Annotated in this window: 57 protein-coding genes and 5 tRNA genes (2 of these 62 only partly in view); 22 read left to right on the plus strand and 40 right to left on the minus strand. The window is 48.7% G+C overall.

What is annotated here, in order from left to right; translation table 11 throughout:
* Positions 1 to 446 carry the final stretch of a LysR family transcriptional regulator gene (locus tag DQW12_RS01325; RefSeq protein ID WP_113905911.1) on the plus strand. It extends 478 nt beyond the left edge of the window, so only the last 446 of its 924 coding nucleotides appear in the window; its start codon lies off the left edge, out of view; it ends in the stop codon at positions 444 to 446.
* Between the two features lie 23 nt (positions 447 to 469).
* Here the strand turns inward: DQW12_RS01325 and DQW12_RS01330 are convergent.
* The 9 genes from DQW12_RS01330 to DQW12_RS01370 all read right to left on the minus strand — a co-directional run bounded on the left by DQW12_RS01330 (position 470) and on the right by DQW12_RS01370 (position 7233).
* Positions 470 to 556 (minus strand) — tRNA-Leu (locus DQW12_RS01330).
* Positions 557 to 572: 16 nt separating this feature from the next.
* Positions 573 to 646: transfer RNA gene (locus DQW12_RS01335), tRNA-Cys, on the minus strand.
* 13 nt (positions 647 to 659) lie between these two features.
* Positions 660 to 735, minus strand: a tRNA-Gly gene (locus DQW12_RS01340).
* A gap of 100 nt (positions 736 to 835) precedes the next feature.
* The gene (gene pgsA / locus DQW12_RS01345; RefSeq protein ID WP_113905912.1) at positions 836 to 1405 is read right to left on the minus strand and encodes a CDP-diacylglycerol--glycerol-3-phosphate 3-phosphatidyltransferase; all 570 of its coding nucleotides are present in this window, start codon (positions 1403 to 1405) and stop codon (positions 836 to 838) included.
* 32 nt (positions 1406 to 1437) lie between these two features.
* Positions 1438 to 3258 carry an excinuclease ABC subunit UvrC gene (gene uvrC, locus DQW12_RS01350; RefSeq protein ID WP_113905913.1) on the minus strand — a complete coding sequence of 607 codons (1821 nt, stop codon included), beginning with the start codon at positions 3256 to 3258 and terminating at the stop codon, positions 1438 to 1440.
* A gap of 102 nt (positions 3259 to 3360) precedes the next feature.
* Positions 3361 to 4014 (minus strand): response regulator transcription factor, encoded by a 654-nt coding sequence (locus DQW12_RS01355; RefSeq protein ID WP_113905914.1) that lies wholly within the window; start codon positions 4012 to 4014, stop codon positions 3361 to 3363.
* A 124-nt stretch (positions 4015 to 4138) separates the two neighbouring features.
* Entirely contained in the window at positions 4139 to 5542 is a 1404-nt protein-coding gene (locus DQW12_RS01360; RefSeq protein ID WP_113905915.1) for a GTPase/DUF3482 domain-containing protein, read from the minus strand.
* Complete coding sequence (locus tag DQW12_RS01365; RefSeq protein ID WP_157957818.1) at positions 5539 to 7011, minus strand: DUF2868 domain-containing protein; 1473 nt, start codon at positions 7009 to 7011, stop codon at positions 5539 to 5541. The genes DQW12_RS01360 and DQW12_RS01365 overlap by 4 nt, the downstream gene beginning before the upstream one ends.
* 130 nt (positions 7012 to 7141) lie before the next feature.
* Positions 7142 to 7233: transfer RNA gene (locus DQW12_RS01370), tRNA-Ser, on the minus strand.
* A 238-nt stretch (positions 7234 to 7471) separates the two neighbouring features.
* On the opposite strand from DQW12_RS01370, the gene DQW12_RS01375 reads away from it, so the two are divergent.
* The 4 genes from DQW12_RS01375 (at position 7472) to DQW12_RS01390 (ending at position 9310) form a co-directional block, all read left to right on the plus strand.
* Entirely contained in the window at positions 7472 to 8134 is a 663-nt protein-coding gene (locus DQW12_RS01375) for a Bax inhibitor-1/YccA family protein (protein ID WP_113905917.1), read from the plus strand.
* Between the two features lie 125 nt (positions 8135 to 8259).
* Positions 8260 to 8628, plus strand: a complete 369-nt coding sequence (locus DQW12_RS01380; protein ID WP_113905918.1) for a DsrE/DsrF/TusD sulfur relay family protein — start codon at positions 8260 to 8262, stop codon at positions 8626 to 8628.
* Positions 8629 to 8637: 9 nt separating this feature from the next.
* A complete protein-coding gene (locus tag DQW12_RS01385; protein WP_113905919.1) occupies positions 8638 to 8979 on the plus strand; it encodes a hypothetical protein in 342 nt (113 codons plus the stop codon).
* Between the two features lies 1 nt (position 8980).
* Complete coding sequence (locus tag DQW12_RS01390; RefSeq protein WP_113905920.1) at positions 8981 to 9310, plus strand: TusE/DsrC/DsvC family sulfur relay protein; 330 nt, start codon at positions 8981 to 8983, stop codon at positions 9308 to 9310.
* Here DQW12_RS01390 and serS read toward each other — a convergent pair.
* The 7 genes from serS to lrp are packed head-to-tail and all read right to left on the minus strand — an operon-like array spanning position 9288 to position 16412.
* A complete protein-coding gene (gene serS / locus DQW12_RS01395; protein ID WP_113905921.1) occupies positions 9288 to 10592 on the minus strand; it encodes a serine--tRNA ligase in 1305 nt (434 codons plus the stop codon). The two genes, DQW12_RS01390 and serS, sit on opposite strands and share 23 nt — an antisense overlap.
* A 54-nt stretch (positions 10593 to 10646) precedes the next feature.
* Positions 10647 to 11057: a fluoride efflux transporter FluC gene (locus DQW12_RS01400; RefSeq protein ID WP_157957819.1), complete on the minus strand. Its 411-nt coding sequence runs from the start codon at positions 11055 to 11057 to the stop codon at positions 10647 to 10649.
* Positions 11058 to 11077: 20 nt separating this feature from the next.
* On the minus strand, positions 11078 to 11410 hold the full coding sequence (locus DQW12_RS01405) for a fluoride efflux transporter FluC (RefSeq protein WP_113905923.1): 333 nt from the start codon (positions 11408 to 11410) through the stop codon (positions 11078 to 11080).
* Positions 11403 to 12743: a replication-associated recombination protein A gene (locus DQW12_RS01410; RefSeq protein WP_269800909.1), complete on the minus strand. Its 1341-nt coding sequence runs from the start codon at positions 12741 to 12743 to the stop codon at positions 11403 to 11405. The genes DQW12_RS01405 and DQW12_RS01410 overlap by 8 nt, the downstream gene beginning before the upstream one ends.
* A gap of 1 nt (position 12744) precedes the next feature.
* Positions 12745 to 13416: an outer membrane lipoprotein periplasmic chaperone LolA gene (gene lolA, locus DQW12_RS01415; protein WP_157957820.1), complete on the minus strand. Its 672-nt coding sequence runs from the start codon at positions 13414 to 13416 to the stop codon at positions 12745 to 12747.
* A 22-nt stretch (positions 13417 to 13438) separates the two neighbouring features.
* Positions 13439 to 15922, minus strand: a complete 2484-nt coding sequence (locus DQW12_RS01420) for a DNA translocase FtsK (protein ID WP_113905925.1) — start codon at positions 15920 to 15922, stop codon at positions 13439 to 13441.
* Between the two features lie 7 nt (positions 15923 to 15929).
* Positions 15930 to 16412 carry a leucine-responsive transcriptional regulator Lrp gene (gene lrp / locus DQW12_RS01425; RefSeq protein ID WP_113905926.1) on the minus strand — a complete coding sequence of 161 codons (483 nt, stop codon included), beginning with the start codon at positions 16410 to 16412 and terminating at the stop codon, positions 15930 to 15932.
* Positions 16413 to 16576: 164 nt separating this feature from the next.
* Between lrp and ald the strand changes: the two genes are divergently transcribed.
* From ald to infA, 4 genes are all read left to right on the plus strand, one after another.
* Complete coding sequence (gene ald / locus DQW12_RS01430) at positions 16577 to 17704, plus strand: alanine dehydrogenase (protein ID WP_113905927.1); 1128 nt, start codon at positions 16577 to 16579, stop codon at positions 17702 to 17704.
* An 85-nt stretch (positions 17705 to 17789) separates the two neighbouring features.
* A complete protein-coding gene (trxB, locus tag DQW12_RS01435; protein ID WP_113905928.1) occupies positions 17790 to 18740 on the plus strand; it encodes a thioredoxin-disulfide reductase in 951 nt (316 codons plus the stop codon).
* A 45-nt stretch (positions 18741 to 18785) separates the two neighbouring features.
* Complete coding sequence (gene aat, locus DQW12_RS01440) at positions 18786 to 19493, plus strand: leucyl/phenylalanyl-tRNA--protein transferase (RefSeq protein ID WP_113905929.1); 708 nt, start codon at positions 18786 to 18788, stop codon at positions 19491 to 19493.
* A 157-nt stretch (positions 19494 to 19650) separates the two neighbouring features.
* Complete coding sequence (infA, locus tag DQW12_RS01445) at positions 19651 to 19869, plus strand: translation initiation factor IF-1 (RefSeq protein ID WP_113905930.1); 219 nt, start codon at positions 19651 to 19653, stop codon at positions 19867 to 19869.
* A gap of 65 nt (positions 19870 to 19934) precedes the next feature.
* Here infA and clpA read toward each other — a convergent pair whose 3' ends face one another.
* Both clpA and clpS read right to left on the minus strand, forming a co-directional pair.
* Positions 19935 to 22190 carry an ATP-dependent Clp protease ATP-binding subunit ClpA gene (clpA, locus tag DQW12_RS01450; RefSeq protein WP_113905931.1) on the minus strand — a complete coding sequence of 752 codons (2256 nt, stop codon included), beginning with the start codon at positions 22188 to 22190 and terminating at the stop codon, positions 19935 to 19937.
* Between the two features lie 25 nt (positions 22191 to 22215).
* Entirely contained in the window at positions 22216 to 22533 is a 318-nt protein-coding gene (clpS, locus tag DQW12_RS01455) for an ATP-dependent Clp protease adapter ClpS (RefSeq protein ID WP_113906583.1), read from the minus strand.
* A gap of 373 nt (positions 22534 to 22906) precedes the next feature.
* Here clpS and cspD point away from each other — a divergent pair, with 373 nt between their 5' ends.
* A complete protein-coding gene (gene cspD / locus DQW12_RS01460) occupies positions 22907 to 23134 on the plus strand; it encodes a cold shock domain-containing protein CspD (protein WP_113905932.1) in 228 nt (75 codons plus the stop codon).
* Between the two features lie 89 nt (positions 23135 to 23223).
* Here cspD and yejK read toward each other — a convergent pair whose 3' ends face one another.
* Positions 23224 to 24279, minus strand: coding sequence for a nucleoid-associated protein YejK (gene yejK / locus DQW12_RS01465; protein ID WP_113905933.1), 1056 nt, complete (start codon positions 24277 to 24279; stop codon positions 23224 to 23226).
* A gap of 74 nt (positions 24280 to 24353) precedes the next feature.
* On the opposite strand from yejK, the gene DQW12_RS01470 reads away from it, so the two are divergent.
* Positions 24354 to 24572: a YejL family protein gene (locus DQW12_RS01470; RefSeq protein ID WP_113905934.1), complete on the plus strand. Its 219-nt coding sequence runs from the start codon at positions 24354 to 24356 to the stop codon at positions 24570 to 24572.
* Positions 24573 to 24587: 15 nt separating this feature from the next.
* The gene (locus DQW12_RS01475; protein ID WP_113905935.1) at positions 24588 to 26207 is read left to right on the plus strand and encodes a DUF3413 domain-containing protein; all 1620 of its coding nucleotides are present in this window, start codon (positions 24588 to 24590) and stop codon (positions 26205 to 26207) included.
* 115 nt (positions 26208 to 26322) lie between these two features.
* Here the strand turns inward: DQW12_RS01475 and DQW12_RS01480 are convergent.
* A tRNA-Pro gene (locus tag DQW12_RS01480) sits at positions 26323 to 26399 on the minus strand.
* Positions 26400 to 26551: 152 nt separating this feature from the next.
* On the opposite strand from DQW12_RS01480, the gene DQW12_RS01485 reads away from it, so the two are divergent.
* Positions 26552 to 26833 carry a hypothetical protein gene (locus tag DQW12_RS01485; RefSeq protein WP_113905936.1) on the plus strand — a complete coding sequence of 94 codons (282 nt, stop codon included), beginning with the start codon at positions 26552 to 26554 and terminating at the stop codon, positions 26831 to 26833.
* On the opposite strand, the gene DQW12_RS01490 is transcribed toward DQW12_RS01485, so the two are convergent.
* The 6 genes from DQW12_RS01490 to DQW12_RS01515 are packed head-to-tail and all read right to left on the minus strand — an operon-like array spanning position 26834 to position 30857.
* Positions 26834 to 27049 carry a hypothetical protein gene (locus tag DQW12_RS01490; protein WP_113905937.1) on the minus strand — a complete coding sequence of 72 codons (216 nt, stop codon included), beginning with the start codon at positions 27047 to 27049 and terminating at the stop codon, positions 26834 to 26836.
* Positions 27050 to 27087: 38 nt separating this feature from the next.
* Positions 27088 to 28098: a low-specificity L-threonine aldolase gene (gene ltaE / locus DQW12_RS01495; protein ID WP_113905938.1), complete on the minus strand. Its 1011-nt coding sequence runs from the start codon at positions 28096 to 28098 to the stop codon at positions 27088 to 27090.
* Positions 28099 to 28120: 22 nt separating this feature from the next.
* Entirely contained in the window at positions 28121 to 29329 is a 1209-nt protein-coding gene (gene traF, locus DQW12_RS01500; RefSeq protein WP_113905939.1) for a conjugal transfer protein TraF, read from the minus strand.
* Entirely contained in the window at positions 29329 to 29874 is a 546-nt protein-coding gene (locus DQW12_RS01505) for a YgjV family protein (protein ID WP_113905940.1), read from the minus strand. Before DQW12_RS01505 ends, traF begins: the two co-directional genes overlap by 1 nt.
* A 43-nt stretch (positions 29875 to 29917) precedes the next feature.
* On the minus strand, positions 29918 to 30307 hold the full coding sequence (locus DQW12_RS01510; protein WP_113905941.1) for a hypothetical protein: 390 nt from the start codon (positions 30305 to 30307) through the stop codon (positions 29918 to 29920).
* Entirely contained in the window at positions 30291 to 30857 is a 567-nt protein-coding gene (locus DQW12_RS01515) for a DUF192 domain-containing protein (RefSeq protein ID WP_113905942.1), read from the minus strand. The genes DQW12_RS01510 and DQW12_RS01515 overlap by 17 nt, the downstream gene beginning before the upstream one ends.
* A 126-nt stretch (positions 30858 to 30983) precedes the next feature.
* Between DQW12_RS01515 and DQW12_RS01520 the strand changes: the two genes are divergently transcribed.
* A complete protein-coding gene (locus DQW12_RS01520; protein ID WP_113905943.1) occupies positions 30984 to 31385 on the plus strand; it encodes a hypothetical protein in 402 nt (133 codons plus the stop codon).
* Between the two features lie 20 nt (positions 31386 to 31405).
* Here the strand turns inward: DQW12_RS01520 and waaA are convergent, their stop codons facing one another.
* The gene (gene waaA / locus DQW12_RS01525; RefSeq protein WP_113905944.1) at positions 31406 to 32665 is read right to left on the minus strand and encodes a lipid IV(A) 3-deoxy-D-manno-octulosonic acid transferase; all 1260 of its coding nucleotides are present in this window, start codon (positions 32663 to 32665) and stop codon (positions 31406 to 31408) included.
* A 224-nt stretch (positions 32666 to 32889) separates the two neighbouring features.
* Here waaA and DQW12_RS01530 point away from each other — a divergent pair, with 224 nt between their 5' ends.
* From DQW12_RS01530 to DQW12_RS01540, 3 genes are read left to right on the plus strand one after another with little or no spacing between them, the layout of a single operon-like run.
* On the plus strand, positions 32890 to 33798 hold the full coding sequence (locus tag DQW12_RS01530) for a gluconeogenesis factor YvcK family protein (protein WP_232819857.1): 909 nt from the start codon (positions 32890 to 32892) through the stop codon (positions 33796 to 33798).
* Positions 33799 to 33840: 42 nt separating this feature from the next.
* Positions 33841 to 36546, plus strand: a complete 2706-nt coding sequence (locus DQW12_RS01535; RefSeq protein WP_113905945.1) for a M14 family metallopeptidase — start codon at positions 33841 to 33843, stop codon at positions 36544 to 36546.
* A 23-nt stretch (positions 36547 to 36569) separates the two neighbouring features.
* Complete coding sequence (locus DQW12_RS01540; RefSeq protein ID WP_113905946.1) at positions 36570 to 38585, plus strand: S9 family peptidase; 2016 nt, start codon at positions 36570 to 36572, stop codon at positions 38583 to 38585.
* 15 nt (positions 38586 to 38600) lie between these two features.
* Here the strand turns inward: DQW12_RS01540 and dcd are convergent, their stop codons facing one another.
* Complete coding sequence (gene dcd / locus DQW12_RS01545; RefSeq protein WP_113905947.1) at positions 38601 to 39206, minus strand: dCTP deaminase; 606 nt, start codon at positions 39204 to 39206, stop codon at positions 38601 to 38603.
* 8 nt (positions 39207 to 39214) lie between these two features.
* Positions 39215 to 40243 (minus strand): iron-sulfur cluster carrier protein ApbC, encoded by a 1029-nt coding sequence (gene apbC / locus DQW12_RS01550; protein ID WP_113905948.1) that lies wholly within the window; start codon positions 40241 to 40243, stop codon positions 39215 to 39217.
* A gap of 117 nt (positions 40244 to 40360) precedes the next feature.
* Between apbC and metG the strand changes: the two genes are divergently transcribed.
* Both metG and DQW12_RS01560 read left to right on the plus strand, forming a co-directional pair.
* Positions 40361 to 42400: a methionine--tRNA ligase gene (gene metG, locus DQW12_RS01555; RefSeq protein ID WP_113905949.1), complete on the plus strand. Its 2040-nt coding sequence runs from the start codon at positions 40361 to 40363 to the stop codon at positions 42398 to 42400.
* A complete protein-coding gene (locus DQW12_RS01560) occupies positions 42400 to 43599 on the plus strand; it encodes a class I SAM-dependent rRNA methyltransferase (RefSeq protein WP_113905950.1) in 1200 nt (399 codons plus the stop codon). Before metG ends, DQW12_RS01560 begins: the two co-directional genes overlap by 1 nt.
* A gap of 6 nt (positions 43600 to 43605) precedes the next feature.
* Here DQW12_RS01560 and DQW12_RS01565 read toward each other — a convergent pair whose 3' ends face one another.
* On the minus strand, positions 43606 to 43914 hold the full coding sequence (locus DQW12_RS01565) for a PilZ domain-containing protein (RefSeq protein WP_113905951.1): 309 nt from the start codon (positions 43912 to 43914) through the stop codon (positions 43606 to 43608).
* Positions 43915 to 44070: 156 nt separating this feature from the next.
* On the opposite strand from DQW12_RS01565, the gene hspQ reads away from it, so the two are divergent.
* Both hspQ and DQW12_RS01575 read left to right on the plus strand, forming a co-directional pair.
* The gene (gene hspQ, locus DQW12_RS01570) at positions 44071 to 44382 is read left to right on the plus strand and encodes a heat shock protein HspQ (RefSeq protein ID WP_113905952.1); all 312 of its coding nucleotides are present in this window, start codon (positions 44071 to 44073) and stop codon (positions 44380 to 44382) included.
* Between the two features lie 77 nt (positions 44383 to 44459).
* The gene (locus DQW12_RS01575; RefSeq protein WP_113905953.1) at positions 44460 to 44843 is read left to right on the plus strand and encodes a histidine triad nucleotide-binding protein; all 384 of its coding nucleotides are present in this window, start codon (positions 44460 to 44462) and stop codon (positions 44841 to 44843) included.
* Here the strand turns inward: DQW12_RS01575 and DQW12_RS01580 are convergent, their stop codons facing one another.
* Positions 44844 to 45257 (minus strand): hypothetical protein, encoded by a 414-nt coding sequence (locus DQW12_RS01580; protein ID WP_113905954.1) that lies wholly within the window; start codon positions 45255 to 45257, stop codon positions 44844 to 44846.
* On the minus strand, positions 45254 to 47074 hold the full coding sequence (ggt, locus tag DQW12_RS01585; protein WP_113905955.1) for a gamma-glutamyltransferase: 1821 nt from the start codon (positions 47072 to 47074) through the stop codon (positions 45254 to 45256). Before ggt ends, DQW12_RS01580 begins: the two co-directional genes overlap by 4 nt.
* Positions 47075 to 47162: 88 nt before the next feature.
* Between ggt and rrtA the strand changes: the two genes are divergently transcribed.
* Positions 47163 to 47774 (plus strand): rhombosortase, encoded by a 612-nt coding sequence (gene rrtA, locus DQW12_RS01590; RefSeq protein ID WP_113905956.1) that lies wholly within the window; start codon positions 47163 to 47165, stop codon positions 47772 to 47774.
* Positions 47775 to 47841: 67 nt separating this feature from the next.
* Here the strand turns inward: rrtA and DQW12_RS01595 are convergent, their stop codons facing one another.
* From DQW12_RS01595 to phhA, 8 genes are all read right to left on the minus strand, one after another.
* Entirely contained in the window at positions 47842 to 50346 is a 2505-nt protein-coding gene (locus DQW12_RS01595; protein WP_198683873.1) for a prolyl oligopeptidase family serine peptidase, read from the minus strand.
* A gap of 79 nt (positions 50347 to 50425) precedes the next feature.
* Positions 50426 to 51067 (minus strand): maleylacetoacetate isomerase, encoded by a 642-nt coding sequence (maiA, locus tag DQW12_RS01600; protein WP_113905957.1) that lies wholly within the window; start codon positions 51065 to 51067, stop codon positions 50426 to 50428.
* 3 nt (positions 51068 to 51070) lie between these two features.
* The gene (locus tag DQW12_RS01605; protein ID WP_113905958.1) at positions 51071 to 52087 is read right to left on the minus strand and encodes a fumarylacetoacetate hydrolase family protein; all 1017 of its coding nucleotides are present in this window, start codon (positions 52085 to 52087) and stop codon (positions 51071 to 51073) included.
* Positions 52087 to 53220 (minus strand): homogentisate 1,2-dioxygenase, encoded by a 1134-nt coding sequence (locus tag DQW12_RS01610; protein WP_113905959.1) that lies wholly within the window; start codon positions 53218 to 53220, stop codon positions 52087 to 52089. Before DQW12_RS01610 ends, DQW12_RS01605 begins: the two co-directional genes overlap by 1 nt.
* The gene (gene hppD, locus DQW12_RS01615) at positions 53213 to 54289 is read right to left on the minus strand and encodes a 4-hydroxyphenylpyruvate dioxygenase (RefSeq protein ID WP_113905960.1); all 1077 of its coding nucleotides are present in this window, start codon (positions 54287 to 54289) and stop codon (positions 53213 to 53215) included. The genes DQW12_RS01610 and hppD overlap by 8 nt, the downstream gene beginning before the upstream one ends.
* Positions 54290 to 54470: 181 nt before the next feature.
* A complete protein-coding gene (gene tyrR / locus DQW12_RS01620; protein ID WP_113905961.1) occupies positions 54471 to 56057 on the minus strand; it encodes a transcriptional regulator TyrR in 1587 nt (528 codons plus the stop codon).
* Between the two features lie 130 nt (positions 56058 to 56187).
* A complete protein-coding gene (locus tag DQW12_RS01625) occupies positions 56188 to 56526 on the minus strand; it encodes a 4a-hydroxytetrahydrobiopterin dehydratase (protein ID WP_113905962.1) in 339 nt (112 codons plus the stop codon).
* Between the two features lie 49 nt (positions 56527 to 56575).
* Positions 56576 to 56798: the 3' end of a phenylalanine 4-monooxygenase gene (gene phhA / locus DQW12_RS01630; protein ID WP_269800918.1), read on the minus strand. It continues 596 nt past the right edge of the window; only the last 223 of its 819 coding nucleotides appear in the window; its start codon lies beyond the right edge, outside the window — the gene reads right to left on this strand; the stop codon is at positions 56576 to 56578.

Genomic DNA, 56798 nt, shown 5'->3' on the forward strand with positions numbered 1-56798 from the left:
TAGGCTCCAGCCAACACAAAAGCCTGCTCTGCCAACAGCTGTTCAGCCCAACCTATATTCTTGTCGGCAATAACCGGGTCGGAAAGAACGCGGGTGAAAAAAGCGCAGCAAGCAACAGCACTACCGCATTGAACGAACTTGTCTTGGTGCAGCACCAGCAGCGGCCGCGTGGTTTAAAAACCCACTTAGGCTTAAATATAGAGCGCGTGCACTTCAGCAGCAGTAGCCTCATGGCCGCCACTATTGCCGAGCAACAGCCCACCCTTATGCTGCTGCCCAATTGCTGCAACAGCCTTTTAAGCGCCCATAAGCTCACAGAACTCGGTCGTATAAAGTGCCCGCAGCCCCTCAGCGTAATGATTCGTAAAGAAGACGATCGGGAACTCGGTATGGTCGCCCTACTGCAATGGCTCGAACATAGGGTAACAAAAATGACAGAAGGATAGTTTTTAGATAACACCGAGGGAAATGGTGCCCGGGGCCGGACTTGAACCGGCACGATCTTTCGATCGAGGGATTTTAAATCCCTTGTGTCTACCAATTTCACCACCCGGGCGACACAAATTTAAATCTGGAGGCGGGTCCCGGAGTCGAACCGAGATCGACGGATTTGCAATCCGCTGCATAGCCATTCTGCCAACCCGCCAGATTTAAAACGTTGGAGCGAGTAACGAGGTTCGAACTCGTGACCTCAACCTTGGCAAGGTTGCGCTCTACCAGCTGAGCTATACTCGCAACGTTTTAGTTGACCGCGTTGGCTATTGCCGAACGCCGAGCCATTCTACCTATCGCGAACTTTCAGTCAACCACAAATTATAAATTTATGACCGTTTGGCTATTTTTTAGCTTCTTCGCTGTTATTTTCGGCAGTTAAGTCGGCCCAAGCGTTCACTAAATACACATACATAGACCAGAAGGTTAAAATGGCCGCAATATAAAGAGCGATCATTCCTACCGATAAAACGAAGGTGTTGGCGTTCCAAAGTAATCCTGTGAGCGCGATCATTTGCGCAGTCGTTTTTACTTTACCAAGCGAAGACACCGCAACACTGTCGCGTTTACCAATTTCGGCCATCCACTCCCGTAAGGCCGAAATGATTAATTCTCGGCTCACAATGATAAGCGCCGGAATGGTCACCCACAAGTTGTTATGATACTCAACCACGGCAATCAGCGCAGCGGCCACCATGATTTTATCTGCGACCGGGTCGAGAAACGCACCAAACTGTGTATGTTGGTTATATTTACGGGCGATATAGCCGTCGAGTCCATCGGTAATAGCAGCAATAACAAAAATGACCGCCGCCCAAAACGTGGCATAAGGAAAGGGCAGGTAAAAAACGACCAGAAAAACCGGAATTAAAACAATTCGGAAGCTAGTCAATAAATTTGGGATATTCCACATAAAGGTTTTCTTTTCCTGTTTAAACTGGCTTGTTATTCGTCGCGGAGCGCGTAATAAATAGTCTCTGCGAGTGTTTTACTAATACCAGGAACTTGCGAGAGCTGCTCTATACTAGCGTTTTTTACCTGTTGTAATCCACCTAAATAACTCAGTAAATTTTGCCGACGTTTTGCACCTACCGCTGGTATTTCTTCCAATGTCGATGTGCGCTTTACCTTGGCACGGCGCTGCCTATGGCCAGTAATGGCAAACCGGTGTGACTCATCGCGAATGTATTGAATGAGGTGCAACGCGGGGTGGTCGGCCGGCAAGTGATGAGTTTTTCGACTATACCCAAAAATAAGTGTTTCTAGCCCCGGGCGCCGACTCTCGCCTTTGGCCACACCGATCAACAACGGCGGTTTTGGCCAGTCTTTAAAGTAGTCCTCGGCTTGGGTCAATTGCCCTTTGCCGCCGTCGATAAAAACCACGTCGGGTACATTTTCTTGGACAACTGCGTTCTTGTAGCGGCGAGACAGTACTTGCGCCATAGCCGCGTAGTCATCGCCCGGAGTTATATCTTTAATATTAAAACGCCGGTAATCCGACTTTTTTGGACCTTGGTTGTCGAACACCACACAAGACGCCACCGTTTCTTGACCCATAGTATGGGAAATATCAAAGCATTCCATGCGCTCTAAAGGCTGATCTTCACCCACCAGTTTTTGCAGCGCCGACACGCGTGTTTGCATCACCGAAGCCTCGCCTAAGCGGCTATGTACAGCATTCATGGCATTTTTTTGAGCGAGTGATAAATACTGCGCACGCTCGCCGCGCGGCTGCGTTCGAATGGTCACCTTGCGTTGCAGTGCTTCACTTAACTGCTGCGACAACTGTTCGGCCTCTTCAGTGTGCAACGGGGCAACAATTTGCTTCGGTGTTTGCCGACCCTCCACATCGCTTAAATAAAATTGTTGAATAAAGCTTTCGAGCACCTCATTTTCGCTCGTATTTGCGGGCACCTTAGGATAGTAACTACGGCTACCCTGCACAGCATTTTGGCGAATAAACAGTAAGTGAATGCACGTTAGCCCGGCCTCACGGTACAAGCCAATAACATCAAGCTCTTCGGTGCTGCCACTTACCGCATTGCGCTCTTGAACCTGCCTTAGTGCCGCAATTTGATCACGCAAAATAGCGGCCTTCTCAAAAGCTAAATCTGCACTTGCAGCCTCCATTTGCGCCACTAACTTACCCATAACTTCTTCGTTTTTACCCTTTAAAAAGAGTTTAGCGAGTTCCACTTGCGCTAAGTAGTCGTCGTTCGTGGGAATGCCCACGCACGGCGCGAGGCAACGTTTAAGTTGATATTGCAAACAGGGTCGGCTGCGTGCGCGGTAATAGCTGTCGTCGCATTGCCGAACCGGAAAAAGCTTCTGCAAAAGAATTAAACTTTCCCGCACTGCACTACCATTGGGAAACGGGCCAAAATAGTCACCTTTTTCGCGCCGCGCGCCGCGGTGAAAGCCGATTCGGGGATGTTCGTGGGCGGAAATAAAAATATATGGGTAAGACTTGTCGTCGCGCAGTAACACGTTATAGCGCGGACGATATTTTTTTATAAAGGAGTTTTCAAGAATCAGCGCTTCCGCTTCAGTATGGGTTACCGTTACATCCATAGCTGCAATAGCGCGCACCAGTGCTTGTGTTTTAACTGAGTCGACCTGCTTACGGAAGTAACTGGCTACCCTTTTTTTTAGATTTTTAGCCTTTCCAACATAAATAACCTCGTTATTTTTGTCGTACATGCGATACACGCCGGGCTGCTGGGTAACTGTGGCGAGGAAGGCTTCGGCATTAAAAGAAGTACTCATGACTCGTAAAAAACCTGCTAGGCGACTACTGAAAACGTAGAGAAGCTTATCAGAAGCCCGAAGTGTCGCCTAGCAACGTTGCATGACTATGCCAATACAAGGTTAAGCAAAGTGCAAATCAGCTTGCGGCTCAATGAGCCCATTCTTAATCGCAATATGCGCAAGCTGAACGTCGCTCGTTACGCCTAACTTGTCAAATATACGATACCGAAAGGTATTCACGGTTTTGCGCGAAATACACAATTGTTCGGCAATCTGCTGTACCGTCATGCCTAAACATACCAAGCTGAAAATCTGTTTTTCTCTGCGGCTTAAACCCATGCCGATCCGAGACTCTTCGCTGTTGTCACGAAATCGCTTAAAGGCTATCGCTAATTTAGGTGAATAGAATTTTTGTTTTAAATTCACCAGCTGACACCCCCGCAGTAGTTCTTCAGTTTCCACGGTGCGGAAAAAATGCCCCAAAATTTGCGGATACCGGGTTCTCAGGTTTACGGCCATAGCAACCGTTTGGGTCCAAACCAACACTTTGGCGTACGGAAATTCACGGTAAATTAAATGCACCGTACCCGTAGCCTTTTCACTGTCGAAGTTTTCAGAAACAATAACCAATGCTTGCGGATACTCATGAAGAGCCTGCAGTACATCTGACGATTGGTTGGCAACAGACACAACGCTCCATTGATTGTTGCTGAGTTGTTGGCAGACACCCGAACGAATAACGCCATCGGGCATGGCGATTACTACATTACGCATAAACGCTCCTTGTTTGATGATATTTACGAGTGAAAACGAAGGCTTTGTAACTTTTTTGTAACCTTCGAATTCAATTTAAGCAGAAAAATTTAGGAGATCAACAAAATTCCAAAAAAAATCATACCTAAGTTAACTCAAGCTCAATCCAACGTTCAATTTGCTGTTGTAGCGTTTCCGCACACGTCACTCGGCGGGCGCTTATGGCCCCAGCATAACCGGACAAACTCGACCAGTCAGAATGTGCGCTCGCCTTCTTTAATTCCTTTAACAAGGCTTTAGGAGGATTCAAGTCATCAGGAAGGTCAAAACTTACTGGCGACTGTGTTGCGTGGCTGCGTTTGGAAAGAATAGCCACCAGCAACGCCTGTCGAACTAACGCTATTTGTACAACCTCGAAATCAGTCCGAAAGCGCACCTTTTTGTTAAATTGGCTTTTTAACGTGGGCGTGAAACGTTTCCAAGCCTGATAAACGCCACCCGCCGTTGCTCCCAACAAGGTTCCGGCGCCGAGACTGGCGCCGCCTAACAACATATCAAAACCGGCCCCTGTTGCTGCGCCTGCGGCCATACCTTGCGCCGCTTTCACCCCAAAGAGCTTCAATGCTTCTTGGTCGAACAAATCAAGCTGCCAGCCCTGTTTGTTTATCGGTAGTTGCGTTAAAGCAGCGTCTTCCATCCGAAAACCATAAATATGTAGCACTGCCTTGGTACACTCGTACTCAGCTGCTCTTACCTTGCTTTTTGCGCTGATCAACTCACGCGAATTTTGCAAAATGTTACTCTGAATTTGGTCGGCATTAATTTCATATTCGTAACACGCAATGTTCAGTAATGTTGTTGCAATCCAACCACACGCCGCTCGCAGTCGCTCCTTTTGCTCGAACTGACGTTGCTCGGCTAAAGCCTTAAAAGCCTCCCGCACGTCGGGCAGTACGGCGCTACACTGCTGGTAAAGCTCTTGCTCCGCCGTTACATGGGGTACAACCGCGTCGAAAACGACATAATGATGCAGCGACACTCTTTTCAGCGCATCCTGCCACGGCGCCAACGAGGTGTCGGGTTTTATAAAGTTTAAAATAGGAATAATGGGCGTCGCGGTAAATCTTACAATAGCCAGCTCGTCGAGATACTTGGGCAACACCGGAACGCGCGCGTCTATAACAAAAAGAGCAGCGTCACTCTGCAACAGCTGTCGCAATACCTTACTTTCCTGCTCAAAGTAAGTTTGCGCGTCCTCTTGCTGCAAAAAAAACTCAACCACAGCCCTGCCATTATGGCTGCTGTTCATTTCTGTTTCTAATGCCCTTAGCCTTTTGAAAAGCGCTTGGCTGCGCTCAATGCCTGGAGTGTCGGCAAACACCAGCTGGTGCCCATTCGTGAGTTCCAGTTCTGCAACTCGAACATTACGGGTTGTGCTTGGCACGCTCGACACCTCACCAAACATAGACTCGTGAAGCAAGGTTCTTAGTAACGAGGTTTTACCAACGTTAGTGTGCCCCACTACTGCAATAAGGGTTTCTTGCTTCATAATTGATCCCCATCGTGTAGAGCTCTAACCTGTATAGCCTCTAGGCCATCGAGTTGTTGCAATCGTGTTTGCCATTCCGCCCTGAAGTTCTGATCAGGGCTTTGTCGCGACTCACACAAATAAATGTTCACCGGAATTCCCTGAGTTTGCGCTCGCGCGGTGAGCAACTCGAGTATGTCGATGTTACCCCGATCCGGCGTTAAGTTTACGTTGATCAAAACGCGGTAACCTGTTGTGTTGCGAGGTAAGCGCTCAACGTCGGCCGTTTCGGTGAGTAATGCCATCGCGCTACTGTTATCTGCGTTTCCACGCACAAAAACCTCGAGCCCTGGGTCTTCAAGCAGTAGCGTCCATTGACATTGTTGAGCAGGCGCTTTGTTGGCGATTGCGGGTTTTTCTTCTAAATCTTGGCGAGCAGCCTCAGGGGCTTTTTCCAGAACGGCCAATTCAGGATCGATCACAGCACTTCGAGTAGGTTGTAGCTGAGCAAGTAGATCACAAATGCCAGGCAAGGAAAGGTTCAATGCGGGCCGTGCAAGCCGTCGTTTTGTTCGCCAAAATGTAAACAGTAAGGCCAAAAAACGTAACACCAAACCGTACAAGAATACTGCGGCTAAAAGCCAAATACCGAGTGCTCGGTGTGTAGTCCAGCCTGCGTTCTGCGCAAACGCTTGCTCTGGCAAGTGAACACCAAACCATGTGAGCGGTGCAGCGATCATACTTGCGAGAACCTGAATATGTGCACTCGAAAGCAATGTTGAACGCCAATGAAAAACATACTCGGTGAGATTAAAATGAATGAATAGCGACAAACTGACGCCAAGCATAATAGCCAACCAGATTAAGTGACTCGCTGCGGCAGCAAGCCAAGCCAGCGCGCCTTGTTGACGTACGACATTCACCAGCGCGGTAAACGCCATAGCTCGCTGCTGCTTATCTTCCTTACCCCATTGCATCAGCCATTGCGCAAGCTCCATGCCCGCATGTGCAGCAATCATTGGCGGCACACGATCAGCCGCACTCTTTCGCCCGCTCGCTATCAAAGGCAAAACCAGCGTTAAGCTGAGTAACAGCAGGTTCGGTAGCACCAATACACCAATGAGCATGCCGAAATTCACCTGCGTATAATCACCTTGAAGTAAGGGGCTCACCATGCTCAGGCCAATTAAAAAGCCCACACAAAGCCAAATAAACACGAGTAACCCTCTGCGCTTCAACAATGCCTGCATCGCCACATCGAGCCCATAATCGCTAGCGGCTTGTGCTGCACGAACGGCTAACTTGGCTTCGATACTGGTGATACTAGGATTATGGGCGATGGTGCGTGTTTTTTCTTCAGCGAACCCCACGCCATGCTGTTGCTCGTATAGGCGAACACACTCAATGGCCCATAATTGCTGCCATTTCAAGCCGAGGTGTGATTTTGTAGTGCGGAATTGACTCATTACAATAGGTTTCGCTTCATTCACGTTGCAAGAAACTGTGAGTGTACCCGTAATTTATCAAAGTCCAAAACGGCGGGTCAGCGTTTGCCACAATCGTTCGGATTTATAGAAACACAAATGCAAAAAACCCGCCAAAAGGCGGGTTCTTTAAATTTGGCGGAGAGGGAGGGATTCGAACCCCCGGTAGGGATGAACCTACGCCTGATTTCAAGTCAGGTGCAATAAACCGAGCTCTGCCACCTCTCCAGTGTCTTCGCGCTGAAGACGGGGTGAATATTAATGAGCTGAAACTGCCTTGTAAAGTAAAAAATGAAATAAAATGGTTTGAATGCCTGAAAAATAATCGCTTCGCACATTGTTTCAACAAATCGTTACGACTGAACACGAAACTGTTTAAAAATACCACCAAAGTTACTGTATAGTAGAACTCAGATAAAAAATAATGGTCTGAATGTAAGTTCGGTATCAACAGGAGATGTAAAACATGAACAACCCAACGGTACACACGGCGCGCCACGACAGTGCGGTAGAAGTGAACAAGGTATTACGCAATACCTACACCCTATTGGCCATGGCTTTGGCTTTTAGTGCTGTTATGGCTGGTATTAGCAGTGCCCTCAACCTCCCTCACCCTGGCATTATTTTGCTCTTGGTTGGTTTTTATGGCTTGCTTTTTGGTATTCATAAAACCGCTAACAGCGGCATGGGTATTGTTTTTGTGTTCGCCTTAACCGGCTTTATGGGCTACAGCATTGGTCCTATTTTAAATATGGTCATTGCGTCTGGCGGTAGCGACATTGTTATGCTTGCCATGGCGGGTACAGCGCTTATTTTCTTTGCATTGTCGGGTTACATTCTTACCACCAAAAAAGATATGTCGTTCCTCGGCGGTATGATGGTTGCAGGCTTCGTGGTCATTTTAGTCGGCTTCGTTGCGAATTTGTTCTTAAACATTCCTGCTCTTGGTTTAGCATTGAGCGCATTGTTTATACTGTTTTCTTCGGGCGCAATCCTGATGCAAACCAGTGCCATAGTAAACGGTGGCGAGCGTAACTACATTCTCGCAACCACTACGCTTTTCGTTTCGATTTATAATATTTTTATTAGCCTGCTTAACTTACTGCAAGCCTTTGGCGGCGACGAATAGGTTCGCTAATCGAGAAGTCACCTGCATAGGTAAAGCGAGAAACGAAATAAAACGCCCCGCGGTAAACCACGGGGCGTTTTTTATAGGGTAAAATACTTGCATGTTAACAACACGAGGAAACCACTGTGTCGCATAGTTTTTTAGTGTACAGCGCGCCTGCAGAAACCGCGCAAGGGTTGAAAGCACTTAGCGAAGCCGAACGGCTTTTAAACACAGGCGAAACCATCGAACAAGTGTTTTTTTATGGCCCTGCTGTAAGCTACGCCAGTTGCTTTTTAGAGTTTCCTTCCGGTTTACCAAATATGCAGCAACGTTGGCTTGACCTTGCGCAGCAGTATCAGTTTCCACTTATTGTGTGTGCAACCGCAGGTAATCAATATGGTTTGCAGGCAGAGCTTCCGCCGCAAGGGAATTTACAAAGTGGCTTTAATGCTGCTGGGCTTACCGAGTTTATAACCTCACTGGCGCGTAGCTCTGCGCTTGATCAGTTTTAAGGTTCATCTATGCTCAATATTGTATTTACCACCGCGCCGTTACAACCCGAAGCTCGCCACGGGCTCGACCTACTCGCTATGGCGGCAAGCTTAGAGCAGCCTGTGAGCGCATATTACACTGCACAAGGGTTAGCGCAGCTTGTTGTGCCGAGCCCCTCAACGCCAGATCCGCTAAAAAAAATAGCGATATTGGACGATATTTTCGACTTCAGTGCTTTTTATACCAGCCCCGAAGCGCTGGCTGAAAGCGGCTTAAACCTTGAAGACTTGCGCATTCCCATGACCTTGGTTTCCGCTGCAGAATTAGCCGCCGTAGTCGCAAACCAGCAAGGCTTTACGCTAAGGTTTTAACATGATCGAATTTAATGGCAAGCAATACGAAACCGACAAACACAACTACTTAGCCAACTTTCAGGAGTGGTCGGAGCCACTTGCACTTTATTTTGCCGAGCTTGAAGGTATTGAAATGACTCCCGCGCACTGGGAAGTGGTGAATTTTGTGCGCGAATTTTATCAAGAATACGAAACCAGCCCGGCAATGAGGGTGTTGGTTAAGGCTGTGGCAAAAAGGCTTGGCGAAGAAAAAGGGAATAGCCGTTATCTCTATTCCCTATTTCCCAAAGGCCCTGCTAAACAGGCCACCCGTATTGCTGGCTTACCTAAGCCTGCGAAGTGTATTTAATCACTTCAAGCCCGTTCATGTAGCCACGCAACACTTCCGGTACTTCAATCGAGCCGTCGGCCATTTGGTAGTTCTCCAAAATGGCCACGAGTGTGCGGCCTACCGCTAAACCTGAGCCATTAAGGGTATGCAAAAGCTCCGGCTTTTTCGCCCCTTTACGGCGGAAACGCGCTTGCATACGGCGCGCCTGAAAATCGCCCATATTTGAACAAGAGCTAATTTCACGATAGGTTTTCTGCGCGGGTAACCACACTTCAAGGTCATAAGTTTTCATTGCACCAAAGCCCATATCGCCTGTGCATAACAACACTTTACGATACGGTAAGTTGAGTAGCTGTAATACTTTCTCAGCATGCTCAGTTAACGCTTCTAAGGCCGCCATTGACTCTTCTGGCTTCACCAGTTGTACCAGCTCTACTTTGTCGAACTGATGTTGACGAATCAGCCCACGCGTATCTCTCCCGTGCGACCCCGCTTCACTACGAAAACAAGGCGTATGTGCAGTGAGCTTTACCGGCAATTCGCTTTCATCGAGTATTTCATTGCGCGCAAAATTGGTCAGTGGCACTTCTGCAGTTGGAATCAACGACAGCGCAACTTTGTCTTGGCTTTCGCCTTCAACATGGAACAAATCTTTGCCAAACTTAGGTAGCTGCCCTGTGCCCATAAGCGAATCGTGATTCACAATATAGGGAACATAGGCTTCTTCGTAGCCATGTGTTTCTGTGTGAAGGTCTAACATAAACTGCGTGAGCGCGCGGTGCATTCTGGCAATTTGCCCGCGCATTACCACAAAACGAGCACCTGTAAGCTTGCTTGCCGTTTCAAAGTCGAGCCCACGGGCTAACCGCTCGCCCAGTTCAACGTGATCTTTAGGCTCAAACGAAAATGTACGTGGTTCGCCATACTTAAAAATTTCAACATTATCATTTTCGTCCGCACCTTGCGGCACGTCGCTGTGCGGGATGTTCGGTATACCGGCAATAATGTCTTGTAACTCGTCTTGTATACGCTGTAGCTCTTGTTTCGCCTCATCAAGCTGGTCGCCCAGTGACCCTACTTCTGCAAGTAGCGGCGCAATGTCTTCTCCCTTCGCCTTCGCTTGACCTATTAATTTAGAGCGGGTGTTGCGTTCATTTTGCAAACTTTCGGTACGAACCTGAATATTTTTGCGTTGCTGCTCGAGATCTTTGAGCACCTCAACATTCAAGGTGAAGCCCCGCCGCGCAAGCTCTGCTGCGGTGTCGTCAATTCCTTCGCGAAAGTATTTTGCATCTAACATGATCACTGCTCTCTGTTCTGGTTTTAAATTTCTGGTTTAAAATTAAAATTCTGGTTAATTATTTCTATGAAGCCAGCCATTAGTAACTGCATAAGCAGCTGAAAATGCCAGATAAGCCATAATGACTTGGCCTACTACATAAGCGAGAAAAACACTCGCTCCTTGCACATTTGCGGCTGACAAAAACAAGGCGTAGCTTTGTGCCGAAAACATAGAAAAAGTGGTGAGCGCCCCTGCTATGCCGGTTCCTTGAAACAAAAGATGAAAATCAGCAATGCGTTTCTGCTGCACGAGCGCTACTATTACCGCCAAATACGCACAGCCCGCTATGTTAACGAGCACTGTTGAAAAAGGGAAATACTCTGGCTCTATTTCCAACAAAATAGCACGAATGAGTGCGCCGAGCGCCCCGCCAAGTGCAACCCACAGCAGCCGAGACACGATAGTGCTCCATTTGCTTTGCATTGTGGTTATGTGCCTTGCCATTACGCCAAGGCCCCAAAGGCAAAGGCGGCAGTACAACCAACAACACTCGCAAACACATAAACAAATGCCTGCGCTCGCTGCTGTTTAGCCCAAGAGGTGGTTTCAAGCATAAACATGGAAAATGTTGTGAAGGCGCCTAAAAACCCGATCTGAAACATTGCCCCAGTATTTATTTGCGCCAAGCAGTAGCCAAGTAAGGCCGAGCCAACAAGGTTAATTGTCAGTGTAGCTGGCCAACTCCGATGCAATAAAAATAAGCTTAACTGGGTAATGCCATAGCGGCTAAGTGCACCAAGAGCTCCCGCCAGCGATATCCATAACCACTCAATCATCGCGCTTCCAAGTGCTCTGCTGATCAAGCTCGCGCAAACGGTTTAATTTTTCTTTAATTTGAATTTCTAAACCGCGTTCATTCGGCTCATACCAATTTTTATTGGCTAGAGCTTCGGGCAAATAGCGTTCACCCGCTACATAAGCATTGGTTGCGTCGTGCGCATATTTGTAATCAGCACCGAAACCTTCGTTTTTGTGCACTTGTGTGGGTGCATTGCGTAAGTGCTCAGGCACCGGATACGACGGCCCCTCTTTCGCTTCTTTTAACAAGGCATTGAAAGCTTTATAAACAGCGTTACTTTTTGCTGCACTCGCGCAATATACCGTGGCTTGAGCAATCGCCCGTTCGCCTTCTGCTGGGCCGACACGGTGGTAGGTGTCCCATGCATTTAAGCAAATTTGCAAGGCGCGAGGATCTGCGTTACCAATGTCTTCAGACGCAATGGCCAATAACCGGCGGGCGATCACTAATGGTTCGCCGCCTGCCGCAAGTAATCGACAATACCAGTACAAGGCTCCATCTGGAGATGAACCACGCACAGACTTATGAAAAGCAGACAACAAGTCGTAATAATGATCGCCGTCTTTATCGAAGGCAACCGCGCGTTCTCCGGTTACTTCTTCCAACAAGCTCTGGGTAATCTCGCCACCTTGTTGTTCAGTAACAAAGTCAGCTGCAATTTCAAGTACATTCAGCAACCGCCGCGCGTCGCCTTCCACCACATGCAGTAAGAATTGTTCAGCTGCAGGCTGCAGGAACAGTTGTCGCTCGCCTAGGCCACGCTCATTGTCGGTTAATGTTTGCTGGAGAACTTGCTGTAAATCCGCGGGGGTTAGCGACTGTAGCCGATAAACACGCGCCCGCGACAACAACGCGTTATTCAATGCAAACCCGGGGTTCTCAGTGGTTGCGCCGACAAAAACGATGGTTCCGTCTTCAATGTGCGGTAAAAAAGCGTCTTGCTGACTTTTATTGAAGCGATGTACTTCGTCGACAAACAGCAACGTTTGCTGACTACCGCTGCGCGCTTTAGCTTCCGCAATGGCTTCTCGAATATCTTTAATGCCCGAGGTGACCGCCGAAATACGCGCAACATGAGCATTCGCAGACTGCGCGAGAATTTCAGCTAAGGTTGTTTTGCCGGTACCCGGCGGCCCCCAAAAAATCAATGAGTGCAATGAGCCCTGCTCTACCGCACTACGAAGCGGCTTACCCACACCCAAGATATGCTGTTGCCCCACATATTCGTCAACGGTTCGTGGCCGCATGCGCGCAGCAAGGGGGACATGTTGGTTGGCAAGCGACGCCATAAGATCAAACTGTTGGCTCATGTCAATTTACATTTCGCTGATCGTCAATATCAACCCCGTCAGGAACTTCAAAAACAAAACGAGAGGCAGGAATAGCGGTATTCATGCGAGTATTCAACAAACGAAACTCACTACGTTGGCCGAAGGTGTCGGTAAGTGTCATGGCAACCAGTTCTTCAGCCGCATTAAAAGAAAGTTTCAACTGTTGGCCGTCTTCGTGCCCTGTAATTACCCATTCTTCTTTTATGTCTACTGCCATAGATTCCGCGTTTAGTGCCAACCGAGAAATAGAAAATTGGCTCCAATCACTATCATTCAGCAGCACTAATAAAGGATTCGCGGCCATGGCGTCGATTTGTGAAAATATGCTCACCTGGTCAATAAAAGGATTGAAGTACCACACCGTTTCACCGTCGGCAACTAACACAGACTCTTCTGGCGCCTTTGTTTTCCAGTACAGTAAATTTGGGCGTTGCAGCGCGAAGTCGCCGGTTAATTGTTCCACTTGCTCGTCGTATTCAAAAATTGTTTGCTCGAATTGCCCTGTTAGGCTTTCAATTCGGGCAAGATGTTGACGCAGCATAGACGATTCCGTACTTTCAGGATTTACCGCCCCCTCACTAACACCGCTCGTAAAGCCGATACATAAAAGCGTAAGTGTCGTTGCGATAACAACTTTAAATCGCATGGTCATGACCTGTATTCCTTTCATAAAATTAATCGCGTGGCGCACGCGGTGCCAACACTTCACGAGCGCCACCGGGCCCCGCTGCTGTTACGACGCCGCTGAGCTCCATTTGTTCCACAATTCGGGCCGCTCTATTGTAACCAATTCTGAATTGGCGTTGCACTGAAGACACTGAAACTCGCCCTTTTTCGGTGACAAAAGCCACGGCTTCATCATAAAGTGGGTCTGACTCCGCATCTTCATCACTTTGTTCGCCTGGCAGCAACATGTCTTCGTTGGCGTCACCATTTAAAATTTCATCGAGATATTGGGGCTTCGCTCTTGCTTTCCAGTCGGCTACAACAGCGTGTACTTCATGGTCGTCTACAAAAGCGCCGTGCACGCGGGTAGGCACCCCACTGCCCGGCGGCAAATAGAGCATGTCACCTTGGCCGAGTAATTGGTCTGCACCGGGCTGATCAAGAATAGTGCGCGAGTCAATCTTCGATGATACTTGGAACGCGATACGGGTGGGTATATTTGCTTTAATCAAGCCGGTGATGACATCCACAGACGGTCGCTGCGTTGCTAAGATCAAATGAATCCCCGCCGCCCTCGCCTTCTGTGCAATGCGTGCAATCAGTTCTTCTACTTTTTTGCCCACAATCATCATCATGTCGGCGAATTCGTCCACCACCACGACAATATAAGGCAGTTTTCCAAGCTCCGGAGGCGACATGTCCATACTGTCACCGGGTTTCCATAATGGGTCTTTGATCGGTTGACCGGCTTCGATCGCCTCGAGAACTTTAACGTTATACCCTTTCAAGTTACGCACACCCAGGGCCGACATGAGCTTGTAACGACGTTCCATTTCGCCCACACACCAACGCAACGCGTTTGCCGCATCTTTCATATCGGTCACAACTTCCGCAAGCAAGTGCGGAATGCCTTCATACACCGACAATTCCAGCATTTTCGGGTCGATCATAATCAACCGTACATCTTCTGGCTGAGATTTATACAGCAGGCTAACAATCATAACGTTTACGCCTACGGATTTACCCGAACCAGTCGTTCCCGCTACCAATAAATGCGGCATTTTCGCCAAATCTACTACTACGGGTTTGCCCGCTATATCTTTGCCCAATACCATGGTTAATGGCGAAACGTTGTTCTGGAAATGTTCGCACGCTAACACTTCCTGTAATTGAACAATTTCTCTATTCTTGTTGGGCAGCTCTAACCCAACGTACGACTTGCCCGGGATCACTTCCACTACGCGAACTGCAACTGCCGACAAACTGCGGGCAATATCTTTTGCTAAATTGGATATTTTAGACACCTTCACACCCGGCGCTAAATCTAGCTCAAAGCGGGTGATTACAGGGCCGGGCTGAACACCCGCCACTTGTACGTCTACCCCAAAGTCTTTCAAAACGGCTTCTACCGTACGGCTGATCTGGTCGAGTTCTTCTTGCGACAATGGATTTTCTTTTTGATTCGGGCGGTCGAGCAAGGCCAGCGAAGGTAAGGGATCAAACGCCGGCGCTGGAGTGTCCGCTTCATCTTCACTTTCAGGCCAGTCTTCTTGACTTTCAGTGTCCTCAGGCTCGAGCTCCGGCTCTGCCTCAATTTCGCTCTCTGCTAAGCTGAAATCGTCGTCTATCACAGGTTCGTTCCGGTCTGCTACTACAGACGGCAATGGTAGGCTGCGCTCAAGCTTTGTCGGTGTTAATGGCAGGCGATCCCATTCAGATCGATCGCCTTCGGTGTCAGCTTCATTTTGTGCAGGCTCCGACTGTGGGCCTTTTTTCTTCTGCCAAAACAACAAACGCTGCCACCATGCTGACTTTTCTGCCGCATTGTGGGTTTTCGGCGCACTGGTTTCCAGAGTATCGGCGTTGACCTTGTTGCCAGTCTCACTATCACGCGCTGCAAATACCTTGCGGCTCATAGCTACGCTAGAGTCCACTACAAATAGCAAACCGCGAATGGTCCACTTGCCAATCGAGTCCACCACGCTTAACCAAGAAATGCCACTGATTAAAGTTATTCCAGAGAGCACAAAGGTAAGCAGCAGCAACAGCGAGCCCGCAACATTGAAGTAAGGCAGCATGGCGTCGCTAATCACGGCTCCCAACACACCACCCGCTGGAACTGAATACACCTCAGTGAGGTTCAAACTTGCTAAGCCCGTGCAGCCAGCAATCAGTAAAATAATACCGATAAGGCGCAGGCCCAGCGTTAAGTAGTCAATTTCAACCAGTTGCCGTGGCGTATAAAACAGAAAGTAACCGGCTAACATTACTAAAAACGGAACCGTAAAAGCCGTTATGCCCAAAGAAAATAGCATAAGATCACTCACCCAAGCGCCAACGGCACCTGCAGCATTCTGGATCTCTTGTGTGTAACCCGCCTGAGACCAGCCTGGGTCAGCGGGATGAAAAGTAACCAATGCGGTGAGTAAAAATAAACTCAAGGCACCGGTAAGAATAAGGCCTGCTTCTAGTAATCGTTGTACGCCTGTCATGATATTGCTAGCCCTTTATCAGAACTTTATTGTCTTGTTTTACTGCTTCCATTACTACGTAGGTGCGCGACTCATTTACACCCGGCATGTTCAGCAATGTTTCCCCAAGCAGCTTTCTATACGCAGCCATATCGGCCACACGCGCCTTTAATAAAAAATCAAAATCACCCGACACTAAATGGCACTCAAGTATTTCGTCGGTTTTGCGAGCCGCCTCGCTAAACTCAGCAAAGGCGTCGGACGAGGTTCGACTCAACGTAATCTCAACAAAAACCAAGAGTGGAGAGCCGAGCTTATCGGGATTAATGCGCGCCGTATACCCTTCTATAATACCCATTCGCTCAAGCTTTCGCACCCGCTCTAAACATGGTGTTGCGCTCAGCCCTACAGCCTTCGAAAGTGCGGCATTAGAAATACGCCCGTTCTCTTGCAACAGGCGCAATATTTTACGATCAATGCGGTCAATAGTTGTTTTTTCTGTCGTTTTCATCTTTGCTAGTTAAATACTCTGCCTAATGCGGCAATATTAGCATATAACACAACTAAAGACCGTAAAAAAAGTGAGTCACCCCAACCCCTGCTAGGCTATACTTTCGCTCATTCTTTACCACTAACTTTGCGAAAAAGTTACTCTTTAAAGTTGAGGCACAAACAATGTTAATTGGCGTTCCAAAGGAAATTAAAAACCACGAATACCGTATTGGCTTGTCACCAGCGGCAGTGCGTGAATACGTGGCCAATGGTCACCAAGTAATGGTTCAACGCGACGGTGGTGTTGCGATTGGCTTTACTAATGAAGATTACGAGCAAGCCGGTGCACGAATTGTCGACACGCCTGAAGAAATTTTTGCCACCGCAGAAATGATTGTAAAAGTAAAAGAGCCGCAACCGAATGAATGCAAGCAATTGCGTGAAGGTCAAATTCTTTATACTTATCTGCACCTTGCCCCTGATCCCGAACAAACGCGTTTACTAGCAGAGTCTGGCGTTACGGCAATTGCATACGAAACCGTAACCGACAATCGGGGTGGGTTGCCTCTTTTGGCTCCTATGAGCGAAGTTGCTGGCCGTATGTCAATTCAAGCTGGCGCACACCATTTAGAAAAAGCCCAAGGCGGTAGCGGCACGCTACTTGGTGGTGTTCCCGGTGTGGCCCCAGCGCAAGTTTTGGTTATCGGTGGTGGTGTTGTAGGTGTAAACGCTGCGAAAATGGCGGTAGGCATGGGCGCAGACGTAACCATTCTCGACCGCTCGTTACCTCGCTTACGCGAGCTCGACGATATTTTCCTCGGCCGAGTAAAAACCATTTACTCCACCGTAGACGCAATCGATCATTTTTCTCGCCAAGCGGATTTAGTGATCGGTGCAGTTCTGATTCCTGGCGCAGCAGCGCCTAAGCTTTTGTCTCGCAAGCATATTCAGCAAATGAAGCCGGGCTCTGTACTGGTTGACGTGGCTATTGACCAAGGCGGTTGTTTTGAAACGTCGAAAGCGACGACTCATCAAGATCCAACCTATATCGTCGACGACGTTGTGCATTATTGTGTAGCGAACATGCCCGGCGGCGTAGCCCGCACATCAACAATTGCATTGAACAACGCCACTCTGCCTTACGGTATTGCCTTAGCGAATAAAGGTTTAAAAGCCATGCAAGACGATAAAAATTTGCTAAATGGCTTGAATATGCACCGCGGTGATATTACCTATAAAGCAGTGCATGACGATTTAGGCGAGCAGTTAGGCCTAAATTACAAAGATCCATTGGCAGCAATTAGCGCGTAAAACCGATTGCACCAATACCGATATTAAGCATGAGCCGGGCGAGCCCCGGCTCTTGCATTCATTTTTTATGTCAGCGGAGTATTCAATGGCTGAAGTAAAGCATTGTAAATTACTAATTTTAGGTTCAGGCCCAGCGGGTTACACCGCAGCTGTATACGCAGCACGAGCAAACTTAAACCCCGTACTCGTTACCGGAATGCAACAAGGCGGTCAGCTCACTACAACCACCGAAGTTGAAAACTGGCCAGGTGATCCTGAAGGTTTAACCGGACCGGACTTAATGGTTCGCATGCAAAAGCACGCAGAGCGTTTTAATACCGAGATTATTTTTGACCATATTAACCAAGTTGAACTTACTGAGCGCCCTTTCCGACTAAAAGGCGACAGTGGAGAGTACACATGCGACGCTCTGATCATTGCCACCGGTGCGTCAGCGAAATATCTCGGTCTGCCATCGGAAACGGCTTTCCAAGGTCGTGGTGTAAGTGCCTGCGCCACCTGTGACGGTTTCTTTTATCGCGGTCAGCAAGTGTGCGTTGTCGGCGGAGGAAACACCGCTGTAGAAGAAGCACTTTATCTTTCCAACATCGCAGAAGAAGTACATGTAATTCACCGCCGAGACTCATTCCGAGCAGAGAAGATTTTAGTCGACCGCCTCATGGAAAAAGCCAAGAACGGCAATGTTACCTTGCACTTACACAAAACCCTTGAGGAAGTTGTGGGAGACGACGCCGGCGTAACTGGAATAAAGATGCGCGACACGCAAACCGACGCAGTCAGCGATCTTTCGGTTCATGGCGTATTTATTGCCATTGGCCATCAACCCAATACAGGTATGTTTGAAGGCCAACTCGATATGGCGAATGGCTATATTAAAGTTCACTCGGGCACTGAAGGCAATGCCACCCAAACCAGCATTCCGGGTGTTTTTGCTGCAGGCGACGTGAGTGACCATATCTACCGTCAAGCGATTACTTCTGCGGGAACGGGATGCATGGCAGCGCTCGACGCAGAACGCTACCTCGACAGCCTCTAAGCTTTATGAGGGTGAGTTCTTTTCGAGCCCACCCTCGTTAATCTGATGATCCCGATTCTCTGTCTTGCCTCTGTTGCCTTTCCGGACGTTGAGCAGGCATTAACCGAACCCAACGGCCTACTCGCTGCCGGCGGAGATCTCTCTGTAGCGCGATTAATCGCAGCCTATCAACACGGCATCTTCCCATGGTTTACCCAGAGTGATCCAATTCTCTGGTGGTCGCCAAACCCACGAGCTGTATTCTGGCCAAGCGAATTACATATAAGCCGAAGCTTACGCAAATTTATCAAGAAAACCCCGTATCGCTACACCATAAATACTGAGTTTCCTGCCGTTATTGAGAGCTGCGCCACTGCGCATGCAGCCCAAAGCGGTACCTGGATTACCCCTGCCATGCAAGAAGCCTATGTGCGGCTACACCAAGCAGGTTATGCACACTCTATCGAAGTTTGGCAGCACAATGAACTCGTTGGTGGTCTTTATGGTGTTCAAGTGGGAAGTGTCTTTTGCGGCGAAAGCATGTTTCATCGGGCAGACAATGCATCAAAATGTGCTTTGTTAGCACTCGCTCATCATCTCATTCCATATGGCTTAACACTGATCGACTGCCAAATGCCGAACCCTCACCTTATGCGCTTAGGAGCTCAGCCATGTAGTCGCCAGGAATTCCAACAGCATTTACAAAGCGGCAAAAGAACGAGCTTACCGGCTTCTGCATTTTTACCCCAGCCTATTGATTTGTGGCATTTCTAATCGAAACGCGTTAAAATCCCCCGCGTTTTTAATTCGGCGTCCTGCTGGGTGCTCATGGTTTACAAAGCTAAATGTTTGTAAAACCGATAAACTTTTAATTTAAACGCGCATAAATCAATAGGCACCGCCCTACTGTCGATCAAGATTCGAGGAATAAATGGCGAAAGAAGATAGCATAGAAATGCAGGGCACCATTCTAGAGACCCTGCCAAACACAATGTTCCGAGTAGAACTCGAGAACGGGCATGTAGTGACTGCGCATATTTCAGGAAAAATGCGTAAAAACTATATCCGCATTCTTACTGGCGACAAAGTAACCGTACAGCTTACCCCGTACGATCTAAGCAAAGGCCGCATCGTGTTCCGTACGCGTTAATTTTAGGCCGTTATTTTAAGCATAAGCGCGAAGAACAAAAAACCCGGCACAAGCCGGGTTTTCATCTAAGCTACCGTTTCACTCTCATTGTCGAAGCTGAAATGCAACCCTTCACTGTTTTCTTCAACACTCACTTGAACATTTCCACCTTGCGCTAAGCGACCAAACAAAATTTCATTGGCCAGCGGCTTTTTCAAATGCTCTTGAATAATGCGCTCCATAGGTCTTGCGCCCATCGCCTTATCGTAACCATTCTCAGCGAGCCAAGCGCGTGCTGCTGTATCAAGTTCTATCGACACTCCTTTGCGATCAAGCTGAGCCTGTAACTCGCAAATAAATTTGTCCACCACCTGAAGAATAATTTCCTCGTCCAAGTGATTAAACCAAATAATACCGTCGAGTCGGTTACGAAACTCAGGTGTGAATATTTTATTAATTTCAGCTAAAGCGTCGAAGCTATGATCTTGCTGACGGAAGCCAATCGACTTTTTCACCGTTTCACGGACGCCTGCATTGGTGGTCATAACAAGCACAACATTACGGAAATCTGCCTTGCGCCCATTGTTGTCGGTAAGCGTGCCATTATCCATCACTTGCAATAGAATGTTGTAAATATCGCCATGCGCCTTTTCAATTTCATCAAGCAGTACCACGGAGTACGGGTTTTTAATAACGGCTTCGGTTAATAAACCGCCTTGCTCATAACCCACGTAGCCTGGCGGTGCACCGATTAACCGGCTTACGGCATGACGCTCCATATATTCCGACATATCAAAGCGCAGTAGCTCTACCCCCATGGCCTTAGCAAGCTGTTGCGTGACCTCTGTTTTACCCACACCTGTAGGCCCAGCAAATAAGAACGAACCCACCGGTTTGTGCTCACCGCCTAAGCCTGAGCGCGACAAACGAATGGCCGACACGAGGCTGTCTATTGCTTCGTCCTGGCCAAAAACCACCAACTTAAGGTTGCGGTCTAATTGTTTCAACATGCTCTGGTCGGTTCGCGACACCGATTGCGCGGGAATTCGCGCTATTTTGGCAATAATGCTTTCAATGTCGCCTACGCCTATGGTCTTTTTGCGTTTTGAAGGTGGCAACAAGCGCTGGCTTGCACCGGCTTCGTCCATTACATCAATGGCTTTATCCGGTAAATGCCGTTCATTGATGTATTTCGCCGACAACTCGGCAGCTGCGCGGATTGCAGGCTGGGTATAACGAATACCATGGTGCTCTTCGTAACGATCGCGTAAGCCCATTAAAATGCGCGTAGTGTCTTCAACTGAGGGCTCGGGCACGTCTATTTTCTGGAACCGACGCACCAATGCACGATCTTTTTCAAAAATATTCTTATATTCTTGGTATGTTGTAGATCCAATGCACTTCAATTCACCGCCACTCAATAACGGCTTCAACAAGTTAGACGCGTCCATTACACCACCCGACGCAGCCCCTGCACCTACGATGGTGTGAATTTCGTCGATAAACAAAATAGCATGCTCTTGCTGGCTCACTTCTTTGAGCAGTGCTTTAAACCGCTTCTCAAAATCGCCTCGGTATTTTGTGCCGGCTAACAACCCACCCATGTCTAAACTGTAAATGGTTGCGTCACCAATAACTTCCGGCACCTCTCCTTGCACAATTCGATAGGCGAGCCCTTCGGCTAAAGCAGTTTTACCTACACCCGCCTCACCGACAAACAGCGGGTTATTTTTCCGCCGCCGACACAGCACTTGAATGGCCCGCTCAAGTTCGTCGTCGCGGCCAATCAAAGGATCTATTTTGCCTGCCAAGGCACGCTTGTTTAAATTGGTACAAAAACGCGAAAGGTACGTGGCTTCTTTTTCTGCACCCTCCTCTCCAAGCGTTTCCTCACTTGCTGCAGACTCTTCGTCGGTGCGCGAAATACCATGCGAAATAAAGTTTACAATGTCTAACCGTGTTACATCGTGTTTATTCAGTAAGTAAACGGCTTGCGACTCTTGCTCACTAAAAATAGCAACCAGCACATTCGCACCGCTTACCTCAGAGTTTCCTGAACTTTGCACATGAAATACGGCGCGCTGCAGTACGCGTTGAAAACCTAGTGTTGGCTGCGTTTCGGCGTCACCTTCTCCGAGTTTCGGCGTAGATCGTTCAATGTAACTGAATAATTCGTCTTTCAAATGTTCAAAGTTTACACCGCAGGAACGCAAGGCATCCGCGGCTTCCGGATTGTCGAGCAATGCCAATAGCAAATGCTCCACAGTCATAAGTTCATGTCTACGTTCACGTGCAATACGAAAAGCATCATTTAACGTGAGCTCTAGCGCTTTATTCAGCATAGGTGCCTCCTACTGCTATAAATGATTAGGCCTGCTCCATCGTACAGAGCAAAGGATGCTGATGTTCTCGTGCATATTGATTCACCTGCACTACTTTCGTTTCCGCTATTTCGGCTGAATATACACCGCAAATGGCTTTTCCCTGATAGTGAACTTTTAGCATAACATCGGTTGCTGCTTCCTGGTCGAGCTTAAAAAAACGAACAAGTACCTCAATGACAAAGTCCATTGGGGTGTAGTCGTCGTTGTTCAAAAGCACCTGATACTGCGAAGGTGGTGTTAAACCAACAATGGTCTCTTCGTCGAGATGGTGCTCGGGCAATGAATCACTGTACTTACTCATATTTATACTATAGTCGCTTGATTTGGGTTCAGGGAAATCGAAAGCTAATTTTTTTGTTAACATTTTGTACAAAAAAGCCGATAAATTCCTTGACTAATATTTAACCTACTCTAGAGTTAGATATGGTGTTTTTAAAACGTGTTTTCAAGGTACAGAATAAACTGAACCGACACGAGCACCAAGCCCATTCGCTTTAAAACGCAGAGCAATGGTTAAACAAAGTACACGTAGTATTCATCCAGAGCTACGGGCGAGGCAAACACCGCAACAATGTAAATTCGTTTACTTGTTGTCAACATACAAATAACAAGGCTGTGGCCTGGCTCCGAACTATAAAGCTCGTTGTTTGAACGACAAAGAAGGAAGTAGAAGTATGGCAACCGGCAAGGTGAAATGGTTCAATAATTCTAAAGGTTTTGGTTTTATTGAAAGTGAAGCTCGTAGTGGCGATATATTCGCACACTACTCAACCATTCAAATGGAAGGCTACCGCACCCTAAAAGCAGGCCAAGAAGTCGAGTTCGAACTCGAGGAAGGCCCAAAAGGCTTACATGCGGTTCAAATTGTTCCCGCTGCAGGCGAGTCACCCGGCGAGGGTTGAGCCAAGCCCGCAGAAAAAATGCCAGCAATCGCTGGCATTTTTATTTATCAATCCTTTGTTCGGTAGCTTCAAAACCTCGCTATTTGGCGCTAATCATTAAGCCCAAAGTAACGGCGCAGCTGGTCGCGCAAATTCGGCGGTGTACCCGTAATGGTTAAGGTATCGGTGGCAGGGTCATACTGTACACGCTCCCCAAGCATCTTCTGTTCAAAAGCAACACTTAAACCGCCGCCTTGGCCTTGGAACTTAACTAACTGACGAAGCGCCGATTTGTCGGCTGGAAATTCGTCTGGTAATTCCTTGTCTTGCGCTGCCGTATATTGCTTTAACGACGGAGCTCCCTTTTCTTGTAGCCGCGCATCAAGATCCTTCACTCGAATTCGCTCGCCGCTTTGCCACTGCTCGCCACAATAGTCGTAAACCTCTTGGCGCACCTGCTCTGCTACGTCACGTGGAATTTCGTTGTTTGCGACAAACGCCTGAACACTGTGCACGAGGCTTTCTGTGCTCTTCTTGGCATTAATACGTTCTGCACAGCCCAAGAAATCCAAGAAAAAGTCGGAAACTTTTCGGCCAGCCCGCCCCTTAATAAAGGAGATATAGTCCATGTCGTTATGTTGAGCTGCATACTCAGTGAGGTTGATGCGCGCGGCCAGTTGTAGCTTCGACACATCAAGCTGCGCGGATCGGTTCACCGACAAGTCCGGTTGCACCATTACGCCGTCTCGAATAGGCAAAAAACTCACCAACAAAAACCGGTCGGCGGTTTGTTGATAATCGGCAAGCATTAAGAAACCACTTTCACCAAAACCATACTGGGAAATTTCGTCTTTTAATAAACGCGCCGCGTGCTGCGAAAAAGTGAGGAAATCATTCTCGCCTTGTAGCCACGCATTCAGAAGCAGTTCAAACTTAGCGGGTTCGCCGTTATCAGTATTGTTATCTGTGTCCGTTTCTGCTTCAGCCTGCACAAACCGCGCATAGCCTTTTGCGGGCTTTGCGTTATAAACCCGATTCAGCTCTTCTAATAACGCCAATACGTCTGCATTGTCGGTAAGTACATGCGGCGACAGCCGTAAGCCGAACTGACCGTCATTATCGAAATATAGGTGGTGTACTACACTGCTGGTTATTTCTAGTTTCATTCCGCCTCTCGCTTTGCAAGCGCCTGATTTGTGTTAAACTTCGGGCAATTCTACCACGGTATAGCGGTGAACCCATGCCTATCGTTTCAAAATACAGCCAAGACCAACAAGAAAAATTATTTCAGTCTTTGTTAGCGCAACTTACCCAAGACCAAATTCCGCGCGACTTGGCACTAATGACACTCGGTAACTTGGTTACTCACGTATTGAACCAAGAGCCTTCCGCGAACCGTCGCGAGCAGCTGGCCAAGCAATTTGGGGCTATACTCATCCAATCGGTACAAGAAAAATAGAAGGCTCCGTATTTCATGAGTAAATATCAGCACCGAGAGCGGATTGCACAAAGTATTAGCTGGGGCCACTGGTTTACCCTAGCGAACATTATTTTAGCACTGCTCATCGGTACGCTGTATTTACAATCTGCCAATATCACGTCTAGCTTCTCTGCCGGCTTTTACATGTTGGTAAGCTGGCTCGGGCATTTTGCCTTTTTGCCCTTTGTGTTCTTTATTGTTTTGCTTTTCCCCTTATGTATTTTGTTCCCCTATTCCCGTTTTCTTCGCGGTATCGGGGCTGTGTTAGCGTCGTTTGGCATTTTTGCGCTTATGCTCGACGCCTTGTTCTTCTCCCGCTATGGCTTTCACCTAAATACCTACGCTTTGGCTCAACTCGCCACCGACGCCGAACAATGGTTCAGCGGCGGTAGCTTCGTTATGCTGGTGGCGAGCATGCTTACTTTTCTGGCTATTTTTGCAATTCAGCTTCTACTAGCTAATCTAACTTGGAAAAAGCTAACATTTCTCAGCAATATGAGAATTACCAAACCCTTACCCGGCATTTTTATACTGAGCTTTTTCCTCAGCCACAGTATTCACATTTGGGCCGACGCAACCCTTTATACTCCAATTACACAACAAGACGACTTGTTTCCTCTGTCGTACCCAACTACGGCAAAGTCATTAATGACCCGCCATGGTTGGATCGACATTTCGTCGTTCGACCGCCAGCGTAATGAACTAAACAATGAAACCATTCAGTTAAAATACCCAGCCAGCACTCTACTCTGTGCGCCCCAGCGTAATGTAGAAGGTAGCCTTTACGTATTCTTTGACCAACTGTCCACCGAGCAGCAACAATTTATTTCATCGCAACTGCCGCAACTGGCAGCCTACGAAGGCACATTGGTAGGTAACACCAACGGTGCAGCCGCAGTTTTTCAAAGCCTCTACGCTATACCCGACCGTTATCAAACGTCTGTTGCAGAGTCCCAGTTGCCACCAGCCTATCTTGAAACCCTGAACGACTTTGGTTACCAAACTCAAGTTTTCTACACCGCGGGTTTTCATACCAGCCTCATTCCACAAGGCGTTCCAGCTGCAGCGCTGAGCGGCCAAGTAGAGCAACCGGCACTTGGCGAATTGAAAATCATTTTAGCAAGCCATGTTGATCTTGTTGAAACCGTGGAGGCCCTTCAAGCGCTGCTTACAAGCTATAATGGCCAAGTTTACGTGTCAGCACTTACAGCCAACAGTAACGGTTTGTCTTCAACAACCGAGAACCAAAGCCTTACACAACGGTTAAACGTGCCTTTATGGACAGTTCGTGTTTCTGTGCACACAATGCGCCAATTCGTTTTACTTGAAGATCTGATTCCTAGCACTCTGGAACGCTTTATTTCATGTGCTGACGGGCTTGCCGGGCTGAGCACCGGCGTACCACTGAGCGAGCCGTTAACCGGCTTACCGCGGGTAACCACTATCGGATCTCGTATTTATATTTTCGAAGCCGATAAAACCAGTGTATTGAACCCAAATGGCGACGTAAATGTGTTTGGAAATAACGGTGAAATGTTAATTGGCGAGCAACCTAGCACTACGGTTTTAATGAATGGCTTAACAGAATTGCAGCGCTTTAACCTGCCCCGTTAACCTTTTCTTTGCCCCTTTTTAGCCCCTCATCGGCCACATATTGGCTACACACCCTTGGCATGAATCGCGGGCAAAAAAAAAGGAGCTTGTAAGCTCCTTTTTTTATGAGTTTTTTTGGTCGGCGTGAGAGGATTTGAACCTCCGACCCCTGACACCCCATGACAGTGCGCTACCAAGCTGCGCCACACGCCGACCGTGCGGTGTATCTTACTTAAATCTAACGTGATCGCAAGTGCTTTCAGGAAAAGCAAACTTCGTTTGCTGTTAATTTGCACAGTTTAAGCAGATCAGCGCCAGCGAAGCTGATAAACTAACGTGCACAGCGACTCGATAGGTTAAAGACTTTGAACAAACATTTCTTTCAGCAGCAACAACAACGCTTTACTCAGCATCTGCAAAATGCAAAACAGCAAGGCCTGCTACAAAAGCTACTCGCTTGGTTACTTATTGGGCTCATGCTGGTGGTGGGACTATCGCTCTTGGTGTTTTTCTTGGTACTAAGCTGGGTGCTCATACCTATTTTACTTATTGTTGCTTATATCCGCCGTAAGCGTGGCAAAACCACGCATACACAGCGATCAGGGCAAGTTTTTGATGCTGAAGTTATTGACCGAAAAGAAGATTGATTACTTTAAACTGTCAATTTCTGAACGTAATTGATAGCTTTTGTCGGTCACTATAGTTTCGAGACTTTTAACCCGCTCATTTAACGCTTTCACTTCGTTTTGCAAACGATCAACTTCAGGCCCATAGCCCTTGTTTTGGCTTTTTTTATGCGCTTTAAACATCTCACCAATAGTGGCAACCACCACAATGAGCACGATCATGGTAAATAAATCCATACTATCCCCCGTTTCTTATTATTTATTACACCAGCCGGTTATTTATTACACCAAGTGGTAAAGGCGTTAATCATACGCTGAATGTCTTCACTTGTTAGATTTAAATGCGTAACAAAACGTTTCCGAATGCCTTGCATCGGAATGAGTATATTCTGCTGCTTGAGAAATAGCGCACAATCTGCAGCGTCTTGTTCGCTGCCAAAGCGAACATAAACCATGTTAGTCTCACAAAACTCTATATTCACTTTCGGCAAGTGTTCAAGCGCTTGCGCAAGCAGCTGCGCGTGTTCATGATCCTGCGCAAGACGTTCAATATGGTGGGTTAAACTGTAATCCATTGCTGCAGCAATAATACCCGCTTGGCGCATACCACCACCCACCATTTTGCGCCAACGGAGTGCTCGCCGAATAAAGGCCTTATCGCCTATTAAAACCGAGCCCATTGGGCAGCCGAGCCCTTTTGAAAAACACACCGACACCGAATCAAATGGTGAAGTCAATGCAGCTACCGAGGTACCAGAGGCAACACTGGCATTGAATATTCGTGCGCCGTCTAAATGCGTAAGCAACCCTTGGCTTTTCGCCAAACGGCAAGCCGACTCTATCCAGTCTTGGTCAATAACTTTGCCGGTGTGAGTATTTTCTAGTGCTAACAGTCGAGAGACAGGAAAATGCGGGTCGTCCGGTTTAATTCGCTGCTGCAAAAGCGCTAGCGAAAAACTGCCGTCGGTTTGCAATTCAATGGTTTGCGGAACAATACCACCCAGCGCCGCAGCGCCTCCGGCTTCGTAGCGATAGGTGTGATATTCCTGGCCGACAAGATATTCATCGCCGCGCCCACAATGCGCCAGCAGCGCACATAAATTACTCTGCGTGCCCGAAGGAAAAAGCAACGCGGCTTCTTTTTGAAAGAGTGTTGCAATACGCTCCTGCAATGCATTCACCGTTGGATCATCACCAAAAACGTCATCGCCTACGGCCGCGTTGCGCATTACCTCGCGCATTTCCTGCGTGGGCTGTGTTACCGTGTCGCTGCGAAAATCTATCATGAATGTTTCCTATTCCACCGCATTAAAAGCCGTAAACAAACTGAAACCCGCCACCAAAGCGGTCATTTCGATTATAGGTCGCAGACCAGTTCAAATGTATATTCGGATACAGAGTTAAACCCGCACCTGCGCTCAGAGTGTCGGTGTAAAGCGCCTTTAGGTCGTGCCGTATACCAAACCGAAGTTGTACATTTGGGCTCTTTTGCCACTCGGCACCGAGCCGCACAAATTGGTGCTGATAAACATCCCCGAATAATAAACGCTGGCTCCAAGGTGCCATTCGCAAATAGTTCTGCGCGTTAAGATCGGTGTCTGCAGAGACTAACCAACCACGCGACCGCCAACCTACACCTAATACATACTCAGGTTCAAAGCGATAATCGATGGGGTGCAACGTTTCCGCCACAAAAAACGGCACTGATGCCAACTCGTGCTCAAGTAGATTTCGCCCCACCACTCCCAAGCTCCAAGGCCCTCGAGTATAAGTGAAGCCGAGATCAACATTCGCTACGCTCTTGTGCGTTGAGTATTGCGCAGCGTCGAACTGAGTGTCGTCGAAGTTTTCGATGGTGTCTGCGTACGCATAAGCGTCGAGTCGCTGCACTTTAGACGACACCCCTACAGACCAAATCCCTTGCTCACTCTCGAAGCGTTTACCAAAAACCGCGCCAAGTTCGGATTGTGTTGCGCCAACAACCAGGGCCGAGCTACGTAGGTCAATTAAGTCGTTGGGAGAACGTGCATTTTCAATCAGCGTATGATCGGCTTCTGCCAATTTAGTTCCAGTAAACAACCGAGGCTCCACTCGCACGTAAAGCCCGGCTGAAAGCTGTTCAAGTGGGAAGCTGGCAAGCGCATAAAAAGACGCATTAAAGTGCAAACTTCCTTTTATTCGTTCAAACGACGAGGCAAGCTGTTCACGCGCCTGTTGTATTTCCTCTAAGTCGCTTTCACTAAAAAGCGTTTCGAGTTGTTTATAATCACGCTGAAACTCCGTTACACGGCCAACAACGCCGTGTGGGTCAGCGCCCTCAAAGGTAAATGAGGGAAATACCACCGCACGCTCGTTTGTGATCATCAAAGCGGGGTTTAAATACCCAGCTTGCAGTGGCGTGCCATTACTCACCCCTGCACCCGCCATAGCTTGAGTTCTTGTTTCTGCGTACGCCACGGTTGCAACCAAACTGCACACACCTAAACCAATGAAGACCACCCACTGCAAGCGGGTCATTATTTTGTACCTTCCTGCGCTGTGGTCGTCGTTGCATCTTGTTGCTTACGGGTACGCTTGTCGCTCAGCAGTTTAAGTACAATACTCACTAAATTGGAGAGGTTAAATAACACACCAAACGTGCTGCCAATAAAAGCAGCATAAATAAGGCCAAGCAATTCAGCGAGGATAAACCAACGGCGAATAGCCGTTGCATTGGTTAAAACAATAGTGCCCACGGTAAAAATAAGCGCCGACGCGTAGGCGATAAAGAGTATCGCGGAGTTACCTAAATAAAGCCATTCCCACAAACAAAAGCCAATATTGACCGCCACAAAACCAAAAAGAATGCGTTTTTGCGTGTATTTCATTGCCACTATATTGCGCACTGCGCCAATACCGAGTGCAATACCACCTGCCAAAGCGCCTTGCATAAAAAAGTGGCTACTTAAAAAAGCGAGTGCTAATGCAGCAATGAGGCGATAGGTATTGGCCGACTCGGCACGGTAAGCAATAAAGTTGGTCACAAGCGCTAAAAGGCCAGTAACGGTAATCCAAATTTCCACGTTTTACTCCAGGTCATTTTTCGGCCGCGCACTATACCAAGACTTATTTGCGCTGGGTATACCGATTCGCTTGAAAGTCGTAATCTGCTACTAAGCGATTGCTATCAAACACGACCGTAAGGGTAACCAAGCCGCTTTTACCTGCATCTAAGTCACGATAAGACTCGGTGTAATTCCAAAACTGATAACCGCCATTCTCGCTCACACCCTGTGGACGGCCGAACCATTGTGCCACCTGATGCTGCATTGTTCGGCCGCGAATCAGTAGGCGTTCCACATCTTGTTGGGTTAACGACGCTAAGGTAACGGGGCCTGCGGATGTCTGTGCAGGAGAGTTCGCGCTGGTACTTGCACATGCCGTGAGCCAAAAGCACAGGCATACCAACAAGGCTTTAATCGGAAAATCTTGATACCACTTACTTATTCGACGCATCGACTTCACAGCTCCCTTCTTTAAGTTGAGTTCCTACAACTATTCCCCACTTCGCAAATTCGCCTTGTTGCATTTCGAGCGCATACATAAACGGGTATGCAGACGGATAATTGGGGCAACGGCTCGCGAAAATCGAACGGCACGGCTCCATTTCTAGGGTTTCCAATATCACACCGTGTTGATCGATATAGGCAATGTCTAAGGGAAGTAAGGTTTGGAACATCCAAAACGCGCGCTTTCGCTCGGCTGTATAAATAAAAAGCATACCATGCCCGCTTTCAAGCGACTCGCGGTGCATCAAACCTTTTGCAATTTCGCCAGTGGTTCGCGCTAATTCCAGTGTTAAATTAACCCCAACGTGGTTGTTCAAACCATTTTGCTCAGTTTGAGGAGCCGCGTTTAAAACACAATACTGAGCTTTCTCAAGAAACTGTGGTTGCATATTGGCAACGGCTGGGCTGGCTATTAGCAATGCACTTAGCACCGGTATGAGCAACGTACTCAGCAGATAAATGCGCGGTACACGAGGCGGTAGAATATTCTTCACCATGGTTTCCTATTCTTTAACAAAACATGTTGCACAAGCGCCTGTACTTCCAGTTACAATAACAACCGTGTTAGTGTGATTTAACTGCCGTTAACAACACCAAATAAATGAACAACAGGTTAACCTTATATGCCACGCGAAAAAACAACATCGGCTCTTATTCATAAAGCTTTTGCTATTGCCGCAGTAACCGGCTCAGTAAGCTTGTTGTCGGGGTGTGTTCTTACCACTACTGAACACCAATCGCCTATTCGCGATATGCGTCCGCAATTACAGTTCACTATTCATCATAACGCGAGTCCTAGCGACTATCAGGTTTTTTTAAATAATTTACGGCTCGGTACCGTTGCCGACTTTCTCTTGCATAATGAGAGCTTACGAACGCTGTCGGGCCGCCAAGATTTAAAAATTGTTTATAACGACCAGATTATCTTGGAGCGTTCGCTTGAATTAGACAATGGCACACGCCAGTTTATTCATGTTCCTACCGAGCATGAAAGCTTTCAAACCCATAGCGACGCAAAACCTTAAAAACACTGCCTTTTATGGCTTTAAATAAGCTGTTGCACGGCTGAGTGCATGCGCGCTGTGGCACCACGATGGCGCGCGAACAAATGCTGTGCCTGCGCACCGATGCGTTGCGCGGTTTCAGGAGTGGTTAATAGCCCAAGCCACGTGTCATGCATTCCTTCTGCATCGTTTAGCCAACGCACTGCTTGCAGCTGATCAAGCTGTTGAAACACCTCTTCGAAATTGAACACATGCCGCCCCGATGTAATTGGCACCCCAAACGCCATCGCTTCTAGAGGATTATGACCGCCGCGCTCTATTAAACTGCCACCAATGAAAGCCACTGTGGCAAGCCCGTACCACAACAACATTTCGCCCATGCTATCCGCTAATAGAACTTGCGTTTGCGGTAAAATCGGGCGCCCGCTACTTCGCTTAACCATGTGCAAGCCCCGTTGTTCTATCAAGTTTGCTACACGCTCAAAGCGTTCTTTATGACGCGGCACAAGAATAAGTAATGCATTGGGTTTGCAGGTCAGTAACTTTTCAAATGCGTCTAGAATAAGAACTTCTTCACCGTCGTGGGTGCTGCCGGCGGTAATCACTTGTCGCTCAGCCAACAGTTTTTGCATTGACGCCACATCAGCTTTGGTCGCACTCGGCACTTGCACATCGAACTTCAAGTTGCCGGCAACTTCAATATGCGCAGCAGGAACACCGAGCTGTTCAAACCGCGCTGCTATTTTTGCATCTTGTGCACCTACATAGCTAAGTTGTTGCCACGTTTTGGCAAAAATAGCCCGTGCTTTTTCATACCCTGCCGCACTTCTTGCCGACATGCGTGCATTGAGCAGGCACACCGGAATGCTGTTGCGCTTCGCACAACTCACTAAGTTCGGCCATACCTCGGTTTCGAGCAATACAATGGCGCGCGGATTAATACGTTTTACAAACCGAGCACTAAATGAAGGCGTGTCGAGCGGTATGTAACTGTGCGAAGCGGCAGGAAAAGCACTTTGAATTAAGGCGGAGCCTGTGGGGGTGTTGGTGGTAATATGCACCGCGGTATTCGACTTTAAGAACGCAGTGATCAGCGGCTTTGCGGCCATAAACTCACCCACCGAAGCACAGTGAATGACAACTGGACGCTGCGCTAAAGTGGTAACAAAGCCAAAGCGTTCCCGCCAGCGGCGCCGATACGCTGGGTTCTTACGGCTTTGCCAATATAAAGACACCAATGCGAACGGCAGTGCTAAATACCACACTATTGAATAACCTAACCGCGCAAAAAATTGAACCACGCCCTACTCCTTTCGTAAAATCGCGCCTATGGTGCCAAAATGCGGCACGTACCGCCAGTAAAGTTCGTTAACTGCATCGCTATATTCTACTTCACATATTTCACCAGTTAAGGCATTGTTTTATACAAACGAAAACAACAAACAAAAAGAACAGCGAGGTAATGGTGTTGCACTCGACATCACAGGCACCCGTCGCACCATCGGACACGACAGCACAGCCCTCCATGACCGAGGTAGCTCAAGCGAGCCAAGTACTCATGCCGCTAAAAAAAGTAACCGCATTAGGCGGCGGGCATGGATTAGGCCGTTTAATGGCCACTTTAAGTTTCCTGAAAAATCGCCTCGTGGGTGTTGTGGCTACTACCGACAATGGCGGTGCTACCGGCTTGTTACGGCAAAGCCACCAATGTATTGCCTGGGGCGATATTCGTAATTGTTTGTCACAGTTAGCTACCCAACCTCTTGCGGCTGAGTTGCTGAATTACCGCTTTAAAGAAAATTCCCCCTTGCAAGGACATAACTTCGGTAATTTGCTCCTGCACGCACTTGACGAAGTTTCGCCACGACCGCTCGACGGCATTCAGCTGCTCAGCCGCTTAATGCGAGTGAATAGCCGTGTGCTCCCTATGTCGGAAACCCCAACCGACCTGCTGGCCGAAACCAGCGACAACATTCGCTGTTTTGGTGAACTTCGGGTCGACGCTATGACCACAATGCCTGCACACTTAAGCCTCAGCCCGCAAGTAAGCGCCACGCCAGAAGTGATTGAACATATTTATGCCAGTGAACTTATTGTACTAGGGCCCGGCAGTTTACTGACCTCGGTCATGCCACCGCTATTGGTCCATGATATTCAGCAAGCGGTCGCGCAAAGCTCTGCGGCAATTATTTTTATTGATAATCTGGTGGCTGAACAAAGTCCTGCTGGGCGTATTTCTTGCGAACAGCGTATTCAGTGGGTAGAAAAACATTTAGGCGGAAGCAAAATTAATGCGGTGATTTCTAATCATATTTGCTCGCCTCTCGAGATTCCCGTTTTTAAAGCAAAAGCCGACACACACATTCCGCATCGGCACTGTGAGTCGAGTTTGCTGGTTGCAGTTGCAGAAGCTGTAAAGCATATACGCGCCTGAGCCATTAGGCTCAGTTGGTTTGAATTACAAAATGGAATAATGATGAAAAAAACATTAATTAGTTTTGCTATTGCGGCTGCTATTACCGCTCCTTACTTAGCCTCTACCGAGGCGAACGCTTTAACAAATAACACCTTAAACCAAGCGTTTGCAGAGCAAGAGTTCAAATCGAATGTTCCCACCATAGAATCTGTTTTGGGCTACAGCGCAGGCAGTAAAATCAGTTCGCCGGAAGGCATTCGCGCCTATTACGAAGCACTCGCAGCAGCGCTACCCAATCAAGTAAAGCTGGTGGAGTATGCGACAAGCTGGCAAGGGCGGCCGTTATTCTATGTGGTCATTTCAAGCGCTGAAAACATTCAACAATTGAACGAGCACGAAGCCAATATGCGACGCCTTGCAGATCCTCGGACAACGAACGATCGCCAAGCTGCAGCCATTATTGAAAATCAACCTTCAAGTATTTGGATCGCCAACTCTGTGCACGGCAACGAAATCTCTCCCGCCGAGAGTTCCATGGTTACCGCTTGGTATTTGCTTGCTAGTAATAGTAGTGAGACTGAGAGCTTGCTGGCCAACACGCTTATTTATTTTGACCCACTGCAAAACCCAGACGGTCGCGCGCGTTTTGTTTCGCGCTATTACGACACCCTTGGGCTTGCAGCCTCAGACGATCGCATCTCTGCCGAACACAACGAGCCGTGGCCACGTGGCCGAACCAACCATTATTTGTTTGACATGAACCGAGACTGGATTGCACTCACGCAGCCCGAAACGCGTGGCCGCATTGCTGCACATTTAAATAGCTACCCGCTGATATTTGTCGACTCGCACGAAATGGGGGGTGACCTGCCCTACTACTTTACCCCCGAAGCGCACCCATTTAACCCTTTTATTACCGCGCCACAGCGAGAAGGGCTGAATTGGGTTGGCGAAAATAATGCGAAGTGGTTTGATCAAGCGGGTTACGACTATTTTACCCGTGAAATCTTCGACGCATTCTATCCCGGTTATGGCGCCAGCTGGCCGCTCTATCACGGTTCGTTAGCCATGACCTACGAAGCGGGCTCTGCGCGCGGCCATCACTTTAGAACCCAAGAAGGCGATGTGCTGACCTATGCAGAAACAGTGCACCGTAATTTTGTTGCTTTTATGGCCACCATTGAAACGGCATCAACGCGTCGTGAAGCACTCTTGGAGCGTTTCTATAATTATCGCAAATCAGCTATTGCAGAAGGCTCAAGTGGCGATGCTCGTAGTTTTATCTTCCCCAACACGCGTGATCTGGCCGGCAATCGGAAACTCATGGGTATTCTCGCCGAGCAAGGCATTGAAGTTCACCAAGCCACAGAAAATTTCCGTGCCTGTGGCAACCGCTACAGCGAAGGTGCCTACGTGATACAAGGCAACCAACCCTCGTATCGGCTCATTCGAACCTTGCTTGATCAAGAAGTGCCCATGGACGCCGAGTTCTTGGCCGAACAAGAACGTTTGCGCGCGAATAACCTGCCCGATCAAATTTACGACGTAACGGCATGGTCATTGCCGTTAATGTTTAACCTCGACATGAACGCCTGTAATCGGGTGGTAAGCGCCGACTTGAAACCCGTCAGTAGCCATCGCATTACGCCAGGCAACGTCGTAAACGAAAATGCCGAGTATGGGTTCTTTGTGAACTGGGGCGACATGAATAGCGGCCGCTTCCTCAGTGCAGCGCTGCAAGCTGGGCTATTGGTTCGTAGTAGTGACCTGGCATTCACCGACGCAGAAAATCGGCAATTTGCCTCTGGCTCACTGATTATTCCTCGCACCGGCAACCCAGAGAACTTGAATGAAATTATACAAGAACTCGCTCACAACAGTGGTGCTCACGTATTAGGTGCCGCCTCGAGTTGGATGAAGTCTGGCCCCAACCCAGGTTCAGCCAATGTTCAACGCATGCATGCACCGGAAATTGCGTTGCTATGGGACGAGCCTGTGAATGCCTTAAGTGCTGGCAGTTCGCGTTTTGTAATTGAGCGCGAGTTCAATTACCCGGTTACGCCTATTCGCGCTGACCGCGTTAGCTCAAGCGATCTATCACGCTATAACGTTATGGTTTTGCCCGCTACCGGCTGGGGTGGCTATGACAGCGCCTTAGGTGAGCGTGGTCGCGAGAATTTAAGCCAGTGGGTTGCCAATGGTGGCGTACTTATCACCCTTGGTAATGCAACTCGATTTGCCACGCAGGGCGACGCTCCTTTGCTCAATAGTCAGTTGGAAGGAAAGGCTCAGGTGGACAATATTGCGCCGTTGCCTAACGAAAATGGCGCCGCCAAAGGCAGCATTATAACCGACGCGGCCGATCAACAACGTTACATCGAAAACCCACACGCAAGTCCAGACTGGGTGTCTGGGGTATTGTTACGCGCCAATGTTGATCAGGAACATTGGCTCACTGCGGGTGTGCATGATCACATCTATTCACTCTTTACCGGCACCGACATTTATACCCCTTTGCGCATTAACCACGGACGTAATGTGGTGAGTTTTGCCGATAAAGAGTCCGTACGCGCAAGCGGCTATATGTGGGCTGAAAATCATGAACAAGTGGCACACAAACCACTCGTGATGGTGCAAGAGCACGGTCGCGGCATGGTCATTAGCTTTACCCAAGAGCCAAACTATCGGGCTTACATGGACGGCATGCATGTGCTGTTTATGAACGCGATTTTCCGTGGCCATGCCCATGCTCGGCCGGTACGTTAAGCGCCGCTTCATAAGGAGTTTCGATGCTTTTACAACGAACATTTGCCCAGCTCGCCTGGGCTACTAGTGCCTGCTTTTTCTTAGCTGGTTGTGCGCTTACAAGCACACAAAGCTACGCAGACACACCTAGAATAACGGCAGAACATTATTATCAGCTCACCCAAATGAGCGATCTCACGCTCAGTAATAACGGTGAGCTGTTGGCGTTTACCCAAACGCATGTCAGTGAGGATCGTCGTGGCCGTGAGCGCAGTATTTATCTCCTTCGCGCAGGAGAAACCACGCCAATCCAATTTACACAAGGCAAAAGCGACAGTGCCCCGCTGTTTTCTCCAAACGGCGAACAACTGTTGTTTTTGGGTAGCCGTAACGACGAGTCTGGGCTTTATGTAATGTCGACCCATGGGGGTGAGCCCCGTTTGCACACTCAGCTGCAACAAGGCTCTATTCGCGATCTTGTTTGGCACCCCAATGGTCAGTTTATTTACTTAACCATTAGCCATGAGCCGGAGGTAACCGACCCATGGCAGAAAAAAGAGGAAGACAAAACTCCTAAAGCCGATGTGGATGTAATTGAATTTGCGCGCTACAAACGCCAGGGCGGTTATCTTTCGCCGAGTAAAACGACGCTATGGCGTATGAACGCCGACGGTAGTGAACCGATTCGGCTACTGACCGACTTCACGTTCGACATCAATGGCATCACCATTTCACCAAACGGCAAAAGCCTAGCCTTTACTACAAATCAACACCCAGAAGCGGAGAACGGCGCTTTTGCCAGCGATTTGTTCGTGCTGACCAACGAACAAGATCTACGAGCTGTTGAACACAGCGCGGTGTATCTTAGCCAACCGGTGTTTATCGACAACTACAATCTTGCTTATACCAGCCGCACTAATGCCTATGCAGCGCCCGCTTTGGAACGGATAAACCTACACAGCCAAGCGCAACAAGTATTGAGTGCTGCTATGGATTACCCACCACAACAACTTTGGGTATGGCAAAACGCATTGTGGTTCACCACAGACTACCATGGCAGCCGCCCACTGATGCGTATGACGCTCGATGGTAAAACGACCGAAGTCGTGCAAGGTGAAGGCTACAGCACCAGCAACTGGGCGGTAAGCCAGAACGGCGACCGCCTTGCTTGGGTGCGAGAAAATGAAACCACAGCCCCTGAATTGGTGGTAGCAGCCAACCCCAAGCAAGGCGCCCCCTTAGTTTATGCTCCAAACAACGAATGGGTGCAGCCACTCGAATTAGACGCATATCAACGTTTTACCACGCTCACTGCAGATCAGCATGAACTTGAGGTGTTTGTATTACTGCCGAAAGGTACGTCAAGTAGCAATAAAGTGCCGGTTGTGCTCAATATTAAGGGCGGCCCAGGCGGCATGTGGGGCCATCAGTGGTTTATGGAAAATCAACTGTACGCGGCTCGCGGCTATGCGGTTGTGTTTGTGAATTACCGTGGCAGTACTGGTTTTGGTTATGCGCACCAAAATGCCGTTCGCTTCGACTATGGCGGCGTAGACTACCGCGACAATATCGCCGCTCTGGACGCCGCTCTTGCCCGCTTTGCCGGGCTCGACGCTGACCGCCAATTCATTACTGGCGGCAGCCATGGGGGCTTTTTAACCAATTGGGCAACAACCCAAACCCAGCGCTTTAAAGCCGCGGTAACCCAACGTAGCGTGAGCAATTGGATTTCAGAAGCTGGCACTCAAGCGTTCCCGCCCATTTCTATGCGCGAAGAATTTGGCGGCAGCATTTGGGAAAATTACGACTATTATTGGAATCGATCGCCGTTAAAATACGCCAACCAAGTCACCAGCCCAACGCTGATCATTCACAGCACCGACGACCACATTACGCCTATTGGTCAGGGCGAAGAATGGTTTTATGCGCTACACGCCAATAACGTGCCGGTAGAAATGGTCGTGTTCCGTGGTGAAGGCCATGGCTTAAGCCGTAATGGCCGCCCGGTTAATTTGGTTGAGCGCTTAAACCGTATTGTTGACTGGTTCGACGCGCATTAACCTTCACTTTGCCCGTTAACAATCATTACGGTCGGTCGTATCGTCTGCACTAATACGACTGGCCGTTGCACCCTTCTGGTCCTTATATTTTGCGTCACTGCGCTGGCTATAAGGGCGAGCACAAGGCTCGCTCAAAATCTCAAAGCTAAGCGCTCCAATTTTCATATTTGGCCGCAGTGCTAACGGTAATTTACCACCGTTGTAAAATTCCAGAACAATTTGCCCCGACCACCCCGGGTCAATGCGGTGTGCCGTGACATGTACCATTAAACCAAGCCGCGCTAACGACGAGCGCCCGTCAAGCCAGCCCACTACGTGCGCCGGCAAGGTCACCGCCTCTTGCGTTACCGCTAAGGCAAATTCGCCGGGGTGAATAAAAAACGGCTGCTCTTCAGTAAGCAAAATTTCGTCACTCATCACCCGTTGAATAGCTTGATCGATTTCTTCACGTGGGCCACTAAGGTCAATGTAAGGAGCGGCGTGATCTTGAATAACGCGAAAACTATTGCCTAAATGAATATCCACGGTAACCCCAGAGATATTTTTCACGTCTGGGCGCGGTTCAATATCAATAATACCGTCGGCTAAGTACTGTTCTATTTGGGAGTCGGTTAAACGCATTATTATTCCTAATCTAAAGCATGGGGCGAAAGTAAAAGCCATGCATTTGCCGTTAACGCTTCTGCGGAGCGCATAATGTGTTGGCTTACTGCGTGGTCAGGGCTACTCTGCACGAACAAACGACCCGCGTCTAGTTGTTCACGAAGAGGCGGAAACAGCGGCCATTGACCTAATACGGGCAGCTGGTAGCGTTCGGCGAGCTCAGCGCCTCCGTTTTGGCCAAAAATGTAGTCGGTATGGCCACAGGCACTGCAGGTATAAAAACTCATGTTCTCAATCAACCCAAGCACCGGCACACCTACCTTACGAAACATCGCAATACCCTTACGTGCGTCATCGAGCGCGACATCTTGCGGCGTGGTCACAACCACGGCGCCAGTAACCGGAAGCTTTTGCGCCAAGGTGAGCTGAATGTCGCCAGTTCCCGGCGGCATATCAATGAGCAGGTAGTCTAAATTTTGCCAACGTGTGTCAAAGCAGAGTTGTTCTAAGGCACGGCTTGCCATAGGGCCGCGCCATACGGTCGCGTCGTCCGGTTCTGCTAAATAGCCAAGAGAATTCACTTGCAGCTCACCAGCATGCTCGCACTTCACCCGTAACGGGGTCATTTTATTTTGTTCATTGAACTCTGGCTTCGCGCCTTTGTTGCCCAGCATAGTAGGCACAGAGGGGCCAAAAATATCGGCATCAAGTATGCCCACTTGCATACCCATTCGCGCTAATGCTCCGGCTAAATTCAATGTTACCGAAGACTTACCCACGCCGCCCTTGCCCGACGCCACTGCAATAACATTTCGCGCTGAAACTGCTTTGGCCGCCGTAGCGCGCGGTAACGCTTCCACTTTCACCTGAATACGCCACGTGTACGCCTTCAGTTGCCGATCGCTGGCAATCAACTCTCGAGCGCTGCGCTCTGCCGCAAAAGGTAAGGTTAAGGTAATCACCGAACCTTCAATAACCAGCCATTCGGGTAAAAAACCGGCGGGAAAAAGTACGTGTCGAAGCGCACCACAATAACTTTTCAATGCATCAGACATTGCTTGTATTTCCTTTTGGTCAGTTCAGTTATAAAGCACATAATCACGGATGAAAAATATCAGAAAATCCGCTAGTATGAGCGCCTATTTTTGATGATTACGTGATGAGAGCAAAGCATGGCCGATACCCCTCGTAAAATTCTGGTGACCAATGCCCTTCCCTACGCCAATGGCCCTATTCACTTAGGCCACATGCTTGGCTATATACAAGCCGATATTTGGGTTCGTTTTCAACGCATGCGCGGCAATGAATGCCATTTTGTGTGTGCCGACGACGCGCATGGTACACCGATTATGCTCAAAGCGCGCGAACTCGGAATTACGCCGGAAGAAATGATCGCACAAATGAATACTGCGCACCAAACCGACTTTGCCGACTTTGGGGTGTCGTTTGATCACTATCATTCAACCCACAGCGACGAAAACCGTGAGCTCGCGAGCTTAATTTACACACGCTTACGCGACAACGGCTACATTAACACTCGCGTTATTGAGCAATTGTACGACCCAGAGCGGGAAATGTTTTTACCCGACCGCTTTGTGAAAGGAACCTGCCCCGAGTGTGGCGCCGAAGATCAATATGGCGACAACTGTGACGCCTGTGGCGCAACCTACGCCCCTACCGATCTGAAAAACCCAAGGTCGGCCGTGTCTGGCGCCGTGCCGGAATTACGCGAGTCGGAACACTACTTTTTCGATCTGCCCGCCTTTGGCGACATGCTGAAGGCGTGGACGCGCTCGGGATCATTACAACCGGAAATGGCCAACAAATTGAATGAATGGTTTGAGCAAGGGTTACAGCAATGGGACATTAGCCGTGACGCGCCCTACTTTGGCTTCGAAATACCCGACGCGCCAGGTAAGTATTTTTACGTGTGGCTCGACGCCCCTATCGGCTATATGAGCTCATTTAAGCATTACGCATTAAAGAACAACATCGACTTCGATAGCTACTGGCAAGAAGGCAGTGACGCCGAGGTGTATCACTTTATTGGCAAAGACATTATCTACTTTCATAGTTTATTCTGGCCGGCAATGCTCAAAGGCGCACAATTCCGCCAACCCACCAACGTTTGGGCGCACGGTTTTATCACTGTGAACGGCACCAAAATGTCGAAGTCGAAAGGTACCTTCATTATGGCGCGTACCTACTTAGAGCATCTCAATCCGGAATATCTGCGCTATTACTTTGCCGCTAAGCTCAGCAACCGCATTGACGATCTCGACTTAAACCTCGAAGACTTTACCCAACGCGTGAATTCTGACTTGGTTGGAAAGGTAGTCAATATTGCTAGCCGCTGTGCCGGCTTTATCAGTAAGAAATTTAACGGCGAACTTGCCAACAGTATCGAAGCGCCTGAACTTCTCTGTGAGTTCCAAGCAGCGCAAACGCTCATTACTGAGGCCTATGAGGCACGGGAATTTGGTAAAGCCATGCGAGAAATTATGCGCCTTGCCGATCGCGCCAATGAATATATTGCTGTGAAAGAGCCATGGCAGCTGGCTAAACAAGAAGGCCAAGAGCAAGCCGTACACGACGTGTGCTCTATGGGTATTCATTTGTTTAGAATTCTAATGGTGTATTTAGCGCCCGTTGTGCCAGCATTGGCAAAACAGTCCGCCGATTTTTTACAAGACACCTTACATTGGGATTCGGTGCACACCACGCTAACCGGCCATCGTATTGATAAATTTAAAGCGCTGTTACAGCGTGTTGACAGTGAGAAAGTAAACGCCATGATTGAAGCTTCAAAAGACGCGCTCGCCGCAAAAGTAGACGCTACACCCGCAGAGCAAGCACCGCAAACACCCCTTGAGCCTATCGCCGCTGAAATTGAATTTGACGACTTCGCAAAAGTCGACTTACGAGTCGCTCGTATTGTGAGCGCCGATCATGTGGAAGGCGCAGACAAACTGCTGCGGTTAATGCTCGATATTGGTGAAGAAAAGCCACGCCAAGTGTTCGCAGGTATTAAAGCTGCTTACACGCCTGAATCTTTAGTAGGCCAGCACACGGTTATGGTTGCGAACTTAAAGCCCCGTAAAATGCGCTTTGGAATGTCGGAAGGCATGGTATTGGCAGCGGGCCCTGGCGGTAAAGAAATCTATATTCTTAATCCGCACAGTGGTGCTACAGCCGGCATGCGAGTGAGTTAATGGCGGGCCAACTCATCATTAAGCAGGGCAAAGAAAAAGCCCTGCTGCGCAAGCATCCTTGGGTATTCACCGGTGCTGTGGCAAAAATTAAGGGCAAGCCTGGGTTAGGCGACACCGTTGATGTGCTTGACAGCAAGGGCCAGTTTTTAGGCCGAGCTGCCTATTCGCCGCATTCACAAATATGCGCGCGCGTGTGGACCTTTAACGCTCAAGAAACCATTGACCTCGCATTTTTCCAACGCCGTTTTGCGCGCGCCCAGCGTATGCGCGAAGACACGTTACCCGAGCACACAACAGGTTATCGGTTAATTGCGGGCGAATCCGACGGTTTACCCGGTATTACAATCGACATTTACGCCAACTGGATTGTTTGTCAGTTGCTGTCGGCCGGTGCAGAGTTGCAACGCGGATTAATTGTAGAGTCGCTTCGCGCTGAGTTCCCAAACCACTCTATTTATGAACGTTCCGATGTAGACGTACGAAAAAAAGAAGGGCTAACCCCGGTAACTGGGCTCTTGCACGGTACTGAGCAGCCTCCTGCTGAGCTGGTAATAGAAGAAAACGGCTTAAAGCTTTATGTAGACATTGTGAACGGCCATAAAACCGGCTATTACCTTGATCAACGCGACGCCCGCCAAGCCATTAAAAAATATGCGAAAGGAAAGCGTGTTTTAAATTGCTTCAGCTATACCGGCGGTTTTGGTTTATATGCGGCAAGCGCTGGTGCACGCTACGTACGTAATCTCGATATGTCGCAGCCCGCTCTCGATATGGCAGCGAAGAATTTGCAACTGAACAATTTAACCAGCAGCCATGTTGAACACGTGCAAGGCGATGTATTTCAGTTGTTGCGCGACTATCAAACAAATCCTGAGCAGGAAAAGTTTGACGTTATTGTGCTCGACCCACCCAAATTCGTTGACTCCAAAGCCAGCTTAACGCGCGCGTGCAGAGGCTACAAAGACATCAACCGGTTGGCTGCAAAGCTACTTAACCCAGGCGGTGTATTGTTAACCTTTTCCTGTTCAGGGCTACTCAGCACAGAGCTGTTTCAAAAAGTAGTGGCCGACGGCGTACTCGACGCAGGCCGTGACATGCAAATTATTGAGCGCACCTTTCAAGCCGCTGATCATCCAGTTTTTTTGCCCTACCCAGAAGGCTTGTACCTCAAAGGCTTGATTGTGCGGTTGATGAACTAGCGGGTACTACTCAATTTGCGTAATTTGCGCACCAATGTCCCAGTTGCCCTGCTCGCCCTGCTCACTACGTATTACCGTAACCTGAGCTTGCAGCGGCGGCAGACTGTGGCCACCGGTAATCGTTACATAAAGTGCGTCACCTTTTTGTATGCCAGAGCCCTGTTCGAACGGGAGGCTAAACGACAGTCCGGTCGCACTGAGGTCGTGGCACACTCCGCTACACTCATACTGAGTTCCGTTAGCCTGCCATTGCACCTGAATCGGCGCTTCAATTTGCATGCGAATAAAGTCGCGTTTATCGTCACGAGTAATCATCTACAGCTGCTCTTCACTCTTCTTTGCCCACATCTAACCAATTGTACTTTCAGAAGTCAAAACCCCTGTGCAATATTTTTCTAAAATTCACATCAAGCTCCCGCCAAGGCTGCCGATAAGGAAATATCGCAGCTATAAGAATAAAAGGAGAGCACAATGGTGAGAGCTAAATTCTCGATTGGTCAGGTGGTCACCCATGCGTTGTATGGATACCGTGGTGTGATTATAGACGCCGATCCCGAGTTCTCGTTGTCGCAGGAATGGTATGAGCGCATGGCCCAAACCAGCCCAGCAAAAGATCAGCCTTGGTACCATATTCTGGTTCACAACTCCGACATACAAACCTATGTTGCCGAAAAAAGTTTAGTGGCCGAACACCGCGAAGCAGAAGTAACCCACCCCGGGGTTACCAGTATGTTCCGTAGCACTGAACAAAAGAATTATCAGCACCAAGAAACCTTAAACTAAGGCAGGCACTCTTGTGTCTGCCCTTCTTTATTTCTACCATGGGCCCCCACGTACACAAACAAGGTAGAAGGTGAGCCATGACGCAGCATAACAGCCCAGAAGAAACTATTTTTAGTCGCATTATCCGCAAAGAAATTCCAGCAGATATTGTTTATGAAGACGAGCTCGCCCTTGCTTTTAAAGACATAAACCCGCAGGCACCCGTGCATTTGCTCATTATTCCCAAAAAAATAATTCCAACCACTAACCATATCAGCAAAGACGACCGCGAAGTGGTGGGGCATTTACATTGGGTTGCAGCGCAGCTCGCTGAACAACTCGGTGTTGCTCACGATGGCTTTCGCACAGTAATGAACTGTAACGAGTATGGCGGGCAAACGGTTTACCACATTCATTTGCATTTTTTGGCTGGCAAACCCATGGGTTGGCCACCCTATCAAGAGCGTTTAAAAACAGCGTAACTACTGATAAGGCGCGTCGATTAGCCGGTCGACGCGCCACTCCTTTTCAACTCGAACCACAACTACTTCGCGTAGCTCGTCTACACGCTCGCCATTAAAATACCCCGAAAATGCAACTCGTATCCGTACGGTATCCGTTTCACCTAAGTAACGAATTCCTGTCGGGCGCTCTGAACGAACCTCTACCGAGTCAAAGCTCATATTATAAAGATAGTGCCCTACTGTGCTTATGGTGCCAAAGTGGTCGAGCATTTCTTGGTTATGCTCGGTAGACAATGCCTTTGCTTGCTCTAGGCTACGATCGTTATAAAGGGCATCAAAATAGTTTGCAGCAACCACATGTGGAGGGTCTGTTTTTACTTGCGGCTCGCATGCGGTGAGTAACAAGCTCAATATAATAACAGCATATTTCATTGGCCTACCACCTTGCCTTCTCTGCGCGGATCCGCGCCACCCAATAAACGCCCATCTGGCATGATCGAAATACCGTGAATACCGCTGTTCAAAGGCCTTATATCAACGCTGTGTCCACGTTTACGTAGCCCTTCAATCCAAGCGTCGGGCGCACGCTCGGCTTCTACCGTGGTGCGCCCATTTAAATTGGTAATATGCGGCAAGTTAATCGCCTCCTGCATATTCAGGTTCCAGTCGAGCAGCCCCACCAAGGTATGTGCCACATAGTTAATTATTCTTGAGCCACCTGGCGAGCCTAGCGCATGCAACGGCTGCCCGTTTTCATCGAGCACAATAATGGGCGCCATCGAACTCCGAGGGCGCTTCCCGGGCTCTACGCGGTTCGCTACAGGCCTGCCCTCTTTTTCCGGCACAAAAGTAAAGTCTGTCAGCTGGTTATTCAGTAAAAAACCCTCCACCATTACCGCCGAGCCAAACCCCATTTCAATGCTCGAGGTCATCGACACCATATTCCCTTGTGCGTCCACTATACTGAAATGGCTTGTGCTCGGTTGCTCGTAGTCCATTCCTGCCACTGCGGTGAGTTTCACTCCTGCTGGCTGGCCCGGCTGCGCAACGCCCATGTCGTTTTCAGCAACAAGCGCAGCTCGGCTAGCTAAATAGTTAGCCTGCAAAAGCTCGTTAACCGGCACAGGCGTGAACGCAGGATCAGCACTGTAGTGGTTTCGGTCGGCAAAGGCTAAGCGCGACGCTTGGGTAAAATAATGCTGCGGCGCCTCTGCAAATGCCGTTGTACCCATATCTAAATGTGACAGCATGCCAAGCATTTGCAATACAGCTAAGCCCCCTGAACTCGGTTGTTCCATAGAGCATACTTGATACACGCGATAAGGCGCGCAGAGGGGCTCACGCCATTCCACTTGATAATCCACTAGGTCTTGTAACTGTAACAGGCCTGGCGCACGCTCTGCTTGTTGTACCGCAGTAACCATGGCTTGTGCTAAAGGGCCGGTATAAAAGCCGTCTGAACCATGCTCGGCAATACGCCGAAAAGACCGCGCAAGCGGCTCATTTTTTAGAACATGCCCTGCTTCTATGGCCTGCCCATTCGGATAAAAGTAGTCCCGCGCCGCACTTAACTGCTTCAGTCCCGGGTTCATTTCTACGGCAACCAGTTGGGCTAACCGCGGTGAAACCACAAACCCTTGTTCCGCGCGTGTTATCGGCTCGGCGAAAAGCTGCGCCCACGCCATCGTTCCGAACCTTTGATGAGCCGCTTCAAGCCCTTTCACAATGCCCGGCACGCCAACAGAGCGCCCTCCGACAACTGCGTCTATCCAAGAAATCGGCTCGCCCTGCTCGTTTAAAAATAAATCTTGGGTTGCCAGTTTTGGTGCCACTTCTCGTGCGTCTAAACTATACAGCGTTTGATTTTCGGCATGCCAATACAATAGAAAACCACCACCGCCAATACCCGATGATTGCGGCTCCACCAAGGTCAACATCGCTTGGATTGCTACCGCCGCGTCTATGGCATTGCCGCCTTTTGCCAGAATACGCTCACCAGCTTCGGCCGCGTAGGGGTTCGCTGCCACCACCATATAGTCATCGGCGTAAACCGCTTCACGTGCCACAAACCCGGTTGCACGCTCAGGATCGGCACTCGATGTTTCAACTTGGTGTTGTGTGTTGTTTTCTGTTGCAGTATTGCCAGTGTTAATAGCGTGTTCAGAACTACAACCCGCAAGCAGAAACAGCGCGAAGAAAGGAGCAAATAACGTAACGGCGTAGCGCCGAGCAATATCGTTTAACAGCATATTTAAACAGGCTCAACATAGCGATAAATTAAACCAAAGCGTATCATAATGACGCTATCGAATCCTATTCAATCGTTAAAGGCCTACTATGAATCGTTTGCTGCACGGCATGAAGCCCCTCCCTCATTATTTGAATACCACAGCCTTGATTATCTCTGTGTTGGCTGTCGTTTTCTTTTTTGTGCCTGCGTCCACATTCGACGCAGAGCAGCTGCTTGCGTTAAATAGTTTGTATATTTTCGAGCAGCCATGGCGCATTTTCACCACGCATCTACTCCACATTAATGAAATGCATTTGCTTTTTAATCTTTTAGGGCTTTGGCTACTGGTTATTCTTTTTCGCGAAAAAATACCGGGGCGAACGCTACTGAACGTAGTTTTAATCAGTGCGCTTTTTGCTACCTTGTCATCGGTTTATATTGGTAATGACGCCTCGTTCATTGGTTTGTCTGGCGTATTACACGGAATTTTTGCTTATGGCGCTATTCAAATGCTGCACAGCGAGCGCAGATTCGCCTTCTTGCTCATTGTGGCTCTCGTTGCCAAGTTAGTTTGGGACATGCTAAATGCGGGTGAAAATGTTGCGTGGCTAGACCATTCTACGGTCGCCTATTGGTGTCACCTTGGCGGCGCACTAGGCGGGGTTATTGCAGTACCCGCATTGAAGAAAAAACCCAAAGAGATTCTGAATAAAAAATAACGCACTGCGCTCGTACGAGCACAGTGCGCTTGTTTACTGCCCTGTTCCGATAATCTTTATTGTCTGATTAAGGTTTTAAGTTTTCTTCAAACAGCTTAAAGATTTTACGATACTGATTTAACCAGCTTGAAGGCTGCACAAAACCGTGGGGCTCTACCGGGAAAATTGCAGTTTCAAAGTTCTCTTTTTCAAGCTCTATGAAACGCTGCACAATACGCACCGAGTCTTGGAAGAATACATTGTCGTCAACCATAGGTGCGCTAATCAGCAAGGCGTCTTCTAACCCTTCAGCAAAGTAGATAGGCGAGCTGCGGCGATACGCGATGGGGTCGTTCTCCGGCAGATTCAGAATATTCGACGTATAACCGGTATTGTAATGAGCCCAATCGGTCACCGGACGAAGTGCTGCGCCTGCTTTAAACAGCCCAGGCTCGTTAAACAAGGCCATAAAGGTAAGGAAGCCACCGTAAGAACCGCCGTAGGTGCCAACACGTTCAACATCTACATTGGCATTCTCGCCCATCCAATTTACGACGTCGACAAGGTCTTCAACTTCAGGCGTTCCCATTTGGCGATAAACAGCCGTACGCCAGTCGCGCCCATAGCCTTTAGAACCACGGAAGTCGAGGTCCAACACAATGTAACCTTGCTGCAATAGCATATTGTGGAACATGAACTCACGGAAGTAATTCGACCAACCCGCATGAGCATTTTGCAAGTAGCCTGCGCCATGAATAAACACCACTGCCGGATATTCGGTATTGCCCGAAGGGTCGTAATTTTCGGGGTAGTAAACGCGGCTATAAATGGGGTGATCTTGCTTGCTTGACGGCACAGCAACAATGCTCGGAGCTTGCCACGGCAAAGACTCGAACTGTTCCGACACCGTATGCGTTAAACGCATCGCTTCTGCCACCGGCTCATTGGCCTGCACATAGAGCTCCGTAGGCGTTAAAGCATCTGAATAAGTGAGCAATAATTGCGACTCGTCTGGGCTCAATACATAACTTGTAATGCCGCCAAACTCGGTCAGTTGTTCAAGCTCCCCACCCGTTGCCGCAACACGATAAATTTCATATACGCCAGGGTGCGTTTTGTTCGCTTGAAAGTAGAAATGAGTTCCAGCTTGGTTCAACGTCACCTGCTCAACAATGTAGTTGCCTTGCGTTAATGCCGTAACCGCGTTGCTCCCCGAGCGTTCGAGATCACGAACATAAAGGTGCCCATAGCCGCTCTCTTCTGAGCTGTACCAAATTTTGCGTTGCCCCGGCAACCAACCTAAGTCGTTAAAGTTACGATTAATCCATGCGTCGTCGTGTAAGCGATGTTGGCTCACTAAACTGTGGTCGTTGAAATTAACCGTTGCTATCCAGCGGTCTTTGTTGTCCCACGCACGCAGCATAAGCGCAACTTCTTCGCCATTCTCACGCCATACCACATTGCCTTGTTGTGCTGACCAGCGTGGCATAACCCCAATCGCTCTTGGCTTTCTTTCGCTGCGGTATGTTTCGCCTCGCGCCGCGTAATTTTCTTCATGAACGCTGCGCAGTACGTCTTCATCGTAACCGGGTAAGGTGGTATAGCTAAGCGCATGTTTCTCGCCTGACTCTAAATCGAGCACAAACAGCTTATGTTCAACAGGCTTAGCATCGGCCACTCGGCGGCGCACGTCTTGCATTTCAATACGGCCTGTTTCCGTTACATAACGTGGCATCAAATCGCTATCACCGCGCCAGCTTTGTGGATCGGTTAATGCAACAATAAGCTTGTCACCCGCCGGAGAAAGGCTCGCTTCTACAATTTGTTGGTTCCGCCCCAAATAAAATGGCGCGGGCGCAGTGCTTGGGTTCTCGCTACGCATCGACTGCTGATGATCAAAGCTCAACTGACGATTTCGGCGCTGAACTTGGTTATAGAGCATCAGCTCTACTTCTTCTTTGGCTAAATAGTCGGCGGGCGCGCGAACAGGAGTTGCGGCGTCAGAAGTAACAAGGCTCGCGAGCATTTCCGTGCGCCCTGTTGACACATTTATGGCGTAAAAGTCATTGCCTTGGCGATAGCTTAAGCGGCCATCCGTTAAGAACTGCAAATCGGAACGGCTGTTATTGTCGCGGGTTAATTGCACTAATTCGCCAGAGCCTAGCGCCACAACAAAAATATTCCGCTCAAAAATATAGGCGGCCTGCGAACGCTCGGCATTGTAAATACGGTTCGCTGAACTTGCTTCGTGCAGTTCACTAAACGCAACTTCAGCAAGGTTGCTGCCATCGCTATTCATGGCAAAGAGCGAACGAATGGGAGCGCCCTGCTGCTTTTGTTGAAACAAAATTCTGCTGCCGTCGAGCGACCAAAATGCATTCTCTGGCGATCGCGCAAGCCAGTCGGGGTCGGCCATAATTTGTTCGAGCGTAATCACACCCTCAGCAGCCGCTGCTTGAGAAGGCTGATAAGCTTGTGTTTGCAATGCTTTTGTTTGCAATGCAGGAGAAGCAGCAACCGAAGAATCGGAAGTCGACGCACATGCCGCTGAAAATAACGCTGCGGTAATCGCCAAAGCTAATGTTCTTTTCATCAGTTTTTCCTGTTCGAATAAGGTTCTACACATTAAAACAAAAGCGCCCGCCAATGGCGAGCGCTGTTGCGGCTAATGGTTAAGAGTCAGCGTCGGGCTGAGCTTCCGGTCGCGCTGCGACAAAAGCGGGCAGCCCTTGCAAATGATCATTAATCGCCAATACTTTTGGAAATGAGCTTAAGTCCACACCAAAACGCTGTGCGTTGTACACTTGCGGTACTAAACAAATATCCGCTAACGACACTGTGTCACCTACACAGCAACGCCCGGCGTACGCATGTAAACGCTGCTCAAAAGCGGCAAAGGTTACTTTTACCCAATGATGAATCCAGTCCAACCGCTCACTGTCGCTTACCTCCAATGTGCCCGTAAGGTATTGCAGCACCCGAAGGTTGGTAATGGGTTGTAAATCGGCCGCCATATCGAGCGCCAACATCCGTACAATCGCAGCTTGCTTGGGATCCTTAGGGATCAACGCGGGCTCCGGTTGCACAGACTCTAAATACTCAATAATGGCCAACGACTGGTTCAAACGAAAGTCACCGTCCACTAACGTGGGCACTAATCCAGCTGGGTTTAATTGGCGATAGGCGGCAGTTTTCTGTTCGCCACCGTCTTTCACCAAATGAACTGGCGCGTACTCGTAATCAATGCCTTTTACCTGCAAAGCAATGCGCGTACGATAACTGGCCGAAGAGCGCCAATAACCATGTAAAATCATGGGCTAACCCTCGTACTTAACCATTTTCTGGTCAATGGCACCGAAAATCGACTGCCCATTGTCGTCGAGCATTTCAATACGAATCGTATCGCCGAACTTCATAAAGGGCGTGCTTGGCTTACCGTCACGAATGGTCTCGATCATCCGCACTTCAGCAATACAGCTGTAGCCCACTCCGCCTTCAGCAATGCTACTTCCATGATCAGTACCCTGCTTGTTCGACACTGTGCCCGAACCAATGATAGTACCAGTGCACAACGGACGCGATTTAGCCGCATGAGCAATTAACTGCGCGAAATTGAAGGTCATATCTTGGCCCGCATTGGGCTTACCAAACAGCTCCCCGTTGTACGTGGACACCAAAGGTAAATGCACCTTACAGTCCTGCCAATGGCTATCAAGCTCGTCTGGGGTCACTGCAACCGGCGAAAATACAGAAGACGGTTTCGACTGATAAAAACCAAAGCCTTTTGCCAGCTCATTCGGAATTAAGCCCCGTAACGACACATCGTTCACCAGCATCAGTAAACGCACATGTTTCCCTGCGTCTTCAGCAGCAACAGCCATGGGCACGTCGTCGGTAATCACTGCCACTTCACCTTCAAAATCAATGCCCCACTCGTCACTTGGTAGCGGCACATCGGCTCGCGGTCCAATAAACGCGTCGGAGCCGCCTTGGTACATCAGCGGGTCTTCCCAAAAGCTCGGTGGCATTTCTGCACCACGCGCCTTACGCACCAACTCAACATGGTTTACATAAGCGCTACCGTCGGCCCAATGGTAAGCGCGCGGCAATGGTGATTCACACTGCGCTTCGTCAAAAGCCACGTCGTCGGACAGTTTGCCGTTATTCAACGCAATATAAACTTCTTTTAACTTCGGCTCGAGTTCAGCCCAGTTGTCGAGTGCAAATTGTAAGGTGCTTGCAATTTCAGGTACCGCTACCGCACGCTTTAAGTCTCGACTCACAACCATCAGTTGTCCGTCGCGCGTACCGTTACGGTAAGTCGCCAATTTCATTATTTTTTCTCCTGCCAGCTCATTACGTAGTCTGGGTTTTCAACACCATTCGCCACTTCACCTACAGTGAGCGAATCGCGCGTGTCGAGCATCACTGCTACTTCGTCTGTAAATTTCTTTTTGTACTCTCGGCCCGCTTGGAACGCCTTAGGGTGTGGCCCATGGGTAAAGCCTGCGGGATGAAACGTTACCATGCCACGGTCTATATTATCGCGGCTAAAGAAGTCGCCCGCGTGGTAAAACAGTACTTCGTCATAATCGTCGTTGTTATGATAAAACGGAACTTTCAACGCACCCGGGTCGCTTTCAATCGGCCGAGGCACAAAGGTACACACCACAAATCGTTCAGCCACAAAGGTGGTATGCGCAGACGGTGGTAAGTGATACCTATGGCTCATAAGCGGACGAAAGTCGCGCCAATTCACCCGTACCGGCGCTAAGTCACCATGCCAACCTACCGCGTCGAGTGGATTGTACGGAAAGGTTACAACCGAAACTTCGCCATGGCGCTTTACTTCTACCTGCCACGTATCTTCGCTGTACTGCGCTTTAAATGCATCGTTAATTTCCGGCACATCTAAGCAGGCAGGGTCAAAAATAGCGTGATTACCAACCAAACCCTTGTCGGGTAACTGATACGACCCATTCGTCGCTTCTATCATCACCAGTTGCATTGGCGAGCTGGGTTCTAAACGCCAATTGGTAGAGCGCGGTATCACCACGTAGTCGCCGTCGCGCAATGTTAAATGGCCGTAGTCACAAAACAGTTCGCCACCGCCTTCATGAACAAAAAGCAAATCATCGCCGTCGGCGTTGCGCGCTAATTTTTTCATCGGCTCGCTCAGGTGCCACAAACGAAATTTACAATGCGCATTGTAAAGTAAGTTTGGCGCTAACCACGGTGACACCGTATCGAGACCGCCCAATTGGTGGAAGTTAAAGGCGCGTGGACGCAAAGGCCCTTCCCAATCATTCCAACCCGTTGGTGCATGAGTGTGGTGAAAATGGGTAGCTGGGCCGAAGAATCCACTTCGGCCCGCCTCACGTTCATAAATCGCCTCTTCCGGGAAGTCAGCATGGGCTTGGCGAGACGCCGCACCCACCTGCTTCGGGAATGAGATCCATTTACGCATCGCTTAATACTCCTCGACGAATTTGATCTTCCTCTATCGATTCAAACAAGGCTTTAAAGTTACCTTCACCAAAGCCTTCGTTGCCTTTACGTTGAATAATTTCAAAGAATACGGGGCCAATCACTGTTTGGGTGAAAATTTGCAATAAAATACCGTCTTTCATCGGCGCGCCATCGATTAAAATGCGCAAGTCACGCAAATCGTCCACACTCTCGGTGTGTCCTTCCACACGCTCATCAATTTTGTCGTAGTATGTATCTGGCGTTGGCATAAATTCCATGCCGCCTTCGCGCAGGGTACGAACCGTGTGATAAATATCGTCGGAGCTCATAGCGATATGCTGAATGCCTTCGCCGTTGTAGTCTTTCAAATACTCTTCAATTTGCGACTTGTCGTCGTGCGACTCGTTAATTGGAATCCGAATTTTACCGCAGGGTGAAGTCATTGCGCGGCTCAGTAGTCCCGTTAACTTACCTTCAATGTCGAAATAACGCACTTCACGGAAGTTACCAATGCGCTCGTAGAAGCCTGCCCACACGTCCATATTGCCACGAAATACGTTGTGCGTAAGGTGGTCAACGTAGTCCATACCGACTTGGTTATTTTGCATGGTTTCTTCCCAGTTGTCATAGAACTGAAAGTCCACGTCGTAAATGCTCTTTTGGCCATAGCGATCAACAAAATAAAGCGCGCTTTCGCCAATGCCATACACTGCTGGAATATTCAGTTCCATCGCGCCAACGTCGGGCTTAAACTCTTTTGCGCCATTGGCTAGCGCATGTTTAAACGCATGGTCAGCGTCTTTAACACGCCAAGCCATACCACATACACTGGCGCCATGTGCGCTGGCGAAACCTTCTGCTTGTGAGCCAGGTTGCGCGTTTACAATAAAGTTAATGTCGTTTTGCTTATACAACCAAACGTCTTTACGACGGTGCTTGGCCACTTCGGTGAAGCCTAACTTTGCAAATAGATCTTTTAAGGCTTGAATACCTTTCGCATCAGGTGCTGTGTATTCAACGAACTCAAAACCATCGGTACCCAGTGGGTTCATAACGTGTTCAGACATTACTCTTCTCCTTATTTAAGCTGTGCCATAAAAAGCATACCCCTTGTTTTAGCCTGTACTTACCCTATTGGGCTAGGTTTTATAGAGCGATAGTTCTGCGCGCAAAAAAAACGCGAATGTACAGATAACGATACATTCGCGTTTTAGTCATGTTTCAGCGCACAACTATGTAAACAATAGTTTACTCGGGCGTTTCTGGCGTTACGTTTACTTTACGCTTGCTGGTGCGGCGCTGTTTTCCAATTCCATACTCACGCAACTTATTAGCGATAGCCGTATGGCTTAAACCTAACTTTTTCGCCAACTGACGAGTGCTCGGATAACTGGGGTACAGCCGCCTTAACAATGAGCTTTCAAAGCGTTTTACCGCTGTTTCCAAACTCTCTTCGTCTAAATCAATCGCTAACGGGTCGAAAACTGGCGACATTTCCGGCAACTGAATGTGCTCTGGGTTTAGCGTATCACCTTCGAGCATCGACAGCGCTCGAAACAGAGTATTCTCGAGTTGCCGAACGTTACCCGGCCAAGCGTAGTTATTTAAATAGTCCAAACACGGTTTTGAAACGCTAACGAGCGGCCGTTGTAATTTTGCACAGAACTTGTGAACAAAATAGTCCGTTAATAGTGGCACGTCGCCCTTGCGCTCACGCAGTGGCGGTAAATGCAAATTCAATACGTTCAAGCGGTAATATAAATCCTCACGGAAGGTTCCCTGTTCAACCTTATCGAGTAGTTCACCACGCACTAAACAAATTAAGCGTACATCAACGGCAATCATTTGCTCTTCGCCAATACGGCGAAATTTTCCGTCTTCTAAAAAACGTAATAGTTTTGCTTGCAGTTCTTGCGACATGTCACCGACAGAGTCAAGTAGCACGCAGCCACCTTGCGCCTGCTCAAAAATACCTTTCTTGCCTTGTGGGTGGTGGGTATAAATACCGGCACCGTAACCAAACAGCTCACTTTCCGCCACGTTGTCGGGTAGCGCACCGCAGTTCACTGCTAACAGAGGCTTGCTCGCCCGCGCACTGGCTTCGTGGCAGGCACGGGCAATCAATTCTTTACCTACGCCGGTTTCACCTTCTAATAACAAAGGTGCGTCGAGCTGCGCCATACGGCTGGCGTCACGTAGCACTCGTTTTACCCCCGAATATTGGGTAAGCACGCGATCAAACGGCGACTGCTCCGACTTTCGTTGTGCGGTAGGAGGTAACGGCTCCGTTTGGCAATGAATAACGCAACCCGCAAACGCCGGCTCTCCGTCTGCGTCGTTTACCCACACGGGTAAAATATGGGCTTTATACCATTTACCACCGAACTGCAGCGGCTCAAAAACCGCCTCCTTCGGTTGCTTCTCAAACCAACGCAGCGGAAACCCCTGCAACTGTTCCACTACAAATTGTCCACGCAAGGCGTCTTTGCTTTGTTGTATTAATGCGGAGGCCGCGGCATTGGCAATATCAATACGCCCCTTGTCGTCCACGCTAATAACTGCATTGGGCAAGGTACTGAGTAAAAGATTGAACTCAAAATGCTCGCGTTCAAAGGGTAAATACGGAACCGTTTTTACGTCTTCCACGTTCGGAATGCGCCGAATTTTCGGCATCAATAACTGAAATTCACTAAACTCTAAAGAAGGAAAGCTCAGAAATATTTTGCCGACTGGGTCAACTTCAATACCACGCAAATCAATTTCATATTCGCGCAATAGGGTTAAAACCTCTTGGCAAATTCCTAAACGGTCGCTACAGGTTATTTCCAAACGCATGGTGAAACACTCCAAGGCTATGTACAGAAAATTATACAGTGTTTCCAATGAGGCTGCAGCATACAAAAAACCGCACGGCGTAAGCACGTGCGGTTCTGTCGCAAAATTCTGCGGTTAACGCTAAATAGAATTAATCCAGCAGACCGTCTGTTTTGGCCGCCATAATAAAATCGTTACGGTGCAAGCCACCAATGGCGTGCGTCCACCACGTAATCGTTACCTTACCCCACTCCAAAAGAATAGACGGATGATGAAACTCGTCTTCCGCAAGTTGCGCTACCTTATTACTGAACGCCCACGCTTGCTTAAAGTTCTTAAATTTATAAACGCGTTCTAGTTGTAAAACGCCGTCGCGCGATTCCGGTACCCAATCTGGAATTTCTTTCATTAAATCGCGCAGTTCTTCGTCGGTTACTTGCGGCGCACCCGCTTGGCATGCTTCGCAGGTTTGATGCTTTAAGTCACTCATTATTTCTCGTCCTGTTTTTATGGTTTTGCAAATATGTGTTACTGACTGCCTAAGCCGCGTCTTTCGACTTCGGTGGGAATTTAGGCTCAAATAATCCTAGTTCCATAGCTTCATGAACAAGGGCCATCATGTCCATGTCGGAGATTTCGAATAATTGCTCTACGTTTTTTAAGGTGTAATAAATAGGCTGCATAATGTCTATCCGATACGGCGTGCGCAAAGCGTCGAGCGGATTCAAGCGCACGCGTTCGGGTTTGTCGCTTTCCAAAGCA

Origin of the sequence: Aliidiomarina celeris, assembly GCF_003316875.1 — a bacterium.
Classification (GTDB): domain Bacteria; phylum Pseudomonadota; class Gammaproteobacteria; order Enterobacterales; family Alteromonadaceae; genus Aliidiomarina; species Aliidiomarina celeris.

Coding starts and splice junctions, on each gene's coding strand:
- DQW12_RS01610 (WP_113905959.1), bottom strand. CDS start 53,220: ATGCGTAAATGGATCTCATTCCCGAAGCAGGTGGGTGCGGCGTCTCGC.
- DQW12_RS01520 (WP_113905943.1), top strand. CDS start 30,984: ATGCCACGCGAAAAAACAACATCGGCTCTTATTCATAAAGCTTTTGCT.
- cspD (WP_113905932.1), top strand. CDS start 22,907: ATGGCAACCGGCAAGGTGAAATGGTTCAATAATTCTAAAGGTTTTGGT.
- pgsA (WP_113905912.1), bottom strand. CDS start 1,405: ATGTGGAATATCCCAAATTTATTGACTAGCTTCCGAATTGTTTTAATT.
- dcd (WP_113905947.1), bottom strand. CDS start 39,206: ATGCGTTTAACCGACTCCCAAATAGAACAGTACTTAGCCGACGGTATT.
- tyrR (WP_113905961.1), bottom strand. CDS start 56,057: ATGCGTTTGGAAATAACCTGTAGCGACCGTTTAGGAATTTGCCAAGAG.
- DQW12_RS01375 (WP_113905917.1), top strand. CDS start 7,472: ATGAACAACCCAACGGTACACACGGCGCGCCACGACAGTGCGGTAGAA.
- DQW12_RS01540 (WP_113905946.1), top strand. CDS start 36,570: ATGCTTTTACAACGAACATTTGCCCAGCTCGCCTGGGCTACTAGTGCC.
- DQW12_RS01535 (WP_113905945.1), top strand. CDS start 33,841: ATGAAAAAAACATTAATTAGTTTTGCTATTGCGGCTGCTATTACCGCT.
- DQW12_RS01595 (WP_198683873.1), bottom strand. CDS start 50,346: ATGAAAAGAACATTAGCTTTGGCGATTACCGCAGCGTTATTTTCAGCG.
- apbC (WP_113905948.1), bottom strand. CDS start 40,243: ATGTCTGATGCATTGAAAAGTTATTGTGGTGCGCTTCGACACGTACTT.
- DQW12_RS01510 (WP_113905941.1), bottom strand. CDS start 30,307: ATGCGTCGAATAAGTAAGTGGTATCAAGATTTTCCGATTAAAGCCTTG.
- DQW12_RS01515 (WP_113905942.1), bottom strand. CDS start 30,857: ATGGTGAAGAATATTCTACCGCCTCGTGTACCGCGCATTTATCTGCTG.
- DQW12_RS01355 (WP_113905914.1), bottom strand. CDS start 4,014: ATGCGTAATGTAGTAATCGCCATGCCCGATGGCGTTATTCGTTCGGGT.
- DQW12_RS01360 (WP_113905915.1), bottom strand. CDS start 5,542: ATGAAGCAAGAAACCCTTATTGCAGTAGTGGGGCACACTAACGTTGGT.
- uvrC (WP_113905913.1), bottom strand. CDS start 3,258: ATGAGTACTTCTTTTAATGCCGAAGCCTTCCTCGCCACAGTTACCCAG.
- DQW12_RS01400 (WP_157957819.1), bottom strand. CDS start 11,057: ATGCAAAGCAAATGGAGCACTATCGTGTCTCGGCTGCTGTGGGTTGCA.
- DQW12_RS01470 (WP_113905934.1), top strand. CDS start 24,354: ATGCCTATCGTTTCAAAATACAGCCAAGACCAACAAGAAAAATTATTT.
- lrp (WP_113905926.1), bottom strand. CDS start 16,412: ATGAAAACGACAGAAAAAACAACTATTGACCGCATTGATCGTAAAATA.
- clpS (WP_113906583.1), bottom strand. CDS start 22,533: ATGAGTAAGTACAGTGATTCATTGCCCGAGCACCATCTCGACGAAGAG.
- ald (WP_113905927.1), top strand. CDS start 16,577: ATGTTAATTGGCGTTCCAAAGGAAATTAAAAACCACGAATACCGTATT.
- hspQ (WP_113905952.1), top strand. CDS start 44,071: ATGGTGAGAGCTAAATTCTCGATTGGTCAGGTGGTCACCCATGCGTTG.
- infA (WP_113905930.1), top strand. CDS start 19,651: ATGGCGAAAGAAGATAGCATAGAAATGCAGGGCACCATTCTAGAGACC.
- ltaE (WP_113905938.1), bottom strand. CDS start 28,098: ATGATAGATTTTCGCAGCGACACGGTAACACAGCCCACGCAGGAAATG.
- yejK (WP_113905933.1), bottom strand. CDS start 24,279: ATGAAACTAGAAATAACCAGCAGTGTAGTACACCACCTATATTTCGAT.
- DQW12_RS01475 (WP_113905935.1), top strand. CDS start 24,588: ATGAGTAAATATCAGCACCGAGAGCGGATTGCACAAAGTATTAGCTGG.
- DQW12_RS01560 (WP_113905950.1), top strand. CDS start 42,400: ATGGCGGGCCAACTCATCATTAAGCAGGGCAAAGAAAAAGCCCTGCTG.
- DQW12_RS01580 (WP_113905954.1), bottom strand. CDS start 45,257: ATGAAATATGCTGTTATTATATTGAGCTTGTTACTCACCGCATGCGAG.
- rrtA (WP_113905956.1), top strand. CDS start 47,163: ATGAATCGTTTGCTGCACGGCATGAAGCCCCTCCCTCATTATTTGAAT.
- hppD (WP_113905960.1), bottom strand. CDS start 54,289: ATGTCTGAACACGTTATGAACCCACTGGGTACCGATGGTTTTGAGTTC.
- lolA (WP_157957820.1), bottom strand. CDS start 13,416: ATGACCATGCGATTTAAAGTTGTTATCGCAACGACACTTACGCTTTTA.
- DQW12_RS01565 (WP_113905951.1), bottom strand. CDS start 43,914: ATGATTACTCGTGACGATAAACGCGACTTTATTCGCATGCAAATTGAA.
- DQW12_RS01605 (WP_113905958.1), bottom strand. CDS start 52,087: ATGAAATTGGCGACTTACCGTAACGGTACGCGCGACGGACAACTGATG.
- DQW12_RS01530 (WP_232819857.1), top strand. CDS start 32,890: ATGACCGAGGTAGCTCAAGCGAGCCAAGTACTCATGCCGCTAAAAAAA.
- maiA (WP_113905957.1), bottom strand. CDS start 51,067: ATGATTTTACATGGTTATTGGCGCTCTTCGGCCAGTTATCGTACGCGC.
- DQW12_RS01385 (WP_113905919.1), top strand. CDS start 8,638: ATGCTCAATATTGTATTTACCACCGCGCCGTTACAACCCGAAGCTCGC.
- aat (WP_113905929.1), top strand. CDS start 18,786: ATGATCCCGATTCTCTGTCTTGCCTCTGTTGCCTTTCCGGACGTTGAG.
- DQW12_RS01575 (WP_113905953.1), top strand. CDS start 44,460: ATGACGCAGCATAACAGCCCAGAAGAAACTATTTTTAGTCGCATTATC.
- DQW12_RS01405 (WP_113905923.1), bottom strand. CDS start 11,410: ATGATTGAGTGGTTATGGATATCGCTGGCGGGAGCTCTTGGTGCACTT.
- trxB (WP_113905928.1), top strand. CDS start 17,790: ATGGCTGAAGTAAAGCATTGTAAATTACTAATTTTAGGTTCAGGCCCA.
- DQW12_RS01420 (WP_113905925.1), bottom strand. CDS start 15,922: ATGACAGGCGTACAACGATTACTAGAAGCAGGCCTTATTCTTACCGGT.
- clpA (WP_113905931.1), bottom strand. CDS start 22,190: ATGCTGAATAAAGCGCTAGAGCTCACGTTAAATGATGCTTTTCGTATT.
- DQW12_RS01410 (WP_269800909.1), bottom strand. CDS start 12,743: ATGAGCCAACAGTTTGATCTTATGGCGTCGCTTGCCAACCAACATGTC.
- DQW12_RS01390 (WP_113905920.1), top strand. CDS start 8,981: ATGATCGAATTTAATGGCAAGCAATACGAAACCGACAAACACAACTAC.
- DQW12_RS01625 (WP_113905962.1), bottom strand. CDS start 56,526: ATGAGTGACTTAAAGCATCAAACCTGCGAAGCATGCCAAGCGGGTGCG.
- traF (WP_113905939.1), bottom strand. CDS start 29,329: ATGACCCGCTTGCAGTGGGTGGTCTTCATTGGTTTAGGTGTGTGCAGT.
- DQW12_RS01490 (WP_113905937.1), bottom strand. CDS start 27,049: ATGGATTTATTTACCATGATCGTGCTCATTGTGGTGGTTGCCACTATT.
- metG (WP_113905949.1), top strand. CDS start 40,361: ATGGCCGATACCCCTCGTAAAATTCTGGTGACCAATGCCCTTCCCTAC.
- serS (WP_113905921.1), bottom strand. CDS start 10,592: ATGTTAGATGCAAAATACTTTCGCGAAGGAATTGACGACACCGCAGCA.
- ggt (WP_113905955.1), bottom strand. CDS start 47,074: ATGCTGTTAAACGATATTGCTCGGCGCTACGCCGTTACGTTATTTGCT.